Annotated in this window: 52 protein-coding genes and 1 tRNA gene; 26 read left to right on the forward strand and 27 right to left on the reverse strand. The window is 49.6% G+C overall.

The genetic code is table 11. The features are described 5' to 3' along the window. Positions 1-76, reverse strand: a 76-nt coding sequence (locus H6G50_RS04230) for a helix-turn-helix domain-containing protein (RefSeq protein WP_190712958.1), incomplete at its 3' end; no start/stop codon positions are given. Positions 77-211: 135 nt separating this feature from the next. Between H6G50_RS04230 and H6G50_RS04235 the strand changes: the two genes are divergently transcribed. Next, complete coding sequence (locus tag H6G50_RS04235) at positions 212-1,072, forward strand: dienelactone hydrolase family protein (RefSeq protein WP_190713631.1); 861 nt, start codon at positions 212-214, stop codon at positions 1,070-1,072. Positions 1,073-1,258: 186 nt separating this feature from the next. Then, entirely contained in the window at positions 1,259-1,627 is a 369-nt protein-coding gene (locus H6G50_RS04240) for an STAS/SEC14 domain-containing protein (protein WP_190713632.1), read from the forward strand. Positions 1,628-1,659: 32 nt separating this feature from the next. Here the strand turns inward: H6G50_RS04240 and H6G50_RS04245 are convergent, their stop codons facing one another. Further along, complete coding sequence (locus tag H6G50_RS04245; RefSeq protein WP_190713633.1) at positions 1,660-2,694, reverse strand: TIGR03032 family protein; 1,035 nt, start codon at positions 2,692-2,694, stop codon at positions 1,660-1,662. Positions 2,695-2,707: 13 nt separating this feature from the next. On the opposite strand from H6G50_RS04245, the gene H6G50_RS04250 reads away from it, so the two are divergent. From H6G50_RS04250 to H6G50_RS04265, 4 genes are all read left to right on the forward strand, one after another. Continuing rightward, positions 2,708-3,136: a lasso peptide biosynthesis B2 protein gene (locus tag H6G50_RS04250; RefSeq protein ID WP_190713634.1), complete on the forward strand. Its 429-nt coding sequence runs from the start codon at positions 2,708-2,710 to the stop codon at positions 3,134-3,136. An 80-nt stretch (positions 3,137-3,216) separates the two neighbouring features. Then, positions 3,217-3,606: a Rid family detoxifying hydrolase gene (locus tag H6G50_RS04255; protein ID WP_190713635.1), complete on the forward strand. Its 390-nt coding sequence runs from the start codon at positions 3,217-3,219 to the stop codon at positions 3,604-3,606. A gap of 302 nt (positions 3,607-3,908) precedes the next feature. Beyond that, on the forward strand, positions 3,909-5,435 hold the full coding sequence (locus H6G50_RS04260; protein WP_190713636.1) for a family 1 glycosylhydrolase: 1,527 nt from the start codon (positions 3,909-3,911) through the stop codon (positions 5,433-5,435). Positions 5,436-6,215: 780 nt separating this feature from the next. Beyond that, positions 6,216-8,480, forward strand: coding sequence for a caspase family protein (locus tag H6G50_RS04265; RefSeq protein WP_190713638.1), 2,265 nt, complete (start codon positions 6,216-6,218; stop codon positions 8,478-8,480). Positions 8,481-8,557: 77 nt separating this feature from the next. Here H6G50_RS04265 and H6G50_RS04270 read toward each other — a convergent pair whose 3' ends face one another. The 3 genes from H6G50_RS04270 to H6G50_RS04280 all read right to left on the reverse strand — a co-directional run bounded on the left by H6G50_RS04270 (position 8,558) and on the right by H6G50_RS04280 (position 11,388). Next, a complete protein-coding gene (locus H6G50_RS04270) occupies positions 8,558-9,316 on the reverse strand; it encodes a response regulator transcription factor (RefSeq protein WP_190713639.1) in 759 nt (252 codons plus the stop codon). Between the two features lie 633 nt (positions 9,317-9,949). Next, the gene (locus tag H6G50_RS04275) at positions 9,950-10,438 is read right to left on the reverse strand and encodes a hypothetical protein (RefSeq protein ID WP_199302701.1); all 489 of its coding nucleotides are present in this window, start codon (positions 10,436-10,438) and stop codon (positions 9,950-9,952) included. Positions 10,439-10,467: 29 nt separating this feature from the next. Further along, on the reverse strand, positions 10,468-11,388 hold the full coding sequence (locus H6G50_RS04280; RefSeq protein ID WP_190713641.1) for a tetratricopeptide repeat protein: 921 nt from the start codon (positions 11,386-11,388) through the stop codon (positions 10,468-10,470). A 320-nt stretch (positions 11,389-11,708) separates the two neighbouring features. On the opposite strand from H6G50_RS04280, the gene H6G50_RS04285 reads away from it, so the two are divergent. After that, on the forward strand, positions 11,709-12,584 hold the full coding sequence (locus H6G50_RS04285; protein ID WP_190713643.1) for a pentapeptide repeat-containing protein: 876 nt from the start codon (positions 11,709-11,711) through the stop codon (positions 12,582-12,584). 8 nt (positions 12,585-12,592) lie between these two features. Here H6G50_RS04285 and H6G50_RS04290 read toward each other — a convergent pair whose 3' ends face one another. The 6 genes from H6G50_RS04290 to H6G50_RS04315 form a co-directional block, all read right to left on the reverse strand. Next, on the reverse strand, positions 12,593-13,441 hold the full coding sequence (locus H6G50_RS04290) for a tetratricopeptide repeat protein (RefSeq protein ID WP_190713645.1): 849 nt from the start codon (positions 13,439-13,441) through the stop codon (positions 12,593-12,595). A 102-nt stretch (positions 13,442-13,543) separates the two neighbouring features. Further along, positions 13,544-14,512, reverse strand: coding sequence for a hypothetical protein (locus tag H6G50_RS04295; RefSeq protein ID WP_190713647.1), 969 nt, complete (start codon positions 14,510-14,512; stop codon positions 13,544-13,546). A gap of 114 nt (positions 14,513-14,626) precedes the next feature. Beyond that, positions 14,627-16,486: an ATP-dependent zinc metalloprotease FtsH gene (ftsH, locus tag H6G50_RS04300; protein WP_190713649.1), complete on the reverse strand. Its 1,860-nt coding sequence runs from the start codon at positions 16,484-16,486 to the stop codon at positions 14,627-14,629. A 171-nt stretch (positions 16,487-16,657) separates the two neighbouring features. After that, positions 16,658-17,512 carry a M90 family metallopeptidase gene (locus H6G50_RS04305; RefSeq protein ID WP_190713651.1) on the reverse strand — a complete coding sequence of 285 codons (855 nt, stop codon included), beginning with the start codon at positions 17,510-17,512 and terminating at the stop codon, positions 16,658-16,660. A 58-nt stretch (positions 17,513-17,570) separates the two neighbouring features. Further along, positions 17,571-18,407: a DNA-formamidopyrimidine glycosylase gene (locus H6G50_RS04310; protein WP_190713654.1), complete on the reverse strand. Its 837-nt coding sequence runs from the start codon at positions 18,405-18,407 to the stop codon at positions 17,571-17,573. An 8-nt stretch (positions 18,408-18,415) separates the two neighbouring features. Continuing rightward, a complete protein-coding gene (locus H6G50_RS04315) occupies positions 18,416-19,132 on the reverse strand; it encodes a Crp/Fnr family transcriptional regulator (RefSeq protein ID WP_190713656.1) in 717 nt (238 codons plus the stop codon). A gap of 8 nt (positions 19,133-19,140) precedes the next feature. Here H6G50_RS04315 and H6G50_RS04320 point away from each other — a divergent pair, with 8 nt between their 5' ends. Continuing rightward, the gene (locus H6G50_RS04320) at positions 19,141-20,025 is read left to right on the forward strand and encodes a DALR anticodon-binding domain-containing protein (RefSeq protein ID WP_190713658.1); all 885 of its coding nucleotides are present in this window, start codon (positions 19,141-19,143) and stop codon (positions 20,023-20,025) included. 523 nt (positions 20,026-20,548) lie between these two features. Here H6G50_RS04320 and H6G50_RS04330 read toward each other — a convergent pair. From H6G50_RS04330 to ctpC, 4 genes are all read right to left on the reverse strand, one after another. After that, positions 20,549-21,250 (reverse strand): response regulator transcription factor, encoded by a 702-nt coding sequence (locus H6G50_RS04330; protein ID WP_190713662.1) that lies wholly within the window; start codon positions 21,248-21,250, stop codon positions 20,549-20,551. Between the two features lie 91 nt (positions 21,251-21,341). Further along, a complete protein-coding gene (locus tag H6G50_RS04335) occupies positions 21,342-21,968 on the reverse strand; it encodes a (2Fe-2S) ferredoxin domain-containing protein (protein ID WP_190713664.1) in 627 nt (208 codons plus the stop codon). A gap of 39 nt (positions 21,969-22,007) precedes the next feature. After that, positions 22,008-22,253 carry an Asr1405/Asl0597 family protein gene (locus H6G50_RS04340; protein ID WP_190713665.1) on the reverse strand — a complete coding sequence of 82 codons (246 nt, stop codon included), beginning with the start codon at positions 22,251-22,253 and terminating at the stop codon, positions 22,008-22,010. A 353-nt stretch (positions 22,254-22,606) separates the two neighbouring features. After that, entirely contained in the window at positions 22,607-23,899 is a 1,293-nt protein-coding gene (gene ctpC, locus H6G50_RS04345; protein ID WP_190713666.1) for a carboxyl-terminal processing protease CtpC, read from the reverse strand. A gap of 228 nt (positions 23,900-24,127) precedes the next feature. Here ctpC and H6G50_RS04350 point away from each other — a divergent pair, with 228 nt between their 5' ends. From H6G50_RS04350 to H6G50_RS04370, 5 genes are all read left to right on the forward strand, one after another. Continuing rightward, the gene (locus tag H6G50_RS04350; RefSeq protein ID WP_190713668.1) at positions 24,128-25,543 is read left to right on the forward strand and encodes an ABC transporter substrate-binding protein; all 1,416 of its coding nucleotides are present in this window, start codon (positions 24,128-24,130) and stop codon (positions 25,541-25,543) included. A gap of 145 nt (positions 25,544-25,688) precedes the next feature. Beyond that, positions 25,689-26,834 (forward strand): glutamate--cysteine ligase, encoded by a 1,146-nt coding sequence (gene gshA, locus H6G50_RS04355; RefSeq protein WP_190713670.1) that lies wholly within the window; start codon positions 25,689-25,691, stop codon positions 26,832-26,834. Between the two features lie 7 nt (positions 26,835-26,841). After that, a complete protein-coding gene (locus tag H6G50_RS04360) occupies positions 26,842-27,360 on the forward strand; it encodes a tRNA (cytidine(34)-2'-O)-methyltransferase (RefSeq protein WP_347239869.1) in 519 nt (172 codons plus the stop codon). Positions 27,361-28,181: 821 nt separating this feature from the next. Then, a complete protein-coding gene (locus tag H6G50_RS04365) occupies positions 28,182-30,398 on the forward strand; it encodes a peptidoglycan DD-metalloendopeptidase family protein (RefSeq protein ID WP_190713672.1) in 2,217 nt (738 codons plus the stop codon). Between the two features lie 144 nt (positions 30,399-30,542). Further along, a tRNA-Met gene (locus H6G50_RS04370) sits at positions 30,543-30,616 on the forward strand. 65 nt (positions 30,617-30,681) lie between these two features. Here the strand turns inward: H6G50_RS04370 and H6G50_RS04375 are convergent. The 5 genes from H6G50_RS04375 to H6G50_RS04395 all read right to left on the reverse strand — a co-directional run bounded on the left by H6G50_RS04375 (position 30,682) and on the right by H6G50_RS04395 (position 34,535). Then, complete coding sequence (locus tag H6G50_RS04375; protein WP_190713674.1) at positions 30,682-31,548, reverse strand: M48 family metallopeptidase; 867 nt, start codon at positions 31,546-31,548, stop codon at positions 30,682-30,684. A gap of 123 nt (positions 31,549-31,671) precedes the next feature. Continuing rightward, positions 31,672-32,007 (reverse strand): cupin domain-containing protein, encoded by a 336-nt coding sequence (locus tag H6G50_RS04380; RefSeq protein WP_190713676.1) that lies wholly within the window; start codon positions 32,005-32,007, stop codon positions 31,672-31,674. A gap of 146 nt (positions 32,008-32,153) precedes the next feature. Further along, positions 32,154-33,044 carry a hypothetical protein gene (locus H6G50_RS04385; protein ID WP_190713678.1) on the reverse strand — a complete coding sequence of 297 codons (891 nt, stop codon included), beginning with the start codon at positions 33,042-33,044 and terminating at the stop codon, positions 32,154-32,156. A 36-nt stretch (positions 33,045-33,080) separates the two neighbouring features. Next, positions 33,081-33,593, reverse strand: a complete 513-nt coding sequence (locus tag H6G50_RS04390) for a hypothetical protein (RefSeq protein ID WP_190713680.1) — start codon at positions 33,591-33,593, stop codon at positions 33,081-33,083. Between the two features lie 129 nt (positions 33,594-33,722). Beyond that, complete coding sequence (locus H6G50_RS04395; protein ID WP_190713681.1) at positions 33,723-34,535, reverse strand: hypothetical protein; 813 nt, start codon at positions 34,533-34,535, stop codon at positions 33,723-33,725. A 468-nt stretch (positions 34,536-35,003) separates the two neighbouring features. On the opposite strand from H6G50_RS04395, the gene H6G50_RS04400 reads away from it, so the two are divergent. Next, complete coding sequence (locus H6G50_RS04400; protein ID WP_190714121.1) at positions 35,004-36,233, forward strand: glycosyltransferase family 4 protein; 1,230 nt, start codon at positions 35,004-35,006, stop codon at positions 36,231-36,233. A 318-nt stretch (positions 36,234-36,551) separates the two neighbouring features. Then, positions 36,552-37,952, forward strand: a complete 1,401-nt coding sequence (locus H6G50_RS04405) for a hypothetical protein (protein WP_190713683.1) — start codon at positions 36,552-36,554, stop codon at positions 37,950-37,952. On the opposite strand, the gene fabG is transcribed toward H6G50_RS04405, so the two are convergent. After that, positions 37,949-38,713 carry a 3-oxoacyl-[acyl-carrier-protein] reductase gene (gene fabG, locus H6G50_RS04410; RefSeq protein WP_190713685.1) on the reverse strand — a complete coding sequence of 255 codons (765 nt, stop codon included), beginning with the start codon at positions 38,711-38,713 and terminating at the stop codon, positions 37,949-37,951. The genes H6G50_RS04405 and fabG overlap by 4 nt on opposite strands. 289 nt (positions 38,714-39,002) lie before the next feature. On the opposite strand from fabG, the gene trxA reads away from it, so the two are divergent. Continuing rightward, entirely contained in the window at positions 39,003-39,320 is a 318-nt protein-coding gene (gene trxA / locus H6G50_RS04415; protein WP_190713687.1) for a thioredoxin, read from the forward strand. Positions 39,321-39,338: 18 nt separating this feature from the next. On the opposite strand, the gene H6G50_RS04420 is transcribed toward trxA, so the two are convergent. Together H6G50_RS04420 and H6G50_RS04425 are read right to left on the reverse strand one after the other, a co-directional pair. Beyond that, positions 39,339-39,695 (reverse strand): DUF6335 family protein, encoded by a 357-nt coding sequence (locus H6G50_RS04420; protein WP_199302703.1) that lies wholly within the window; start codon positions 39,693-39,695, stop codon positions 39,339-39,341. A gap of 126 nt (positions 39,696-39,821) precedes the next feature. Then, positions 39,822-40,448 carry a hypothetical protein gene (locus tag H6G50_RS04425; RefSeq protein WP_190713689.1) on the reverse strand — a complete coding sequence of 209 codons (627 nt, stop codon included), beginning with the start codon at positions 40,446-40,448 and terminating at the stop codon, positions 39,822-39,824. 443 nt (positions 40,449-40,891) lie between these two features. Between H6G50_RS04425 and H6G50_RS04430 the strand changes: the two genes are divergently transcribed. Further along, the gene (locus H6G50_RS04430) at positions 40,892-41,827 is read left to right on the forward strand and encodes an S-layer homology domain-containing protein (RefSeq protein ID WP_190713690.1); all 936 of its coding nucleotides are present in this window, start codon (positions 40,892-40,894) and stop codon (positions 41,825-41,827) included. Here the strand turns inward: H6G50_RS04430 and H6G50_RS04435 are convergent. Both H6G50_RS04435 and H6G50_RS04440 read right to left on the reverse strand, forming a co-directional pair. After that, positions 41,824-43,332 carry an NADH-quinone oxidoreductase subunit M gene (locus tag H6G50_RS04435; RefSeq protein ID WP_190713691.1) on the reverse strand — a complete coding sequence of 503 codons (1,509 nt, stop codon included), beginning with the start codon at positions 43,330-43,332 and terminating at the stop codon, positions 41,824-41,826. The genes H6G50_RS04430 and H6G50_RS04435 overlap by 4 nt on opposite strands. A gap of 51 nt (positions 43,333-43,383) precedes the next feature. Continuing rightward, positions 43,384-45,282 carry an NAD(P)H-quinone oxidoreductase subunit F gene (locus H6G50_RS04440; RefSeq protein WP_190713692.1) on the reverse strand — a complete coding sequence of 633 codons (1,899 nt, stop codon included), beginning with the start codon at positions 45,280-45,282 and terminating at the stop codon, positions 43,384-43,386. A 523-nt stretch (positions 45,283-45,805) separates the two neighbouring features. On the opposite strand from H6G50_RS04440, the gene H6G50_RS04445 reads away from it, so the two are divergent. The 9 genes from H6G50_RS04445 (at position 45,806) to H6G50_RS04485 (ending at position 53,447) form a co-directional block, all read left to right on the forward strand. Then, positions 45,806-46,117 carry a carbon dioxide-concentrating mechanism protein CcmK gene (locus H6G50_RS04445; protein ID WP_190713693.1) on the forward strand — a complete coding sequence of 104 codons (312 nt, stop codon included), beginning with the start codon at positions 45,806-45,808 and terminating at the stop codon, positions 46,115-46,117. A 71-nt stretch (positions 46,118-46,188) separates the two neighbouring features. Next, entirely contained in the window at positions 46,189-46,527 is a 339-nt protein-coding gene (locus H6G50_RS04450; protein WP_190713694.1) for a carbon dioxide-concentrating mechanism protein CcmK, read from the forward strand. 14 nt (positions 46,528-46,541) lie between these two features. Next, positions 46,542-46,856, forward strand: a complete 315-nt coding sequence (locus tag H6G50_RS04455) for a EutN/CcmL family microcompartment protein (protein ID WP_190713695.1) — start codon at positions 46,542-46,544, stop codon at positions 46,854-46,856. 118 nt (positions 46,857-46,974) lie between these two features. Next, complete coding sequence (locus H6G50_RS04460; protein WP_190713696.1) at positions 46,975-49,365, forward strand: ribulose bisphosphate carboxylase small subunit; 2,391 nt, start codon at positions 46,975-46,977, stop codon at positions 49,363-49,365. Positions 49,366-49,439: 74 nt separating this feature from the next. Next, positions 49,440-50,054 (forward strand): hypothetical protein, encoded by a 615-nt coding sequence (locus tag H6G50_RS04465; RefSeq protein WP_190713698.1) that lies wholly within the window; start codon positions 49,440-49,442, stop codon positions 50,052-50,054. Between the two features lie 559 nt (positions 50,055-50,613). Next, a complete protein-coding gene (locus H6G50_RS04470; protein ID WP_190713700.1) occupies positions 50,614-52,032 on the forward strand; it encodes a form I ribulose bisphosphate carboxylase large subunit in 1,419 nt (472 codons plus the stop codon). Between the two features lie 95 nt (positions 52,033-52,127). Continuing rightward, complete coding sequence (locus tag H6G50_RS04475) at positions 52,128-52,523, forward strand: chaperonin family protein RbcX (protein WP_190713701.1); 396 nt, start codon at positions 52,128-52,130, stop codon at positions 52,521-52,523. A gap of 62 nt (positions 52,524-52,585) precedes the next feature. Continuing rightward, positions 52,586-52,921 carry a ribulose bisphosphate carboxylase small subunit gene (locus H6G50_RS04480; RefSeq protein ID WP_190713703.1) on the forward strand — a complete coding sequence of 112 codons (336 nt, stop codon included), beginning with the start codon at positions 52,586-52,588 and terminating at the stop codon, positions 52,919-52,921. A gap of 178 nt (positions 52,922-53,099) precedes the next feature. Further along, the gene (locus H6G50_RS04485) at positions 53,100-53,447 is read left to right on the forward strand and encodes a hypothetical protein (RefSeq protein WP_190713705.1); all 348 of its coding nucleotides are present in this window, start codon (positions 53,100-53,102) and stop codon (positions 53,445-53,447) included. Positions 53,448-53,603: 156 nt separating this feature from the next. On the opposite strand, the gene glgA is transcribed toward H6G50_RS04485, so the two are convergent. Both glgA and lysS read right to left on the reverse strand, forming a co-directional pair. After that, complete coding sequence (glgA, locus tag H6G50_RS04490) at positions 53,604-55,022, reverse strand: glycogen synthase GlgA (RefSeq protein WP_190713706.1); 1,419 nt, start codon at positions 55,020-55,022, stop codon at positions 53,604-53,606. A 230-nt stretch (positions 55,023-55,252) separates the two neighbouring features. After that, positions 55,253-56,974 (reverse strand): lysine--tRNA ligase, encoded by a 1,722-nt coding sequence (gene lysS, locus H6G50_RS04495; protein WP_190713707.1) that lies wholly within the window; start codon positions 56,972-56,974, stop codon positions 55,253-55,255. Positions 56,975-57,125 lie beyond the last annotated feature (151 nt).

The raw sequence follows: 57,125 nt of genomic DNA on the forward strand, positions 1-57,125 counted from the left end.
CGCATCCAATTGTCCGGCGCAATATTTGTTCTTGCTCGGAGGTTGGGTAAAAACGGTAGCGGTAGGCTTTTTCCATGTTTCACATTGTACTATAGTCTCTGTAAAGCCGTGCTAGAAGCACGGGGTCTCAGACCCAATTTTTCGATGACGCTCGCGCCGCATCCAGCGTAAGCTAAATAGCTAGTTATTGCGATCTGAATCTATCGAAGCGATGAAAAAATTCTTACTTGCCTTATTTATCCTGCCCTTGCTGCTTTCCTTTGCCCTGGAATCTTTTCATCCAGCGGTTTCAGAAGTAACCCATCCCCACACGACAGCAGCCTCAGAAATGGAGAACATCCATACAGAGACAGTCGAGTATCGTCAAGGAAATACCATTCTTGAAGGCTACCTTGCCTATAATCATAAGCTCGATAAGCCTAGTCCAGGCGTGATGATTGTTCACGCTTGGAAGGGTTTGGGCGAGTACGAAAAACGGCGAGCGCGTCAGCTAGCAGAAATGGGCTACGTTGCTTTTGCTGCTGATATTTATGGTAAGGGGATTCGCCCACAAAGTAATGAGGAAGCGGGCAAACAAGCGGGGATTTATCGCAGCAACCGCCCGCTTCTGCGCGATCGCGCGAATGCGGGTTTACAAGTCCTGCAACAGCATCCCCTCGTCGAGGACGACAAAATCACCGCGATCGGTTACTGTTTCGGCGGCGGCACTGTGCTAGAGTTGGCGCGAAGCGGTGCGCCGGTTGCGGGTGTAGTGAGTTTTCACGGCAATCTAGACACGCCTAACCCCGCCGATGCAAAAAATATTCAGGGCAAAGTTTTAGTATTGCACGGAGCGAACGATCCCCTCGTACCCCCGGCACAAGTGCAAGCATTCGTTCAAGAAATGCGCGACGCGGAAGTAGACTGGCATATGACGATGTACGGTAATGCCGTTCACAGTTTCACCGAGCCGGAAGCGGGTGACGATCCGTCGAAGGGGACGGCTTATAATGCAAAGGCCGACAGACGTTCTTGGCAGGCAATGCAAGACTTTTTTAAAGAAATCTTTGAAATGCCTGCATCTAACTCCTAATATATTGGATTGAGCAAGTACAGTTCTATGTTCCGAGGATGGCATTAGAGGAGCGTGCCTCTGCCATTCTTGGCAAAGTCTGTAAAACTGAAAGTATTGATGGGTGGGCGCTGCCCACCTTGCCAAATGTCCTAAAATATGGCGTAGCGCTGTATCTTTGCTGCTGAAAGATTCAGGACTAAAAAAATGATTGAATATCAAAGAAATTCAGACAATAATATTATTAAAATTGTTGTCGAAGGTAAAATTACTGAAGAGGATTTTAATGAGGTCGTTTCTCAATTAAAAATCGATTTGGAGAAGCATTATAAATTACGGGTGCTTGAGGAAGTCCGACATTTTGAAGGGATCGATCCGATCGCACTTTGGAAAGATATCCGCTTTGGTTTCGCTCATCTCAACGATTTTACTCATGCTGCTTTGGTTGCCGATGCTATATGGATGCGATCGCTAACAGAAGCCTTCGGTTCTCTCTTTCCGAGCGGTGTCAAAGTTAAAGCTTTTGAACCCTCGCAAATTGAGGAAGCTCAAAACTGGCTGGCAAACGCTCATTGAAATGAAGTCCGAACCGTCAACCCGCTCGAATTTCACAATTTACTGTATAACAAAGTCGGATGACTAATATTTTCTAAGATTTGAACGTCAAAAAGCTCGTTGCAATGCGACTGAAATTTAATCGAACCGAGAACCTTTCCACTATCAATTTTGACAACCCAAACTGCACATTCTAAAGTTTGTGGATGTCGTTCGATGGGAAGTCCGCGAAACGTTGTACTATCGCGAATTTTTGAGAGTCCGACAAAGGCATAGCGATCGCAAAATGCTAACCCTCGCGCAAAACCGGGAAACTCCGCCACGACATCATGCTGCCCGGTTGCCGCATCGACAATAACTAAGCGTCCTCTCCCGGAATCGAGCAACCAAAGGCGATTATCGTAAACTCGCGGAGAATGCGGCATAGAAAACCCTCGCGCTACTATCTCGCCGCTAGTAACATCGATCGCGCAACCTCCATTAATTTTATCTTTACGCCAGCCCTCTACGGCATCGGTTGCCGCCAGCACGGTAACGTATTGAGGCTGTCCGTTAACCATTGCAATTCCGTTTAAATGGCAGCGATCTTCGGCTTCAAAACTCATTAAAAAAGGCGGTTGCCAGTCGCATTGAAGTAAAGCGTTTGTATTGATAATCGGGCAACTGTTGTCTCTCAACGTTAAGGAAAATAATGCCGAAAAACGAGTGCTGGTTAACCATAACGTTTCTTCGCCCCAAGCCACCTCACGAACGCCTAAGTCGCCCGTTACAATAGGAGGATGGGGAACAAACCAAGCCTGACAGCGTTCTGACTCGGAACCTGTCAGGCTGGAATTTTCCCACACAGAGATCGCGCTGCGAGTGCCGACGGCTAGTTTTTCTGGGGTAACGGCAATGCCCATAACGCGATCGCTGTGGCGTACAATAGCAGTGAGTTCTCCGGCTTTCGCTCGCAGAACGATTAATTTTCCCGCTTGGTAAGCAGAAATCAATAGAGAAATCTTTAGCGCCTCCAACAATTTGGGAATGCTGGCACTATAGGTAAAAGAGAGGGGAACGGTTGGGCGATGCTGGGGTTCGGCGAACAAGAGTCGTTGAGAGATGAAAAAATTATATCGGCTAGCGCGTTTGAATGGGCGCGATCGCGTCCTGTTCCTACAAGCGGCTTTCTTACTCGCGATCGTTAAACTGGGATTAACCCGGTTTTCCTTTCAAACGCTACACCGCTGGTTAGCTAAAATTTTCTCAAAATCAACGCCAAAATACGTCGTACCTGCTGAAAAAATCCTCTGGGCGGTTGAAACTGCTAGTCGCAATCTTCCCGGCGGCGCGAAATGCCTCAACCGCGCCCTCGTCGCCCAAACCTTACTCGCCCGACAAGGATACCCCGCCCGACTCCGCATCGGCGTTGCGAAAAATGCCTGCGGACAGCTAGAAGCTCATGCTTGGGTTGAAAATGAAGAACGAATTTTAGTCGGGCGCTTGGTTGATGGCGAGCGTTTTGTTCCCCTCGCCGATTTTGAATTTTGAATAAATAGAAATTGAGCTTCTAAAAGTTAACACTTTGCGCTAAAATATTCATTATTCCCTATTTATTGTTCGCTAATATCGTGACCCGAAAAGTTATTAAAACCGATCGCGCTCCTGCCCCGGTTGGTCCTTACAATCAAGCGATTGCTGCCAGCGGACAAATGATTTTTGTTGCCGGTCAAGTTCCCTTAAATCCAGAGACTGGCGAAGTTGTCGGTGCGGGCGATATTACCCAACAAACGCAACAGGTCATGGCGAACATCGGAGCAATTCTCGAAGCGGCTGGAGCAACGTTTAAAGATGTTGTCAAAACCAGTGTTTTTTTGACCGATCTTGAAAATTTTGGGGCGATGAATCAAGTGTATTCGCAATATTTTGACGAAGAAACAGCCCCCGCGCGTGCTTGCGTTGAAGTTCCTCGACTCCCCAAAGGAGTATGGGTTGAGATTGAATGTATAGCAGTGATTTAAAACCTGCTATAGCGTTTTTCTTTGCGTGAGGTACAGTGCCAAAAATCAAATTGGTAGGGGCGCGGATTTCGAGGCGACCTCGAAATTAAACGCCGCTCCGTAGGGGCGAATGGTATTCGCCCGCTGGGTGTACCTCATCCATGTAAAAACTGCTATATATCCGTGTCGGGGAACTGCTGACTTGCTATCTGTAAACTCGACATTAAACTAATTTGTTGCGGTTTGAAGAACAAAGAAGGCTCTAAAAAGTCCCCTTTTAAACCACAATCCAACCTCTGCCCGTCCTGGATATAATTGAAGATATGGAACCTAAGTCAAATTCTTTTCTGTGGGGCGTGGCGACCTCTGGCTATCAAAGCGAGGGCGGCTACAATCAACCCGGACAGCCTCAAAATAATTGGGCGGAAATCGAACAACAAGGTAAGGTAATGCGAACGGGTGCGGCAGCAGAGTTTTGGTCGCGCTACGATGAGGATTTCCGACAGTGCGAAGCGATGGGACTGAATGCGTTTCGTATGGGCTGGGAATGGGCGCGCATTCAACCTTCGAGCAGCAGCAGCGCGACTCCTGCCCCCGAGTTCGATTTTACAGCACTGGATGCTTACGCCGATCGCATTGCTGCCTGCCGATCGCGCGGACTCGAACCCGTCGTCACCTTGCATCATTTTACCCATCCGGCGTGGCTGGGGAACGACATCTGGCTGTCGGAAGCGACCCTCGAGATGTTTATCGAGTACGTCCGCACCAGCGTTTTGCACGTCAATCGCCGCTTGTGCGATCGCCATCATCAACCCCCCGTCGGCTGGTACATTACCATTAACGAACCCAACGTCCTCATTCCCAATACCCATCTCAACGGTCAATTTCCCGGCGGTACGTTGGGGACGGAAGCGACGCTGCAAGCTTACGATCTCGTCCTCGCCGCCCACGTTCGCGCTTACCACTGCATCCGCGAGATTTATGAGGCAGAAGGTTGGCATCCGCCCCAGATTTCGCTTAATACTTATTGCAGCGATCTCTATTGGTTGGATAAGGCGATTTGGGATTTACTAGATTTGGGGGAAAAGGGAATTAAAGCGAAGGAATTTCGCGATTATGCCGAAGAGAGCGCGAAGGAGTTAGAGGCGGCGTTGCGGGCGGCGAATTTGCCGTTTCGTCGGGATATTCCTTACCAAATCGGTCGATTTGTGCGTTGGTTGGCGCACGGATTCGGTCGTCGCGCTTTCGATGGCAAACATTTCACTCGCTATCTGAGTGAGGTGGAACGTTCTCGATATCCGCAAGTGTTTGATTATGTCGCGATCGATTATTACGATCCATTTTTAGCCCACAGTTTTCGCCTGCCGCTGTTTTCCGACTTTGAGTTTGAAGTGAAGGATTTTCGCGGCTGGTTGATGAGTGGGATTACCAGTAAATGGTGGGATTGGCGAACGTTACCGGAAGGACTGCATTTTTTCTGTTCGTATTATGCGAAGGCATTTCGCGATCGCGCGATTTTAATTGCTGAGAATGGTATGGCTTTGCGCCGCAAACCGGATAATAGCATTGCAGCCCATCGGCGCGATCGCATCCGCCGCAGCGAGTTTTTGAAAGCGCATATCGAACAAATTCAGCGCTTGCTACGCGAAGGCGTTCCCCTTGCCGGTTATATGCACTGGTCGCTGACTGATAATTATGAATGGGGTTCTTATACGCCGCGTTTTGGCTTATTCTCCATCGATTTTGCCGCCGGAACCGATCGCATTGCCGAAGATCATCTCGGCGATCGTCCTGCGGAAACTTACGCTCGCCTCCTGCGCGAGACTCGAGCGGAGGGGCTGTGTCAGTAAGGCTGATTCGCTGGTTATTTGGGGCTATTTGTTACTCGCTTGTCCCGCCCCTCTTCTCTCCAATTACCGATCGGGTTTTCAATGCCAAAAACAGCAACCTGTCTAGACTTGCTAAACTTTTCCTCGCTTTAATCGATCTATTTCTCAGAGCCAGCCGGAATGAAACATTCCATCGCGTTGCTCCCATGAAATTCAGTTAGAGGAAATCGTAGCTTTCTGGTAGGTTGCTGTTTTGGAGGGTTAACAAGACAGATAGAAAAGGAAACAGTATTTTGACCTCTTTACTAATTTGAATTAACCCGCTTTAGGGTCATCTGTCAAGGGAAGAATTTAAGCTTCTCTATTTAATCTAGCACTGTTTTTGGGGGAGCAAAATATCTGAAATTAAAGTTAATAGTAAGTGAGAGAAACGCCCTAATGAATATAAAGTTTTGTTCGATTCCGGTCGCCTAGGAAGAGAGAAAAGCTTCAAACCCCCAATCCGACAACGGATTGCAGCGCACAAAAATCCCCAAGCGATATGCGGCTTGGGGAAAGACTGTAAGCAATCGATAAGTGGTAAAGTAGCAAACCCTCGTGAAAATCTAGTGAATGATGGGCAGTTGTCAGCGATCGCTAACGTTCGCTAGCTGCTGATTTCTCCATCCTCAACTCTCGATGCTCACCTTCCTTCCCTCACCCCCTTGCGATAGCTCCCTTCTTCCGAGAAAATGTTGGCCAACGACTAGCACGCCGTACCCCGTAGCGTGTACCCTGTACCCTGTACCCTGTAAATCGCATATGGGACTGACGCGGCGGCATTTTTTGCAACAAGCTGGCTTTTCACTGCTAGCCTTGGGAACGGATCTGAAACCTACGAACGTTCCCAGCAAAACAAGCAATTCTTACCTCCAAGCGCTGTCAACCCCCCGAGGTCGCAAGCTAGCACTTTTGGTTGGGATCGATCGCTACCCGTTTAGTAAAAATCTTGCGGGTTGCTTAATGGATATCGAATTGCAGCGAGAACTATTAGTAGGGCGGTTGGGGTTTCATCGCTCAGATGTGCTGGCGTTGAGCGATCGCTCTGCAACGCGCGAAGCAATAGAAACCGCCTTCGTCGAACATTTGATCGAGCAAGCAAAGGAAGGGGATACGGTAGTTTTCCACTTCAGCGGTTACGGCAACCGAGTAAAAATGCCAGCGCTAACCGAGTCGGAATCGGAACGCTGGACGAACAGTTTATTACCCGTAGACGGACTGCTACCGACCAAAGGAGAACCGGCGAATAACGAGTTGCTGTGGGAAACGTTAGCTTTGTTGGGGCGATCGCTAGCCACGCGCCAAGTAACCTTTGTTTTGGATACGAGCTATCGTCAAACCGGACAATTACTGCACGGAAATTTGCGATCGCGCTCTCCGTTGGTTCCCGTCGCTGAAAGTCCCAGCCCGCAAGAATTAGCCTTTCAAACCCAGTTAAAAAGCAACCTCAAACTGTCGCAAACATTGCATCGCTCGGCAGCAACCGCGCTCTTAGCCGCCGCAGAGTCCGAAGCCGCACTGGAGGTGCAATGGGACGGATTTAACGCCGGTTTGTTCACCTATACCCTCGTCCAATCGCTTTGGGAAACGACATCTCCTAGCACGCTTTACGTGACGCTAGAACGCACGCACGATCGCATCCGCCGCATCACCGCGCAGAACCCCCGAGCGCTGGTTCCAGAACCCTCCGAACCCTTACCCCCCACCTACTTCGTTCCAGCGGCGGAACCAATGGGAGCAGAAGGCGTAGTCCTATCCCTAGAAGATAACGATACGATAGTGCGCTTGCAACTCGCCGGGTTGCCCTCCAACGTGCTGGCCTACTATCAACCGAACTCGCGCCTGCTGCTCGATCTCCGATCGCCCTCAGAAACCTCAGACACTCCCAAAACCGTTTCCGCGCCCTCGCTCGCCATTCCCATCCAAGTGCGATCGCGCGTCGGACTGATTGCAGCGGCAAAAGTCATGAACTCGACGCTACCGGAAGGACATTCCTTGCAGCCCGGACTCTTAGCCCGAGAACAAATCCGCATCCTACCGCGTAATGTTGGATTAATTGTGGCGCTGGCGGGGGATTTGGAACGAATCGAGCGCGTTGATGCGACGAGCGCTCTGTCAAATGTAGCGGGGATAGCTTCAGTTGGTGCGGCTGGAGAACAAATGGCTGATTGTTTATTTGGTAAGGGCGGCGCGTTGAATGCGGTAGTATCCCCACCGGAGGGCGCAGCGAATCCCGTACCGAGCGGGCGAGGATACGAACTGTTGACCATCGGGCGCATCTCCCTACCCAATACCTTGGGCGCGCCGGGAGAAGCGATTGCATCGGCAGTCGATCGCCTCAAACCGAAACTGCATACTTTACTGGCAGAGAAGTTATGGCGTTTGACCTTGAATGAAGACTCCTCGCGATTGGAAGTGCGAGTGCAGTTAATGGGGACCGAACCGCAGGCGCAACCTTGGCTCGAACGCTCCTCTAGGCGCTCGCTGCGCGTTCCGCCGCCCCAAGTTGTCCCGCTTAACGATCGAGAGCCGCAAATAACCGTCGGGACGCGCCTTCAATACGTCATTGACAATTTTAGCGATCGCCCGGTGTACTTCCTGTTGTTCGGATTGAACGCGCGTAAAGAGCCGATCGCGCTTTATTCGACAAAGACGATCGATAATAGCTCTAAACCGCTCCCCATCGCGATCGAACCCGGAACCCCTCTGACGCTACCGCAAAACGCTAATACCCCTTGGACGGTTCCTGATGCAGTTGGAATAACCGAATTTTACGCGATCGTTTCCATTGCTCCTTTTTCCAAAACTTTGGAAGCGCTGGCTGCTGTTCCCGATGCGCCGGGGACTGGCGAGCAATTGCGCAAGCTCCCTAACCCCGTCGAAGTTGCTCGAGCCGTTCTCCAAGATTTGCACGATGCGAGTACAGTTCCGGTTGACTGGGTAGGAACGCCGACGGATGTTTGCGCCCTCAACGTTAACGCTTGGGCGACCTTTGATTTTGTTTATGAAGTCGTTGCTGCGGGTTGAGCGACGGGAGGAAGGCGCGGCAGATTGAGGGGTTCAATCCCCTGAAACCTGCCGATATGCTATAATTAAAGATTGGTTTAGCCGAAGCGATAGCCAAAGCCGCGCACGGTGACGATATATTTGGGCTTACTGGGATCGTCTTCAAGTTTTTCGCGCAACCAGCGAATGTGTACGTCTACGGTTTTCGTGTCGCCTAAAAAATCAGCTTCCCAGATGCGATCGATCAGGTGTTCCCGCGACCAAACCCGTCGAGGATAGCTCATAAATAGTTCGAGAAGGCGAAATTCTTTTGGGGAAAGGTTTACTTCGCGATCGCGCACGGTTACGCGACACTCCGAGGGAAAAAGAGTAATATCTCGATATTGTAAGGTGGAAGATTGAGGCTGCGCGGTGAAACGCTGGCGGCGAAGCAACGCGCGGCAGCGAGCCACTAATTCCTGCATACTAAAGGGTTTAGTGAGGTAATCATCTGCCCCCACTTCCAAGCCCAAAACGCGATCGGTTTCGCTGGCTTTAGCACTGAGAATTAAAATGGGTACTGTGTTGCCTTGATAGCGCAGTAAACGACAGATATCGAGACCGTTAACTTGAGGCAGCATCAGATCTAAAATTATTAAGTCGATAGGGGGAAACGCGGGTGCTGACTCAGTATTTTGATTTTGCAGCCGACTTAAGGCGGTATGGCCGTCTGCTGCTGTCACGACTTCAAACCCTTGCTCTTGAAGAGCCATTACCACCATTTCTCTAATTAATTCTTCATCTTCTACGACCAGAATTCGTGTTGTACAAGTTAATTCGTCACTCGTCGGACTCTGCGGTCTGTCAAGAGATAGCATAAAAAAGCACTTAAACTAACGTTCGTGAATTGAGCTTCAATCGAGTTTTCTTCTAGCCTTCAAGGTGCCGATTAGCTCTTGCGACGGGGCTAGAAGTTAAACTAGCTTCGTTCGGACTGGAGGCTTGCCATTCATCGCACCGCTTAACTGTACGGAACTCTGAAATGGTTGAGACAGATGCAATTTGAGCCAAAGGATCGTACCGGATTTGCCCGGAAAAGGCTCGCGGAGATGTAAGAAAGGGCTACTATTGCGTCTCGCTCGTTACGAAGGCAAAAAGCAGGGACTCTCCAAATGTTGGCAAACTTGAGTCAAACGCCCTCCTAACGGCACGCACCAGAGTCGGGGATACAAACCCAATCGCGGGCGTAGTGCTTCCTCGTGGCTCCTAATTTTCCGGCACGAGCGCTCTTCGACCTCGTACCCCGATTTACATTCTTGAAGATTATCTCACCTGCTCGGCACAAGCAGGGTTTAGGCATGATTTCACGGTTTCGGACAAATCTTACAACAATTTAACGTTGCTTGTCCCTAAGTTTATTATCGCCCGTCGAAGTTCGATCTGACCAATCTATCGCAAAATTACTGGAGCTTTAGGTTGCGAGCCTTTCGAGTTTCTTCAACCTAGCCCCTTTATGGCACGTTAATTATTGCTGTAGCCGCGATCTCTTTTCCGTCGTGCATTAACATTTCGTGCTGGTTGGTATTGAGAGAAACTTTGATTTCATTGCGTCCCGAGGGCAGTTCGGGCAAATAATACCAGTTACTATAGAGGCGAGTCACTTTTTGTCCGTTAACGAACAGATGAGCGTGTCCTTCAACCGTGGAACTATCGATATTGACTCGTTCGGGGGCAAAGCGAAAGTTTTCGAGGCGAATTTCGAGATTCCAGCCGATTTTTTCATCGGGATGGACGATTAAATCGACGCGGGGAACGGGTTGACCGTGAGGAATGTCGCGCATCCCGTGAGAATGTTCGCTATCGCCATGATGCCCTTCTTTGTTTGTCATTTTAATCTCAGAAGCGACCAGCGCTTTCGCTTTAACTGAATCGATAAAAGTGGGAGAAACTAAAGTCGTGCTGACCAGAATAAAAGCAGTAAAGAGGAGATTAAATTGCATAAACTTAAGTTTTACAATTAAGGGTAAAATTAAACAATAAGCGGCCAAAAGGAAGTTCTTCTTAATTGAAGCATGAGAGTTTTAACTCGTTCTGCGGCGGACGTTTGCCCTTGTTGGTACAAACACTGACAAGCGAGATGCAAGTCTTGGAGGGCGGCTCGATGCTGACCGAGGCGATCGCGCGACAAGCCGCGATTGATATAGGCTGAAGCGAGATTGGGTTGATGGTACAGAGCGAGGGAAAAATCGGCGATCGCGGCTCGATATTGCTGCCGTTGCTGTTGAGTCAAGGCACGATTGTAGTAAGCCAGGGCATTCTTAGGATTAAGGCGAATTGCGAGAGAGAAGTCCGCGATCGCGCCCTCAATATTTCTCAACTGGGCCAGCGCTAAGCCGCGTTCGTTGTAAATACTGGTTAGCGTTACCGCATCGGCGGGAAAGCTTTGAGTTAAAGCGCGATTGTAATCTGCAATTGCACTTAAATAATTGCCACTGTCGAAGGCAACTAAAGCGCGATTGTAGTAAGCACGCAGATCGGAAGGTTGAAGTTGAATAACGCGATTGTAATCCGCGATCGCCGCCTCGAAATCGCCTTGATAGTAAGCGGCTAAACCTCGGTTCAGGTAAGCTTCGCGATTGTTGGGGAAGACTTCTAGAGCGGCGGTGCAATCTTGACGCGCCCGCTCGTAATCCGATCGCTGCAAATCAGTCAAACAGCGATTGCTGCGATCGGCAGCCTGTTGCCGCTCCGACTCGAGGGCGCGCGAGAAATCAGCGAAAGCGCGATCGACATCTCCCCGTTGCATTGATTGCCCCCCCACTCGCAACCCATCCCGCACCCTGATTGAAGTTGAAAGCGTTGCCGCAGAACTCGCGGCTGGGAGAAGCGCGATCGCTATTAGCAAGATTAAGAGCAAACCCGCCATCGCTCGACCTAACTTAGCGTTCATCAGAATCATTGAGTGAGCAAACCCCATCAGCGAGGAGGTTAAAAGTTTTTCTCCCGCTCGACAACACGGCTTTATTGTCAAAGGAAGGCCCAGTTCTGTCAAAAGACGGCACGTAATAGCGTTAGTGCTACGAGCGGGCAACTTCTCAAACAAGGCTGCGATCGCGCGCGCGATGTGGGTCTTAAAATAGGAGTATACCGAGGGTAATGGACTGTTTTTAAACCGGGATCTCAATAAAAAGTTTATCCTCCTCGCCATCAAAAAAACGCTATAAATCCCTCGTAACGGCATGACTTACCCCTTTCCCAGCCAAAATCGCAATGAACTCTGAAGAACTCTTGCAAAAGTATCGAGCGGGAGTCCGATTTTTTGGATATCTGCAACTGCGAGCGATCGACCTGAGCGGAATGAATTTCAGCGGTGCGGACTTCATGCAAGCAGACTTCAGTCAAGCCAATTTAGTCGGTACGCACCTTACCTCCTGTACCCTTGAAGAAGCCAACCTCACCGATGCTAACCTCGAAACCGCAGACTTACGGAGAGTCACTCTCGCGGGGGCGGATTTAATTCGAGCTAACGCCTTGTGTGCCGATTTCAGCTTAGCCGAATTAACCGGAGCCGACTTTACGGATGCTAATCTGTGTACTGCCCGCCTGATTGGAAGCAATTTAGTCGGCGCAAAACTGACGGGGGCAATCCTCCTCGGAGCGAGCTTGATGGGAGCGAGTTTTGAGAGCGCTGATTTAAAAGGCGCAAATCTCAGTTGCAGCTATCTCTATGAAGCGGATTTAAGCACGGCGAATTTAGAAAAAGTTGCGTTAAACCGAGCGCTTTACGGACCGCATACCGTCTTTCCTGTCGGCTTCGATCCGCAAGCAGCGGGCGCGTATCCTATTATGGCGGGCGTTAACCTGTCTGGGAAAGATTTAAGCGGAACCTGTTTGCCGGGAGTCAATTTGGAGGGGGCTAATCTATCTGGGGCGGATTTAAGGAATTCAGAAATGTGCTGGGCAAATTTGCAAGGCGCAAACTTGCAGGGGGCAAACTTTACCGGGACAAATTTAAGCGGGGCGAACTTGCTGGGAGCTAAGATCGATGAGGGGTTGCTAGATGGCGCGTATCTGTGCGGTGCGATATTGCCTGACGGACGAATGCGCGGAGTCGATTTTGGGTATTTGAAAGCGGAATGGCGCTAGAGAGCGAGTTAAGCTGTTAGTAAACTTGCAAACCATTGATGCTGCCGTAGCTTGTTAAAACTCGGTTCCGAGCGGGCGGCTAGGGTATAGCGATCGCGGTTTAGTTCGATCGCGCGTTCTAAACTGCTAATCGTTCCGGCTAAGTCACCGTACTGCGCGTAACAGCAGGCGCGCTCGTACCACGCTAGCTCGGTTTCCGGGCGAACCGTCACTGCGTAGTGAAGGCATTGCAGGGCCGATTCAATACGTCCTAAAGCGCGTAAGATTTGTCCCTGGCGGTACAAGCTCCAATAATCCTGCGATCGCACGATTAAGGCATTTTCGTAGCAAGTCAGTGCTAATTCTAAATAACCTGCTTCTCGTAACGCATCGCCCCGACGATACCAAGCCCAGTAGTCATTGGGGTGCGCGGCTAATAGCTTATCGTAGCAAGCGATCGCGCCATCGAACTTGCCCAGCTTTCGGAATGATTCTCCCTGACGATATCGACTCCAGTAGTCCTCTGGGCGCAGGAGCAATGCTTGCTGGAAACAAGCGATCGCCCGCTTGTAATCTTGGAGTTCTTCGAGGGCAACGCAGCCTTGATTGTACCAAGCCCAATAATCTTGAGGGCGAAGTTGGGCGGCGCGCTCGTAACTTTGGGCAGCTTGTTCGTATTGCCTTAGCGCCTCGAGGGTTAAGCCGCGCTCGTACCAAGCCGCGTAAGCCCCAGGATAATACAACAAGGCGCGCTCGTAACTGTAGAGCGCTTCGTCGTAATCCTTCCGAAAGCGCAATAATCGCGCCTGTTGATACCAAGCCTGGTAACTATCCGGACGACATTCTAAGGGATGATAAGTGGCGTGCCGTTGAGTCATTGCGCACCTCGAGTTCTGCTACCTCATTATCTTAAGATTGCTAGCCGCGATCGCTATAGGTCTACAGTTGAAGCAATACCCAAGCGAGTGACTGCAAGGGTTTCAGATTAGCTCCTTTAAGAAAAAAGGATACCAGGGAACAGCAAGCAGAAGCTCTTCGTTGCTCGAAACGCCGCTGAGTTGCAACATTTTTTTCATTTTCTCTTCTTCTTGAAGGTAGCAGTCTGCCAGTTTCTCGACTGCTCCTTTGCGATCGAGTTTTTCCATCGATACTAAAAGGTTACTGTTCCCCTTCGCTTTATCATCTTCATAGTCCCTTAAGTCATCTGTAAATTGAGTCAGAGAGCCTAAAGAACGCAGAACTTCTTTGAAATAGCTCGATTGCTCGCGATCGAGCCGGTCTTCGACTTGAAGAAAATCAGCAATTAAACTGGTTGCTTCTGCCGAAACATGAGTCTGTTTGAGAGCAAAAATATCCTCCGTCGTTAAGTTAGCATCTTTTTCCATCAGGAAGCATTTGATTTGGCTCGATAGACTGCAAGAGACTAAGGTTTGCAACTTAACGATCTGCTTCGGCAGGAATTGTCCCGGTTCTTCTTCTAATATCCGAGTAATTGCCATATGGACATGAAAAATAAAGCCTACCATTGAGGCATTTATTTCGGTCTCGGTGGGATAATAGTTTTTTGATTTGGAGTAAGTAAAAGCCGAAGCAAACTTGTTCGTATCCTCAATGAAATCATCGATAATGTGAACCGATAAGTAGTAAAGACAGAAGGCTTTTATTGCAGAAGCTCTCGCTGGAACCGAAAGTCCTAAAACTTCAGCCGCAATGATTCCATCGAGAGCGTGCAATCGGTTTTTTTCATTCAAATGAAAAGGAAACCCTGTTATCTCTTCGGCTTTTGCTAAAAAACTTAAAGAAGAATTCCATAATTCTCGAGCTTCCACCCTTAAATAAACAAACTTAGAAATTACTTCTTCAGCAAAATAGTTCGCTATTTGCTCGCCGCGATTTTCAAGAACTAAATGAAATAGTTCCCGATACTGGGGTACTTGCTTAATTTTCATGTGCAGAATTGATTCGGTTTAGCTTTTACCGATCTTCTAAGATTGATATTACGATATATTGGGTCTATTCCTGCAAAAATATAGCCCATTGAAACGCAAATTTACAATTCTTAATTATTGCGAAACCGAGCGAGTGCGAGCGAGATAAGTTTGCAACGCTTCCCCTTCAATAACCTCAGTTTTCATCAGTTGCTGCGCGATCTCCTCTAACAACTCTCGATTAACTTTTAATATCTCTAACGCCTGCTCGTATGCCCGCTCGACAATTTCTTTCACTTCCACATCGATCGCTTCTGCCGTTTTTTCACTCAGGGCGCGGCGCAAATTTCCCCCCTCATTGCCTAAAAAATTATTGGTTGGCGCGCGATCGTAAGCTAGCGGCCCTAAAACGCGACTCATACCATAACTTGTCACCATACGCTCGGCTAAATTTGTCGCCCGTTGCAAGTCGTCCGATGCGCCCGTTGTCACCTTCCCAAAAATAATCGCTTCGGCAGCGCGCCCGCCTAACAAAGTGGCAATTTTATCGCGTAAATCTGCCTCATCAAGCAAAAAGCGATCTTCTTCGGGCATCGCTAACATATACCCCAGCGCACCGCTTCCGCGCGGAACGATAGAAATTTTCGCCACTTTCGTTCCTCCCGGCATCAAAGCGCCGACTAAAGCGTGTCCGACTTCGTGATAAGCGACGATTTTTTTCTCCTTCTCGCTGAGAACGCGGCTTTTCCTTTCTAAACCGATAATGACTCGTTCGATCGCTTCTTTAAAATCCCTTTGCGATACCGTAGTTCGCCGCTCTCTAGCTGCTAATAAAGCCGCTTCATTGACTAAATTCGCTAAATCTGCACCGGCAAAACCGGAGGTTTGCGTCGCAATCTCTTTTAAGTTAATATCTTCTCCCAATTTAACTTTGCGCGCGTAAACTTCCAAAATTTTCAAGCGTCCGTCGAAATCCGGGCGATCGACAAGAACTTGGCGATCGAAGCGTCCCGGACGCAACAAAGCAGCATCTAAAGCTTCGGGGCGATTAGTTGCTGCTAGAACGATAACGGTAGCATCGCCTACCCCAAAACCATCCATTTCTGTAAGCAGTTGGTTGAGGGTTTGTTCCCGTTCGTCGTTGCTACCGCTCGTAGCACCGCTGTTACGAGATTTGCCGATCGCGTCTAATTCATCGATAAAAATAATACAAGGTGCTTTCTGTTTCGCCTGCTCGAATAAATCCCGTACCCTTGCTGCTCCTGTCCCCACAAATAGTTCGACAAATTCCGAGGCAGAGATACTAAAAAATGAGACTCCCGCTTCGCCCGCAACGGCTTTAGCTAGCAGTGTTTTTCCCGTTCCCGGCGGGCCAACTAATAATACGCCTTTAGGAATTCTCGCGCCGATTTGGGTAAAGCGATCGGGGTTTTTTAGGAATTCGACAATTTCTTGCAGTTCGACTTTAGCTTCTTCTACGCCCGCGACATCAGCAAACGTAATTTTCTCCGATTGTCCTTCGATGTAAACTTTCGCCTTACTCTTCCCGAAGGCAAGCGATTGCTTATCTTGGGAATTTTCTCGATTGCGTAAATATTGGAACCCGCCAACGACAATTAAGGAAGGAACGATCCAACTTAATAAGGTTCCCAACCATTTATTTTTAGGCGGCGGTGTGTAAATAAATTGAACTTTGACTCCCTGTTTTTCGAGGCGTTCGGGGAGTTCTAAATCTTCGATCGGCGGCGTTGATAACACTACACCTTGCTTACTATTTCCTTCCGGCTTCAGTTGGAAAACAATTAGGTTTTCTGAAACGCCTACCGATTCAACTTTACCCGCTTTAACTTGCAATAAGAAGAAGCTATAGGGGACGCGACGAAGTTGCGGTCGCGGTCGAACGAGGGGATAAAGTAATACTAAACTCGCAATAATCAATAAAGATATGCCAATTTTTTTGAAGGGGAGTTGAGAAGATTTTTTTTTAATCGTCATTTGAGTAAGTAGGAGGGTGTCAAAAAAGTGCGATCGGATTGCTTTGGGGCGGGTTTAGCTAAAACCCTTGCTATGAGATGAATTCAGCAGTCAAAACCCGCCCTCTTTAAGTTAAGGTTATTTTCGTCAACCTACTTAACGGGTTGAGAAGATCGAGAAAAAATCAGGCAATTAGAATGCAGCCTTGAAATGCGTTTCTAGCCAAAAACTAGGATCCAGTTTATAGTAAGATTTTAGCTCCTCGTAAAGTTCGGGATGTGCTGCTTTTAAAGCATTGGGCTTTTCAAAGAAAGTTTCTGTCGCTACCGCAAAAAATTCGGCAGGATTAGTAGCACCGTACTCATCGATCGCGGTTTTCTGTCCCCGCTCGACTTGGGAACACAGTTGACGATATTCGCGACTTAAAACTTTTGACCATTGGGAGTAGGCAGCTTTATTTTCTAAGGTGGGTACGCCGTTAGCAGCGCCGTTTTCTTGGTCGAGTTGGTGGGCGAATTCATGTAAAATAACATGATGTCCATCTTGCCAGTGAAGGCGATCTCGTTCGATATGTTCCCAGGACAGAACCACCAGTCCTTTTTGCCAAGATTCGCCACTTTTGGCTTCTACACTTTCGAGGTAGGAATCTCCGAAAGGAGAAATAGAGGGCGAGAGAAAAGCAGTTGGGTAAACAAAAATATCTTTTAAGGGAGCGAAGTAGTCGGCGCGCTCGTGAAGTAAGAGCAAACAAGCCGGAGAGGCGATCGCGAGTTTGATTTCATCCGTTATTTGCAAGCCGTTACAGCCAATAAAGTTTTTTTCAGCTAAAAAGACTTGAATGTAGCTTTGGAGTTTTCTTTTTAGAGGTTCAGGCAAGCATTGATACAGCGGAAAGCGATCTTCAAGGATGGCAATCCAGTAAGGGGGAAATATTTTTCGCTTTAGCCGTTCTCTGCGTCGGTATCTTAAGAAAGCTTGCCCCCAAATTCCCGCGATCGCAAGGCAAATTGCTAACACAACAATCAAAAACTTTAGCTCATTGCTCATGTTCCTCCTTCTAGACTTAGAATTCCCATTGCTGGTCGCAAAATCGAGAATTCTGTCTTTAATTTTGGCACTGCGGACAATAATGCGTCGAGCGTCCGGCAAGTTTCAGACGTTCGATAGGCGTTTGGCAGCGGCGACAAGGTTGGCGCGTGCGTCCATAGACCCATGCTACACCGCCATAGTTGCCGTTGACTCCGAGCGGATTAAGAAAATCGCTAAAGGTCGTGCCGCCTTTGTCAATAGAAGTTTGCAAAACTTCAATAATAGCGCGGTGGAGGTGTTGGAGTTGTTGGGGGGAAAGGCGAGATGCGATCGCGTCGGGACGAATTCCGCTTAAAAACAGGGCTTCATCGGCATAAATATTCCCCAATCCAGCAAGAACGCTTTGATCGAGGAGGGCAGTTTTAATCGGACGCTGGCTTTTTCTAAGTTTCTCAGCCAAATAGTCGGGGGTAAATTCCGCGCTGAAGGGTTCGACTCCCAATGTTTGCAACCCCGCAATAATTGCTTCGGGTGGAAAGTGGGGCGGAACCCACCACATTTTGCCGAAGGTGCGCGTATCGACAAAGCGCAATTCTTGCCCCTGGTTAAAAAAGAGGCGAACGCGAGCGTGTTTCTGGAGGGGTGCAGTTTGTTTCGTCCACAATAACTGCCCCGTCATCCGCAGGTGAACGCCCAACCAACCGCCCTCGGGCTGGAGTTCGGCGAGTAAATATTTACCGCGTCGATGCCATCGCGCGATTGTAACTCCCGTCACTCCAGCTAAAAAAGATGTAATGGAATCGGGATAGGCGATAGTACGGGGTAATAAGACTTCACCGCCCGCGATCGCGCGATCGCGCGTTAACTCGTTTAAACCCCGACAAACAGTTTCAACTTCGGGCAATTCGGGCATAACTGAAGTTAAACGTCCGAAACGCTCGTTTCCGGTTTATTAATTTGTGCTGAATGGGGCAAACAAATTAAATTATCCCCCTCTACTAAAACCAATCCTTGCTGCCGCAGTTTGCCCATTAGACGAGTCACCGTCACCCGCGTCGAACCGATGGCGCTGCCAATTTGTGCGTGCGTGAGCGAGTAAGGCAAACAGTAACCTTGCTCGGTAGATTCGCCGTATTCTTCGACTAACAGCGTAATAAATCCGAGCAGGCGATCGATGGTGCGCCGCTGTCCGAGGGTACTCAACCACAACAATTTGCGCTGGTGTTGATAGCGAAAAGCATCTAAAACTTCTTTACGAAAATGCGGCCAATTGTCGAGATCGTGCCAATACATCCAAATCACCGATGTTTGTTCGGTGTGGGCGTAGGCTTGCAGAGCGAAGGGCGATTGGGCGACAATTTCAAAGGGGTATCCCGCGCCAACAAAACCCAAGAAAGCGTCTTCAACGACGGATGTAGCGGTTTCCTCTTCACCGTCATCCACCGCAGCGCTCAACTGCGAAGTCCCAACGAGGCGCACGGCACCGCGCTGAACGAGGTAGAGTAAGCCCGGTCTTGCGGGGACGCGCTCGTCTTTGGCAAAGGCGCGATCGCGGTAGTGAGCTTGCGCCCAATCGATGATCCGTTGCCACGTCAAGAAAGGTCTAGATGCATCTGTTGGAGACGATGAGGACTGCATAGGCGAAAATGCCACTTAAGGATCGAGCCTTATCTAGAGAACATCCTATACAAGGTATCAAACAATACGCGCTTTTTGGTATTTCTATTCAGAGTTTTAGACAATTGCATTCCATTCAACAAGAGCTTCAGCAATACTTATCTGTGTTCCTCATCCAGAATGCGATCGCACCGGGACGCATCGCGTTATACCGCCTCGATCGCCGGTCTGGAATTGCCTATCGCAGCGCGCTTTCGCTAGAACTTGCCGCTCGCGAGGGGGAATCGGCTGACGCGATCGCCCGAAAACTATGCGCTCGTTTCGTTGAAAATGCGGACAATTGTCCCTTTATCGGGCGTGCCATTGAGGGAGGATTACTGGAATTTCAGTTGCGCGATCGCAATCTGGCTGAGTGGTTGCAGAAATGGCTCGAAGGAGAGGGGGAGAGGGGGAGAGAGGGAGAGGGAGAGAGGGGGTTGATTGCTTCTGTCTTTCCGGTGCAGTATGCGCGGGCGCGCTGCTGTTCGTTATTGCGATCGGGGCATCGAGATAAGATTATCGAGTTTGAAGCATCGAAAGGACGATGGCTGCATCCTCAGCCCATTCCCTGGCTAACTTCGGCTGAGAATGGCGCAACCCTAAGCTTGCAGCATCCCGCCGAACAGCAATTAATCTGGCGGTTGACGGAAGTGGCGGATGTGCTTGCGGGAGTCTCGAATGCGAATTGTCTCAAACTCGCTTTATCCTTAAGCGAAGCCCTATTAGAGTGCGATCGCGCTTGCCGTATTTGGGGCGAAGTCAAACGGGATGCCCCTGATTTAGCGATCGCTCGCCTCGGACTACTCGCGGCAACTCGCACCGCGATCGACTGTCTTTTGAACGAGATAGGCATCCCACCTTTAACAGAACTTTAAAATTAGTCCCAGTTTTTTTTATTTCAAAAAAAGACTTGACACCCCTCAAAATAGCGATTATATTCTGGAGGTGTGAGGAGCGAACCAGTGAGGGAACCGAGACGAAACACGGCAAGTCGTCGGTTCTCTTTCTGATCTTAGGGGTTTTTGAGTTTTTGCTCGCTTCCGCGATGAGGATTTCAAAGCAAAAGAATACCTAGGCACGGTGGAAGCCAAGATCGGAACAGCTTTTTTGGAGCGAGCTTACATCTGATAGTCAGGGGGTAATGTAAGCGTCATCCGCAGTTTAGGTTCCTTCAGCGGAACGATAGGGGCTGGAAAAGCACTAACCGGAAAACTAAAACAAATAATGCTTGCCTGACCAACGGCTTGAAATGCCTCGAAATATTGTTCGGAGTATTTAAACATCAGTCGTATTTTCCAAACTCATTACGTTGAGATTAGCCGCTATTGATGGCGTGCAGATGTTGATCTTATGGCAATCGTTTGTCAACGATCGAGAAATTGCCCGATCGATCGCGATTCAACTGTCTTCAAACTTATAGCCCACGCCCACTACAGTTTTAATAAAGCTTGGATTCGCTGCATCGGGTTCGACTTTTTTGCGCAACCGTCGAATATGCGTATCGACGACTCGTTCGTCGCCAAAAAAATCGTTCCCCCAAAGTTTATCGATCAATTGGGTACGACTCCAAACGCGACCGGGCGAAGCAATCATCGTAGCGAGCAAGTTAAATTCTAAAGTGGTTAAATCGAGCGGTTCTGCGGTGTCTTCCTCGAGGGAACGAGAGGCAATATGCTTGTCGAGATCGAGAGTGAAATGTTGAGTTTGTAAGATTTGACTCTGCTCGCTTTGGCGCAAACTACGTCGCAGCAAGGCACGCACGCGGGCGACGAGTTCTCTCGGGGAGAAGGGTTTGACGAGGTAGTCGTCTGCGCCGGTGGAAAGTCCGATGACGCGATCGATTTCTTCGCCCCGGGCGGTAAGCATGAGGATATAAGGATCTTTAATATTGGACTTCTGACGAATGCGCGTGCAGACTTCTAACCCATCCAATCCCGGCAACATGAGATCGAGAATAATTAAGTCGGGTTGCAGGTTTTGGAACGTTTCTAGGGCATTAAGTCCATCGCGATCGATATGGCAAGAAAATCCTTCGCGTTCGAGGGTTTTCTGAATGAGGGTAGCGATTTCGGGTTCGTCTTCAACAATTAAGATATTCATTCGAGAGCGCTCACAACACGCACTGGACGCTACAGCGTTGACGATCGCTCGTGTGCAGTTCTCGCGCCCTCTTTATCAATTTTAAGGGGCATTAGCTCTGATATGCGCCGACTAAGGTTCGAGTTGCGGTGGGGGTTTCTTGACGCTCGCGGCAATGTTTGTCCAGGAGGGCAGGAATTTCGCGGGGGGCGATCTTAGTGTAATGAGTTTTATCGGGCATAACGACGAGGTTAGGACCTTTTTTGCATTGTTTGAGGCAGCCCGTCATTTTGACTTCCACACTATCTTCTAAACCGTAATCGCGAAGGTAGCGCGCGATCGCTCCACACACGGCCTCTCCACCCTGCTTGGCACAATCTGATTTTTTACAAACCAAAATTTTGGTTTTGGGGGTTTCCGCTTTCACGCTTCGCGCTTGGGGAACGCAGGCGGGAGTTTCGGGCGCACTCGGTGCTGGAATTCGTTGCACAAAATCAGCTTTTAGCTGACTTTGACCCGTTTTTTTACAAATTTTTTTGCGTCCGACGATCTCGAGCCAACATCCGGGAACAAGGGCGGAATCTAGCGTTTTTCTGGCTTGCTTGGAGAGTTTTACCCAGTGTTCTCGTCCCGAGAGAACGACGCGCAAATATTTGACTTTAAATTTGTCTTGAACGATGAAGTCGAGCAATTGTCCGGTGCAAGCAAACTGCAATCTCTCTGCTTCCGCTGTCAACATTTTTTCTAAGCCTCCTTGAGATTAATTGTCAATTCTTATCTACGATTGTTCCCAGCAACGCTCGAGCCGAGTTCGTAACTCGCGATCGCTCGCTGTTAAGTTGCGGATGACGCACCAGAGTTGAATTGCGATATAGCTATTGCGAACCTCGATTCGCAACGGCTTGCTAGCAGCGCACCGACAGGGAATATCGAGTTCCTGCAAGCGGCGATAAATTTGCCAGCGTTCCCTGCCTCGCAATTCTACGATTTGCGGGGAATGCAGTTCAGAATGTAGGGAATTCATGCTTTAAAAGCGTAATTCAGCCGTTTCTATTAAATATTGCAAGAGCAATTCTTTGCGGGAATGGCAATCCTTGCACGAGCATTGCCTCTAAAACCCAAGAACTTCTTGATTAACCTACTTTGAGTATAACGGTAAATAGTAATTATTCGCAATAAAAACGAAAAAAATTTTTGTTTTTTTGACATACCATTTTTAGCAATCTTTGTCAAGCTTAAAACTCAAACGAGTCTAAACTAGCGATCGCGCGAAATCTTCTCACCTTAACTGAGGGGAGGAAAATTCAAGCATCGCAGGCTCGAACCCGAGTTTTTTTAGGGGGAGAAAAAGATAGCACCCTGCCGAGAAGCGGCTAACTAACGCGAGGAATTTCCGGCTTGCACGCCGCGTCGGAGTAAAACTTGCTGATTGAGAACTTCGAGCGCCTTGACAAATTGAGGGTCTTTTCCCGTACCAATCCCATCGCGATCTAGCTGTAATGCTTTGCGTTGCTCGTCGCTCAACTCAAAGACGACATCGGGCGGAATCCCTTCCTTATTAATATCGCGACCGCTCGGAGTCAGGTACTTCGCAATTGTCACTGCCAAACCCGAACCATCCCCTAGGCGGCGCACGGACTGAACTAACCCCTTACCAAATGTTTGCGTTCCCACCAAAACCGCCCGTTTATTATCCTGAAGCGCGCCTGAAAGAATTTCGCTAGCACTCGCCGACCCACCATCGACAAGAATCACCAAAGGTTTATCGGTGAGAGCGCGACTGGTCGCTTGCTCTCGGTCTACTTCGCCTTCGCGGTTGACAGTGGAGACTATCGCGCCTTCCTTAAGCCACATCCGAGCAATTTCCACGCTCGCGTAGAGCAATCCGCCCGGATTAGAGCGCAAATCGAGAACGTAGCCCACGACATTTTCCTGCTCGAACTTCTCGATCGCGCTGCGCATTTCAGCCGCAGCATTCGCGCTAAATTGGTTGAGGCGAATATAACCCACCTCGCCCAAATCTGTTTTTTCGGCCCGAGCGCGTACCGGATGAATTTCGATGCGTTTGCGAGTAATCGGGTAGTCAATTTCGCGAGTGCCGCGTTTAATCGTCAGGGTCACTTTTGTCCCTTCTTCTCCGCGAATCTTGTTAACCGCATCGTTAACATCCATCCCCTTCGTATCGGTTCCGTCAATTTTGACGATGAGGTCGCGGGCTAAAACCCCCGCCGCGTAAGCGGGACTGTCTTCTATCGGCGCGATGACAATTAAGCGATCGCTCTCTTCATCCTTAGCAATCTGAATTCCGACTCCCGTCAGTTCTCCCGACGTATCGATCTGCATACTCTTAAATTCATCGGGATTCATGAAGCGCGTGTAGGGGTCTTCCAACTTGCCGAGCATTTCCCGAATCGCGTCGTAAGCTTCTTGTTGATTGCCGTAGTTCTTATTTAAATATTCATTCCGAATCCCTCGCCAGTCTACTTGATTGAAAGTTCCGTCAACGTACTGACGATTGACAATCTGCCAAACCTCATCAACTAATTCTTTAGGGCTTTCGCTAAAGAAGGCTTGACTTTGCGAAAGATGAAGTCCTGCTCCCGTAACCGCGACAGTTGTTAAAACTAGAGCCGTCGCGCCGAGAACCAATCCGCGTTTTGGATTCACCATATTACTACTATTTAAGCCAACGGGAAAGACAATTGTAGAGATTGCCTAAGTCTCACTTTAACACAGGATTATGGCGACTGAGGAGCGAGCAACGGTTGTGTCTCCCCCAGCCTTTGATGGTTTAAGCGCCCTGTTAGCGTTTGTTAAAACTTAGGGATAGACTCTCTTCATCCAACTCACGTTAGATTAATATCGATTGTTCGATGTCCCTTTGTCCCCGATTTTGAGATGACTCAAAGAAATGAAACGCCAGCTTTAATCCTTGCCCTTTTAATCACGCTTGCTCTCCTCGGCGGTGGATTTTGGCTGTTTAAAAATCAGTTTGCGACTGGGGGGGGCAGAGAGAGTAACAACTCTATTCTTAACAGAGGAAATGGCTCTGCTACGAGCGAGCGGCAGAGTTTAGGCGAGAAGATTTTGCTGGCTGCCGATACAACACCGCAGAAGCAAGCGGGGGTGGAAGCGCTGGCGAAGGGCGATGTTGAGGGCGCGATCGCACAATTCCAGGCCTCCCTCAAAGCCAAAGCCAACGACCCGGAAACCTTAATCTACCTCAATAATGCCAAAGCCACCAACCGCAATCCCTTTAAAATTGCCGTTTCGGTTCCCATTGGCGGCAATCTCGACATTGCCAAAGAAATCCTGCGCGGCGTTGCCCAAGCCCAAAACGAAATCAATCAGGCGGGCGGAATTAATAATAGTCTGTTGCAAGTCGAAATTACCAACGACGACAATAAGCCAGAAATAGCCGCAGAACTCGCGCGCGCGTTCGTTAAGGATGAGAAAATTTTAGCTGTTGTCGGTCACAACTCCAGCAACGCTTCCCTCGCCGCTGCCCCAGAATACGAAAAAGGGAAACTGGTTATGATTTCTCCAACCAGCGATGCGAAAGCCCTTGCCGAAGCTGGCGATTACATCTTTCGGACTATTCCCAGCATCCGCTTTCAAGCTGACTCCCTATCTCGCTACGCCGTCAAACAGGGCAACCTTCGCAATATCGCCATCTGTATCGATTCGCAGGCGCAGTATAGCAGTTCGTTGAAAGAGGAATTCACTTCTGCGATGTTTGCCGATGGGGGACGAATCGCGCCGACGAATTGCGATTTTGCGGCTCCTGATTTTAATCCGAGTACGATAATGTCGAAGGCGATTAGTAATGGGGCGGATGGACTGTTGCTCGTTCCTAGTGTCAATCGGCTGAATGTCGCGATCGCGCTAGCTAAAGAAAATCAGCGCCGTTTGGCTTTGTTCGGCAGTTCTGCCCTGTATACCTTTGAGACGTTGAAACAAGGACAGGCCAACGCGAATGGCATGGTTTTAGCCGTTCCCTGGAATCCCGAAGCCTTTCCGGGCAATCCCTTCACCGAGCGAGCGACGCGACTGTGGGGAGGGCAGGTGAATTGGCGCAGTGCTTTGGCTTACGATGCGATGCAGGCAATTATTGCCGGGTTAAAGCAGGGAGGAACGAGTCGCGAGGGTTTAAAAAACGCGATCGCATCCCCCGATTTTTCGGCGCAGGGGGCCACCGGAGCGATTCAATTTCTTCCCTCGGGCGATCGCAACGGTGCAGCAATTTTAGTCGAAGTCAAACCGGGGAGTAAATCGGGGACGGGTTATGATTTTGTTCCCCTACCGCCGTCTTAAGTTGATTGGGCATGACTCCCGGCTCGATCGAGTCCGGAAAGCCAATTGTTTTCAGTAGCACAGTTTAATGCCGAACTGGAGCGCGTGCTGTCTATCCAGCTACAGAAAGACGATAATAAACAAAAGCTCGCAAAAGGAAACAACCGTGCTGCTATCCAAAGGCTTTGAAATCGAAATCTACACCGGGACTCGTCAAGGCGAGATTGTCGGCCTCTCGGATCGGATCGTCCAAAATTTAAAAGGTCCCTTCGTGCGCGAACCCGACAGTCGCAACGTCGAATATACGACCGCACCCTTCTCCTGTTACGATCGCCTGTTGTGTGCTATCCTTCGTCCCCGCCAGCAACTTAGGGCTTACCTCCAGCGCATCGGCGACTATACCCTCATTCCCGGCAGTACGCTTTCCCTAGGCGGGAGCGATCGCTTTTGGCGCTCCGACCCCAACAACCCTTACCATACCTACATCGAGCAAACCTATCATACCAAAGTCGTTACTGCCAGCATTCATATTAATATCGGCATCAGCAACCCCGAAGATTTGATCCGCGCTTGTCGTCTCGTGCGCCTTGAAGCCCCGCTCTACCTGGCTCTGAGCGCTTCCTCTCCCTTCCTCGACAGCCAACCCACCGGCTACCATTCCACCCGCTGGGGAGTCTTCCCGAAAACTCCTACCGAAGTTCCCCTCTTTGAAAGTCACGCCCACTTCATTCGCTGGACGGAAGAACAGTTAAAATTGGGGACGATGCAGAATGTGCGCCATCTTTGGTCTTCGGTACGTCCGAACGGCGATCGCCGCCCCTACAACCTCAATCGCTTGGAACTGCGCATCTGCGATCTTGTGACCGATCCGATCGCGCTCCTGGCGATTACCGCTCTGTTGGAAGCACGCCTGATTCAAATGCTCGCAGATCCAAATCTCGATCCGCTCGAGCTCAGTCCCTATACTCCAGCCGAACTGGCTGCCCTCAGCGATCGCAACGAGGATGCAGCCGCTCGCTATAGCTTGGATGCCCCCCTGCAACACTGGCAGGACAACCGCACTCTTCTGGCGCGCGACTGGATTGCTCAATTGTACGAACAAGTGTATCCCGTTGCCAAACAGCGCGGTTTTAGCTGTTTTCTCTCTCCGTTGCAAAAAATTCTTCGCGAGGGAAATACCGCGCAAAAATGGTTGGGACAGCATCAAGCCGGTTTAACCCCCCAGCAAGTTCTCGTACAAGCCATCCAAGCGGCGGAAGAGCGAGAGAAAGAACTTGAAAATAAATTATTGTGCGAATCGATTGCCCCCTGAAGCGAACGTGAAACCAGCCCATCAACTTAGCCCCCCCCAAGACAATCAACTGCGGATCGTTCTCGTCGAACCGTTGATTCCCCCAAATACGGGAAATGTCGCTCGGACTTGTGCGGCGACGGATACAGCGTTGCATTTAGTCGGCCCTTTGGGGTTTGAAATTAGCGATCGCCATCTCAAACGCGCTGGATTGGACTACTGGCCTTATGTCAAACTGCACGTCCACGAGAATATCGACGAATTTTACACCTTCCAACAAGCTCGAGGTGGGCGACTGATTGGTTTTAGTACGACGGGAGCCAGTAATTACGCGCAATTTCAATTCCAAACTGATGATTGGTTGCTTTTTGGCAGCGAAACCCGAGGTTTATCTTCCGAAATTTTACGGGCTTGTCAGGCCACAGTTTATATTCCGATGTCGCAAAAAAATGTCCGCAGTCTTAATCTTTCCGTGAGCGCTGCCCTCGGGCTGTTTGAAGCCAGACGACAACTCAACCACTTCTCTTCAATTCATCCGAATTTTTGATACTTTTGAAGGGCGCGTTCAAAAAAAATCATAAATTCAAAGCGGTCTCGAATTTTCCTTCACCGCAAAAAACACTCTAGGGCTTAAATAGCAAGAGATTACAGCAACGTCCTCAAAAATTTTGGCTCTATCCTGTTCGCGTCCGAGTCAGTCGTATATAGATACGAGCGAGCCTTTGAGCGCAGACTCTAGCCCTAGAGGAGTCTCGGTCAACTTAACCCCCAAACAGCGCTAGATACGGGGTTATTGATGGAAAAAGTTGATTCTATGGAGGTTAAAAATAAGGTTGCCTTTTCTTTGGTCTTGCCGGTTGGCTTTAGCCCGATTTAAGGAACGATAGAACTTCTAGATAAGAATTTTCTATCAAATGTGGCGGTGAAGGAGGGCAAAGCAGGCTAGACTAGATTGTCTCCCTTTTTAGGGGAGCGATCTCATAGCAATCGGGGATTACTAAAGCCTGAAGTTAGCGATAAAGTGGCTTTTAGACCTCTGTTGAGAACCGTTCAAATCGGGTTTTAAAATCGCCAGATTGCTCGAACTTCGGGTGCATTCCTCTAAAACAAATTAAGGCGACCAAAGGCTGGAATCCCGTACAGATAAGGGTTTAATTCGATTAAAAAGTTTTTTTAATAGAGATAGCTCTTGTCTAAATCGAAAAACCAGAGTAACCTAGCCTAGGTTAGACGTTAGCCCAACTTGACTGTCAACGATCTAGATCGGACTTAATGAGTGACCCGTGTCACCTTGCAAGCCAGAGGCTCCAAGCTAGCGCTCGCACGCAAGACAGTCTATTGCTCATTACAGACACTTTAGGAGGTCGTTTGAAACGCTCACTCACACCCAAAGTTCAACTCGTTCCCCCCTGCCAGACAGACCCGATCGATTTGTCTTTACTACTAGCCAATGGTGCTGCGGCAACCGTTAAACCGATCGCCAACGAAGGTCGTCGAGTCCGTCCTTCGACGTTACTCAGTTTAGCAGCAATTTCGATGGGCGCGACTGCGGGAGTTCTATTCCCTCATGCCACTGACAAAGCCAATGCAGCGGAAGCCACTCTTCCGCAAGGCCCCCTCCCCGCAGAAGCAACGAATAACCCTTATCAAGCCGTCTCCCAAACGGAAGTTCCTCAAGCCGTTGCTAGCTTAGATGAAAGTCAAGCCCTAGCTGCCGAGCGTCTTAATGAAATCCAAACCAAAGTTCCCGCAGCGGTTTCAACCTTAGCCCGTCTGCCAGAAACAACCCCGACCGAGAGTTCTAACGCCAGTGCCTCTTTTCCGGCTGTCGTCGAACTCAAGCAAGGAGCCTTAAGCCGACCTGAAACAGCCCTCGATTCAGGAACGACCGTCGCCAATAAAAAACACAGTAAAGTCGTTTTCGCGCAACTCAACGAACCCGCGAAAAACAGTGAAGATTTAGAAACATCACCGACTGCATCTACTTCTGTATCCTCCGATCCCGCGATCGCAACTCCCTCAGCCAACGCGGAGTCCTCAGCGAGCGTGCAACCTCGAGCCATTCTCCCCACCGTACCAACAGAAGTTGCTAGAACGCCGGGGTTTGTGGATGCTAGTGCGAATAACGAAGCCATTTCTATCCCCGTACCGCCACCCGAAACGGAGTTGAAGGGAGCCGAACAGCCGGTTTTGATTCCCGTACCGCCGTCGCAAACCAGCGTCGCTCGCGCGGAAAATTCCTCCCGACCGGTTGAAGCTCAATCCTCCTCCAAGGCCTCCGAACCCGAACTGATTGCGCCGGAAGCCGCCACCGCTAGCAGCCCTCGCGGTGAAGTCAGCTACAAAGTCCAATCGGGCGATACGATTGATGCCATTGCTTTACGCTACGGCGTATCTCGCTCCGAAATCGTTCGACTCAACGGTTTGGAGAATCCGCACTCCCTTCAAATCGCTCAAGAACTCAGAATCCCTCAGCCGCAATCGCTGCGTCCGAATGGAGAACGCTACGAGACAGTCATTCCCGGTCTCGAGATCGTACCGCGCGAAACGCCGAGTGCTGCGGCTAAGACCCCTCAGCAACTTCCCGCAATTGTGGCGGAAAATCGTCCCAGTACGGTAGTTCCGACCGAATCCGCCATTGCCTCTAGCCCCAAACCGCTAGAGTCGGTTCGCCCCCAGCCAACCGAATCCATTGCTGTTTCGACAACCTCCAATGCGGAATCCCAAGGCGGCAGCACTTCAGAAGAAAGCACCGTCGTCAATGCTTCGCCCAACCCTTACATCGAGCGATTAAAAGCCGATATTATGCGGATGCGCGAAGAATACCGCACGAATAACGCAGCGAACGCTACCGTCCCTACCGCGAGTCGCAATACCGCCACCCTTGTTGCCGATGCAACTCCGGTTCCCGCTGTTAACCCCGAATGGCAAGATCGCTCTCAGCGCTCGGAGAGTGCCGAGACGGGCGCTAATGCCCTCCAAGTTTACAGCGTTCGGGTTCAAGACAATCGCAATCCGGTAGCTAAAAGCACGCAAGCGGTAGAAGCTAACGCCATCGAGCCGCAAACTTCCACCCAGATTGCGATCGCGCCGGTTCCCCCCGTCGAGTACAACCCCAACACTCGCCCCCAAACCGGAATCCAGGTTGCACCGGAATTACCGCCCCTCTCCCCGGATCGCTATTTACCCGATAGACCGGCTCAATTTAACGGCTATATGTGGCCGGCAGCCGGTGTACTGACTTCGGGTTACGGTCCCCGTTGGGGTCGGATGCACCGAGGGATCGATATTGCCGGCCCGACCGGAACCCCCATTTTCGCGGCGGCAAGCGGCGAAGTCGTAAGCGCAGGCTGGAATTCTGGCGGCTACGGCAACATGGTCGATATCCGTCACGCCGACGGCAGCGTGACCCGTTATGCCCACAACAGCAAACTCCTCGTCCGCAAAGGACAATGGGTCGAGCAGGGCGAGCGCATCTCCTTAATGGGCAGTACCGGTAATAGTACCGGTCCTCACCTGCACTTTGAAGTCCACCCCGGTGGTGGTAGTGCGGTGAACCCCATCGCTTACCTGCCTTCTCGTTAGGTTGGAATGCCTCGAATTATGAAAAATAACTAAAAGTTCAATTAGTTCGCTCGGGGAAGAATGCCAGTTTTTCCCCGATTTTTTTGTCAAAAAAAAGTGGAAAAGTAGATTTATTTGCGCTATAATAGCTAAGCACTAAATAACGGCTCAGTAGCTCAGTAGGTCAGAGCAGGGGACTCATAAGCCCAAGGTCGTTGGTTCAAATCCGACCTGAGCCATGTTCGATATACAATTTGTCTTCCGCTTAAACGGAGAAAACAGTTAGCTTATCGGCTTCGTTTCGCTATTTTTTGGAAGCATCTTCGGGAAATAGACGCTCCCAGTCCTGTTGGAAACTGCCGCCGCGTTCGGAATTGATTCGCAACCACTTTCGCCCTTCTTGGTCAATCATTTCGTAAGAAAGCGGGGTTGTTGCTTTCAGGAACGATTCGCCTTTGGTTGCTAACGTTTGGGGAGGTTCTCCAGCCATTAAGGTTTTGAGCGCTTCGAGGCGTTTGGGAACGGCAGGATGGCTATCGCTATCCCGCAGCGAATCGGGCAGTCGGGAGAGGAGGTTGAATCCGCGCTCGCATCCAGAGGCATCGAATCCCGCACTCGTCGCGTAACGATATCCCCACGCATCCGCTTCGAGTTCTTGCGCGCGCCGCAATTCTGCCGATTGTTCCTCGTACTTTTGCACGTCCTCTTGATTATCGCTATCGAGTCCTTCTCGCCATTCCGAAGCCCGAGCGGTGAAAACTGCTGAATGCTTGTTAATATGGTGAGCCATTTCGTGACCGACAACGCAAGCGAGGGCAGAAACATCGCCCGCCATGCGATCGAGCAAGCCAAAGGAAATAACCATCAAATTTTCTTCAGTGGCGTAGGCATCCATCTCGTCGGCTTCGCCGATGGAGACGCGCCAAGGATACTCATCGAGATTATTTGCCCGTGCCATCCGTTCCACGATGCGATAGAGAATGTAAAGGTCTTCGGGTAGCTTAGCTTTTGCTTCCTCATAAACCGTTGCAAACTTCGCTTCTTGGGGTAATTCGGATGTAGGCGCGGGGGAAGAATCCTCTTTTGCTAAAGCCGGTAAGCTTGCATAAGGCGAAACGGTTAAAGCGCATAAGGCTAAAACAGTAGTGCGGTGTAAGAGATTAGTTAGCACGATCGGTTCGGGGTTTGAATGGGGTTTGATTCAGGTGCAATTCTTCCTTGCGATCGCTACAATCACCGATTCGCCTTTTTCGGAATTTTGAACCTAACGTTAAGAAATGTTTACAGTTCGAGTTTAAACTTGCAGCCCAAAGTACGTTAAAACCAATTCCACTCGACCGCTGTTAACGACTTCATGGATTTCATTGGGTTCGACGGCAATGCAAGTTCCCGGTGAAAGGATATGAGCTATACCATTAATATAGATTGTTCCCTCACCGGCTTCGACAAAAAACACTTCGCAGATATCCGTATGAGCGTGCGCGGCGGCTATACTTCCGATCGGAAAGCGGGCTCGGGCAAAGTGGGTCAAGTGAGGAATTTCGCCCGATCGCAACATCACTTTTTTGAGGATTTCTGGGTTGTGGGAAACGGCTTCTTCAGCTAATTTATCGAGGTTTGCTTGTTTCATACACTTGACGTGAAATCCTGGAAACCGGCTACAACATTAAAAACCGAGTTTTGGATTAAAAATCTAGCGATCGAATCCAGACTTTCCAAGAAACTCGGTTTTTCTTAACTTAAAGCGATCTGTCCGATTAAACGGCTAGCAATGCGTTAAATTTCCGCAACTGCCCGCTCGATTAAGCTACGGGTTAAGCTTTGAATTCCGGTATGTTCGTAGTAGTTAGTAGACATATCCAGAAACGCCGCTAGATAATCTAAATTATCGTCCGAAAAATCGATGAAACTTTTCATTGGACCGGCAACTTTCTGAGGAGTTAATCCGCGCGAGGCGACTAGATCGCTCATCCAGCCTTTAACGGAGTCAAAACTTTCTCCGATGAAAGCGAGTTTGCCGGGGGTAGAATTGCCGGGAATCGAATCGTTAATTTGTTTGAACGCCTCGTTACTTTCCAGTTCTTGGGGACTAAGCATACCAAGATTGGAAGAGACTTTGCGGATAAAGTCCGGTCCGAGCGGAATCAAGCCATCAAAACAAACTAAAGCAGCCATCCGCATCAAAGAAGGCCCGGTATAGTTGTTAACTAAGGAAGCGACGAAATCGCCGATGCTATCGCCGGGAATGCCATTAACTTGACAGAAAGCGAGGATTTCGACGACAAGCTTCAAACTTAAATCGAGGGTTTGCAGTTTGTCGGCTTTGGGGGTAATGCGGTTGAGGAAACCCAATAAGCCGATCTTTTCGCCGACTTTATTCGCGAGGGCAACTTTACCAATCGTGCTGCCAGTGCTGTCGATGGTTTGATAGAGCCAGAGAGCGCGTTGGTAGCCTTCGGATTTGTCGTTAAATAGGTAAACAGCGCGATCGCCGATCGCTTGAATCATCGACTCATCCGTTTCGCCAGTAATGGCACGGATGCTATTCTCAAATCCGACTAAATTTTCCCACTCACCGGGAACTACCCAGTCGAGAGATTTGAGGGAAAATATGGTCAAGTTATTGGTGGGAAGTTCGTCCACCAACTGAAAAATCGGTTTGCTCATCGGGATTTTTAGATTGTTAAATTGAGGAACGATTGACTACTTTAAACCGGCTAAGCCTGACAGATTGAATTTACCCAGCCAAGCTCTGCGATCGCTTTCCTTAAACGCCGGATCGCGCGACAGAACTTTCACTTGGTAGCGATTATTAACCAAAACAGCCGTCGCCGTACTGCCTTGATTGGCTGCCGGATAGCCGCTAACTTTATCAATGCCGCTGTTCTGAAACTTAGCAGCCGCTCCCGGAACGCTACTAATATCAGAAATGGCGAGTTTTGCCACTTCTTTACCGCCCTTTTTCAGCGCCGCTTCAGCAAAGCCTTTTTTCTCTTGGGTGTAAATGACTTGGTAGCCGCTTCCAGACTTGGGGAAAAACTTATTAAATTTCCCGCCCGCCGTCGCCTTGTCCGAGACAGCATCCACCTTTTTCTGGGTGCTTTCTTTCTGCGCTTGGTCGAAGCGAGAAGGAGGAGCCTTCGTACAAGCGGTGGTACTTAACAGCAACAGCGCTGATAACAAAAAAGATAAAACGATTTTTTGAGTTCGTTGCATTATCGCGAAAAGCCTCCTAGAGCCAAATACGATACTTCTTAATGGAGTTTAGATCGAACCGCCATCAAATCAATCTAGTTTACACGCTTGGGGAAAAAACGACTTCGACCTAGAGGGCGCGATCGCCTGCTATGGGGCGCTTGCAGGCAGTACGGGGCAGTTTCTAGCCTGGAGTGCCGTACCGAGGGTACAACCGTTGGGATTTTTCTCGAAAAGGGTGGGAAGATCGAGGGCAAACGTTTCTTTCTGAGATTCGCCAACTGCGATCTTAAACTTGCTACCTTGCTGCCATGCAAAGCTATCGAGTTGGGGGCGACGTTGGTCGAGTTCGATGTTGACGGTTTTCTCGCCCGCTTGTAAATCGATCGCGTGCAGCCAATAGGCTCCTTCTAATGTACTGGTTAGAAGAGCATAACGTCCGTCGGGCGACCATTGCACCCAGTCTTCGACGGCATATTTGGCAGCAGGCGGTCGAAAGACTTGACCCCGGGCGCGATCGACTAAATATAAAGCCCAGCAGAGTCCCGGTTCGCCCGGTAGACTTTCGCAAGCGCGGAAAAAGGTAAAGTTGCCGGAGGGGGAAGAAGGGGAAATAGTCAAGCTTTTGGCGTAAGTTATGGAACCATCGCTACTGCCGCTGACCATAATTTTATCGAGCAAAACTTTATCCCCAACTTTAAGGTTGCCTTCTTTGCCGAAGTTCAACCCTTCGACTTCTTGACCGGGAACAATTGCCGTCCATTTTCCGTTAACTGGGGGTGTAACGGGTGTCGAAGTTGCGTCTGTTTGGGGGGTTTCTGGGGCGGGAGAGGCGGTTGCTGTCGGATTTGGATCGTTTTGACCTGCTGGGGGGCTGGTGGTGCAGCCCGCGATTAAACTGCTTGATAGCGCGATCGCGAGCCAGAATCCACTCCAGTTAGGGCGGCAAGTTTTGAGTGACATGATGATAAGTTGCGTTAAACACTTACGCAAAAAGACGGAGGCGATCGGCGCGAGTTCCGCCTTAATCCTGACTTCAGCAGGTGTACCGCTACAAATCTAAAGCTTCCGGATGCTTTTAAGTGATGGATGAATGCTCTTGCTAACAATGTGGGAATTAATAAAAATAGAGGCGCTAGCCTTGTTTGCTGCTAACCTTTCATTGGTTATTGATGCTCATCCAGATTCATCGTCTCTTTTGACATCCCCACTGCCCTAGAAGGTGGCGTTACTCCTAATTTTTCTGCGCCGCTATTCTATGACTAGGCTTCGCTTATTGTGAGTCATTGACGATTTCTATCCGACTCTGTAAAGCCGTCCTTAAAGCAATGCACGCTCGCGATCGCGCCTAAGTCTCAATTATCGAACTTCAGTCGAATGCTTGTCTGAGTGCCTGCCGAACTGGACGGGGTTTTAAACCCAAAACTTTTGATGAAAATTCTGCTCTATTCCTACAACTATTACCCCGAACCGATTGGCATTGCCCCTTTAATGACCGATCTTGCAGAAGGGCTAGTCAAGCGGGGGCATCAGGTGCGCGTCGTTACCGCAGTGCCTTGGTATCCTAAGAGCGAAATTTATGAGGAATATCGCGGCAAACTCTATGTCACTGAAGAGCGTAACGGTGTAAAAATTCATCGCTGCTACGTCCGTTCTAGCCCGAAGCGCAGTTTCCTCAACCGCGCCCTCTTTGAAATCAGTTTTGCAAGTTTGAGTTTTATCCAAGCCTTGGGGGGTTGGCGGCCGGATCTACTCATTTTCACGGTTCCGGGATTGCCGGTGGGCTACCCCGCAACGTTGTTGAGCAAGATTTACGGCTGTCCGACGATCTTAAACCTCCAAGATATTTTGCCGGATGCAGCCGTTCATGTGGGGTTAATTAGCGGTAAAAAGGCGATTCGGGTTTTTGAAGCGATCGAACGGTTTAATTATCGCGCAGCCGATAAAATTACCGTCATTGCAGAAGGATTCCGCGATAACCTCCTAGCTAAGGGCGTACCCGCCGATAAAATCGTCCTCATTCCCAATTGGGTGGATACGAACTTTATTAAACCGCTGCCGCGAGATGAGAATGAGTTTCGCCGCCAAAACAACCTCGAAGGTAAGTTTGTCGTCCTCTATTCGGGGAACATCGCGCTAACGCAAGGTTTGGAAACGGTTATCGATGCAGCCAAGTACCTTGCGGATTATCCGGAGATTGCAATTGTTATTGTCGGCGAGGAAAAAGCCCTAGCCAGACTTGAAGACTATTGCCAGCAACAAGGCGCGACGAATGTAACGTTGCGCCCGTTCCAACCGCGCGAAAAACTTCCTGAAATGCTAGCGGCTGCTGATGTCGGGTTAGTCGTGCAGAAGAAAAATGTTATTGCTTTTAATATGCCCTCAAAAATTCAGGTGTTGTTGGCGAGTGGGCGGGCGATTATTGCTTCGGTTCCGGCGACGGGAACGGCGGCAAAAGCGATCGCAACTTCCGGCGGCGGTTTAGTGGTAGCGCCTGAAGATCCCAAGGCGTTAGCCGAAGCGATTTTGGAGTTATACCAGGATCCCGAGCGATCGCGAACTTTGGGTGAAAAGAGTCGCCAGCACGCCCTGGAAAACTATGCCTTTGAAGAAGCGCTCGATCGCTACGAACAATTATTTGCTCGCATGGTGAAGTCTTGAGGGAAGAAAAGAGTTTACCGAAAATTCAACAAATTGACCGGAAGCTTGTTGTTTTTGTTAAACTTATCCGTATTAACTGGGGAGTTTGGTACAGTTTGACTCGAAGCGCAGATGTTTAAGACTGTAATAATACTGGATTAAGTCTCGATTCGAGCGATGACCCGTTGCTTCGCGGATCCCTGCGGGATCGCAAGTCTCTCCTAGGAGAGTTTAATCTATACCGATACCGGGGTCTCTATCGAACATTCGCCTGCAAGCCCTTCGCTCGGCGCAGTAGCCACTATTCAATTTTCTAACTTACTGTCAGCAAGAGTGCTTATGAGTTTCGATGAAGATTGCGCCCAATGTCTCGAAAAGCTCTACTGGGCTACCCGGGCGTTAGACCTGGAAATCCCCCCAGACCGACTGAACAGAATTGCCAAACTCATCGTCCAAACGATGACCGGACCTTGGCGCTGTTTCCATTCCCCCGAACACGTCTTTGCAGTGGGCGATTCTACGGATGCCATTGAAGTGTTAGCTGCGCTGTTCCACGATATTGTCTACGCGCAAGTGGACGGCAGCATTCATTTCAATCTCACCTACTATATGGCATCTTTTATTGAAGAAGATCGAGGCAATATTTTAATCCGCGATCGCGACGAACTTCCCCACGACCCCACTTTCGAGCTACTCTGCACGATTTTTAACTTCAGCCCCGGTCAAACCCTTTCTCCCTTCGCCGGACAAAATGAATTTTTAAGTGCGGTGGTGGCGGCGAAAGTCCTCGAACCTTTTGCCCCTCGCGCTTTGCTGGCGCAAATCGGAACTTGTATCGAGGCGACCATTCCTTTTCGTCCCCATTCGGAGGCGGGCTTGAGTCCGAGGGAATTACTCTATCAACGCTTGCAGTCGGCTAACCAACTGTTCGACCTGAACTTAAGCGAGGAGGAGATGGCGCGCACGGTTCAGCGAGCAGTAAGAATGAGCAATCGAGATGTTTCCAGTTTTGCCCACCCGATTTCTGCGGTTTTTTTAAACAGCACTTGGGACTTATTACCGGAGACGAACCACAACCTTCAAAAGTCGGGATCTTATACAGTACGCGATTATCGAACGGCTTTGGGTAAGATGGCGGGTTTTTTGACGTTTCTGAAACCCGAGGTTGTATTTACGCAGTTTCGGGGCGAACCAGACGATGCAACTTATCGGGATTTGGTAGCGCAGGCGCGGCGCAATTTGAGGGTGGGACGGCTTTATTTAGAAAGCAAATTAGCTGCGATCGCCATCATTGAAGCACTTTCAATGCGTATCGGTCAAGACGTTTCCCTAGCGATTATGGTCGGCGAGTTGCCCAATTCTGATATTTCCATCGGTCGCTTAACGGATTATCTTCCCCACATTCTCAATCCCCGCAAGCCGAACGACGATATCGAGCAAGAAGTGTTGCAGTTGTTGGAAGTGGGGCGTGCGGAAGGAAGTAATTACGATCTGAAAAATTCGCCCTTAGCTGCTTTCATCGTTTCCTATCTGGGTTTTGCGGCAATTCGCAATATGCAGCCGGAGAGGGAAGCGTTTTTTAAAGGCGAACTTTCTTCCGAGGACTTTCTCACGAAGTGCGATCGCCATGTCGTCGAAATGATTAAGCTGGAAGTAACAAAGCTGCTCGACAATCGTAAAGCTGCCTTGCTAACCCCAAAACGACAAGGCTGCGATTGCTTTGCCTTCAGCGCCCTTTAAGCCATCACCATCCCGCCATCAACGTTAAAGACTTGTCCGGTAATGTAAGCAGCAGCCGGATCTGCGGCGAGAAAACGTACCAGACCCGCTACTTCTTCGGGTTTGCCGTAGCGTCCGGCGGGGATATATTTGAGGATGTCGTCGGCTTTGAGGTCGTGTGTCATGTCGGTTTCGATGAATCCCGGCGCGACGGCGTTGACGGTAATTCCTCGGCTGGCGAATTCTTTAGCTGCGGTTTTGGTGAAGCCGATAACTCCAGCTTTAGCGGCGCTATAGTTGGCTTGACCGGGATTGCCCATTTGTCCGGCAACGGAGGCGATGTTGATAATTCTGCCGCTGCGCTGTTTGAGGGCGATTTTACTAAAAGCTTTGGTGCAGATGAAAACGCCCGTGAGGTTTAAATTGATCACGGCTTGCCAATCTTCGAGTTTCATCCGCAAAAGCAGGGTATCGCGGGTAATCCCGGCATTGTTGACAAGTACGTCAATGCGACCGTAGTGTTTGTGCGTTTGTTCGATTAAGCGTTCGGCTTCTTCGGCGATAGAAAGATCGGCTTGTAATGCGATCGCGTCGCCTCCAGCTTCGGTAATTTCCGCGACGACTTTTTCTGCTGCTTCGCTGCCTCGGGCGTAGTTAACGGCGACTTTTGCACCTTCGGCGGCGAGGGCTAACGCGATCGCGCGTCCAATTCCTCTCGAAGCTCCCGTGACGAGCGCGACTTTTTCTTTCAAATTTTGTAAATGTTCTGGCAAAACGTTCATGAAATGTGCTTTTTAATCCCAATACCGCAATTCTGCTCTCGGAATTGTACACTATCGCGATCGACAGTTATCGAGTTGGGAGATTGGGGGACGGGGTGACATAATTGATAATGGACAATTGACAATTGACAACGTTGAGACAGCGAGAGGTCGAACGGTTCGCCCGAAGCTTGTTTCCCCGCTACCGAATGACGAATTACGAACTACAAATTACCCGCGCGATCGCGTTAAATTGATAAACATATTGCCCAAAAGTTTTAGTTCCCCTCAACCCATTACATTTACCGTTATGGCTGTTAAAAAGCAATTTTCCAGTTTTGCCGAACTGCTCGCTAACGCTGAAGTCCCCGTTCTGGTTGATTTTTATGCGACTTGGTGCGGCCCGTGTCAAATGATGGCTCCCATTCTCGAGCAGGTGAACGCGCAAATGAACAATCAATTGCAGATTGTCAAGATCGACACTGATAAATACCCGCGCCTCGCAACGCAATACCAGATTCAAGCATTGCCGACGCTCGTTTTGTTCCGAAACGGTCAGCCCGTCGATCGCATTGAAGGCGTTCTGCAAGCGCCCGATTTAGTTCAGCGCTTGCGTTCTTTGATGTAGCGTTCTACTCGTAGTCCGTTATTCGTCTTCCTCATCTTCGCTCGAATCCGGGTCGAGTTCCCAACGATGCTCGTCGCGGGCTTCGAGTTTGTCCCTCATCCTGATTGTCTCGGAGTCGGAGAGTTCTACGCCGACCGCATGAGCGTTTTCATCGACGTTACTCTGGTCGGGCGTAGGAGCAGAACCGCCGATTGCTTCTTCGCCCGAAACTTCAGCTAAGTAAGAATTGTCATCAATATCGCCGCCGGTCAGGTCGTCTTCGTTCCCTAACGCTGCTTCGGAGACTCCGAGCAGTTCGACCATTTCAAGACGGCTCTCGGCGATGATGTCTGGATCGTTATCGGCGTTAATGTTGCGATCGCTGCTCTGATTCATAAAAAAACGGGGTCTAAAAGCTTTACCCTTCTAGGAATGTTGTGCGGGGTGCTACTTCTACTGTACCGCAGAGCGGGGAATAGCGCGCGCGACCTCTGAAGTCAGCAAGAAGCTCGCACGCTGCTGTTAGTCCACTCGAACAACGCGAGGTTTCGTTGCCCCAACTGACGAACCTGCCATCGCTGCCACTAAACCGAGCAACGATCCGAGCAAGAACGACCAAGCGGCTTTCGCTGCATCGCCTGCTGCATTTTGAGCTTGTTGAACGGTGGGACTGGGAACGGCATTCGGGTCAATTCCGCCAGATTCTTGCACTTGATTGATGACTTCTCCAGCATTAGCCGCGATCGCGCCAAAGGTTCCGGAAACGCCCATTGCTAACAACCAAGAGCCTAATGCTAACGTCGTCGCCCAGAGAATTGCACCGTTGAGCAGTGCTGTTTTACTGTTCATCGGACCGCTGGTTTTTCCTGCCACCCAACCGCCGATAAAGAGCGAGAGTAATAAACTGATAATCGCCCAAATTCCGACACCAATTCCAACTGCGCCCGCGTCTGTTCCTGTCGCACCGGCCGTTAAGCCCAGCCCGCCACCTAAAGCACTCAGCACTAATTGCGTTGCGATCGCGATGACGAGACCGGCTACAATCGGTCCCCAACGCACGCGATCGTGGTAATCAAAAACCGAACTCGCAACCGCAGGCTGAGCAACAGTTTCAGCGTAAGGTTCTCTCGGTGGTTCAACATAAGTCATTAGACATCTCCTTTTTTCTTCTCAGTTTTGAGAAAATTTTTCTTAAATTTGTAAAGATCTATTCAATCTCGAGCGTTTATTATATAGGCGTTTATCCTCTAGCTGCCCTTCTATCAGTTGATAGAAAAATAAGTTTTTCTATCTCATCCAAAAGATAGATGTAATTTTATTACTTATGTTAAAAATACGAAATAAAGCAGTTTGAATGAAACAGAGAGAAAAACCCGGTACTTTAAAAACTAAGACTCTCGATTCTTAATCAATTATCCAATTGAAGTAAAGTTAATGATGAAATCGGGAAAATCTGCTGTAATTTTGCAGAAATTTTCAATCTAATCGCTACAATCCTAAAGATAACCAACTCGACTTCAAACCCCTATTCATTTTCCCTCAAAAAATATTGCTCCTATCTTTAAGATCGGGAATATCAGGAGAAACCCAACATGATTGACAATTTACACCGTTCCCTACCCCCCATCGCCTTAATCAGCGCAACGCTTTGTCTCGTCTGTGCTTCCCCCAGTCCAGCAGCGGCTGGATTTCCCGACGTACCCGCCGATTACTGGGCAAGTCCGTTTATTGAAGTCCTCAATCAACAGGGCATTGTAACCGGCTACCTCGATGGAACTTACAGACCCCAAAAAGCCCTCAATCGCGATGAGTTCGCGGCGATTATTCGTCAAGCCTTCAATCGCGAGCCGATCCGAAATATCGAAAGCGGCAGTTCTTTTCAAGATGTCCCGAAAGGCTATTGGGCGGCTGCGCCAATTGAAGAAGCCTATCAAACCGGTTTTATGAAAAGCTTGGCCAACAATACCTTTAAGCCCAAAACTGAGATAACCAAATCAGAAGCGCTAGTGGCTTTAGCTGAAGGTCTGAATTTGACTTACGCAAATACTGCCGCTGCACCACCGGGCGTACCCGCTCCCATCGCTGCCCCTCCTGCTGCCGTTGTTCCCCAGAAGCGGCGGCGTGTTGCTAAAAATAATCTGGCGTTTCCTTTGGCGATGACAGCGCTGATGCAGTCTTTCATTCGCCCTGCTGTTGCCGCTGTCCCACCGCGGCCAGTCCCTCAAGCTACGCCGAAAGCGGCTGTCCTCAATGCTGCTCCTCGCCCGCCCGTTACGGCACGGGAATATTTGGAAAAACATTACGAAGATGCCGATAAAGTTCCCGCAGAGGCGGTCAATGCAGTGGCAGCCGTAACGCAGGCCGGAATTTCGGTCAATCATCCCGATGTAAGACGATTGGAACCGGCAGGAATTCTCGATCGCGGCACGGCGGCTGCTTTAATCCATCAAGCCCTTGTTTCTAAAAGTAAGTTGCCACCTCTGGATGCTAATAATCCTGCTAAACAGTACGTGGTGAAAACGCCCTAATGCAAAGTCTTCATTGCTGAAAGCGATTGGCTTTGAGACACTCGCAACTCCGGACTAATAATTAAGGCAGCGGTTTGAGTTTCGCTCCACCTTACCATCCAACTCGGTTGTAACCCAAAGATAATGATAAAAACGGCGAGAATAATGGGCGGAAAGCGATCGCTCCAATCAACGCGAGGCAGTTGCCCCAATTCCGGGGTGAGACGGCCGAAAAAGACTTTATTGACCATTAACAGGAAATAAACAGCGGTTAAACCGGTTCCGACCATGCACAGTAGCGTCGGAATCGGGAAGAGGGGAAAACTGCTGCGAAAGACGAGGAATTCGGCAATAAACCCGATCATTCCCGGCAGTCCCGCACTCGCCATCACGCCTAAAATCGTCAGCGAACCAATCAAGGGTAAACCGCGTTCGGGATTGAGTAAGCCGACGAGATAGTTAACATCGCGGCTGCCAGTTTTTTTGTAAACTACGCCGACGACGAGGAAGAGAAGCGCAGAAATTAAGCCGTGACCGATCATTTGGCAAACGGCGGCTTCCAAGCTGAGGGGGGTAGTGGCGGTGGCGGCGAGGAGGATATAGGACATATGCGCGATCGAGGAGTAGGCAACGACCTTTTTCATATCCTGTTGCGCGATCGCGGCAAACGCACCGTATAGAGCGCTAATCGCGGCTAAATAGGCTAAATAGGGTGCGAGGACGACCCAAGCATCTAAAAACATACCCACGCCAAACCTTAATAAACCGTAGGTTCCCAGTTTCAATAACACTCCCGCCAGTAGTACAGAAATTGGCGTTGAGGCTTCGACGTGCGCGTCGGGAAGCCAGGTATGGAAGGGAAAGATGGGAATCTTAATAAATAATCCGAGCAGCAAGGGGACGAGCAAAAGGATTTGTTGGCTCAGGGGAAGGACTTGTGCGGCGAGGGGTTTGTAGTCGAAGTTGGGCGCGCCCGTCAGCCAAACGACTCCTAAAAACGAGATTAGGACGAAAAAGCCAGAAATGGAGGTATAGATCAGGAACTTCATGGCTGCGTAACCGCGCCGTCCTCCTCCCCAAATCGCAATCAGGAAGTAAAGGGGAATCAGTTCGAGTTCGTAGAACAGAAAAAATAGGAGCAAATCTTGAGCCAGGAAAGCACCCGCAGCCCCTGCATGGAGGAGAAGGAGTAGGGCGTAGTAAAAGCGTTGGCGCGGTAGGGCGGGACTGCTGCTGTAGATTGCGATCGGAGTGAGGAAACTATTGAGGAAGATCAGCGGTAAGGACAGACCGTCGAGACCGAGATGGTAATTGAGGCCCAACCCGGCTATCCAAGGTAGATATTCAGTGAATTGGGTTTGTGTTTGTTGGGGGTCGAAGCGAAAGCCGAGATAAAGCGTCCACAGGAACAAGCCGCCGGAAATCGCTAAAGCAATTCGGCGCGCTTGCTTTCCCTGCTCATCTTGAGGCCAACAACCGATCGCGATCGCGCCGAGTACGGGAATCCAGATTAAGGCACTGAGCATAATTGAGAATAGATAATTGACAATTGACAGTTGATAACTCGCAACTGACAACTAAGGGCCGAAAGCCGACGACCAATAGGCAGAAATTGCCGCCCACTGTCCGCTGAAGAGTAAGCCGAAGAGCAAAGCGACGCTGGCAACGATGGTCAAAACGTAAAACTGCGACTGACCGGAGACATTATATTTCAGAGCATTGCCGCTGAAAATTGCCGCCAAACCGACGAAGTTCACTAAGCCATCGACGATATAGCGATCGAGCCACGCTGTAAATCTCGAGAAGAGCGACACGGCAAGGACGACAGTCACACCATAAATGCGCTCGATGTATAAATCGTAAGCGAAAAGGTCTTGCAGCAATCGCCAATACTTTTGCGTCGGCCTTGCCCAAGCGCGGTGTAACTCCATCTTTAAGCCGATCGCGAAGCCAATGGCGCTAAACGCAACTAACAGCGGCATCGCCAAGGGAACGACGGCTTGTTCGACTCCGAAGAAGGGCGCAGTAGAACTTAACCATAGCGACCAACGTTGGGGAATCATGAAGTCGAGGAGGGTAACGATTGTTAGGGAAACCATCGGCACGGCCATCGGCCAAGGAGATTCAACCACTCGTCGCGTCTTCATTTGCGATTCGCCTAAGAAGACTAAGCGAAAGACCCGCGTTAAGTTAATCGCACTGAGGAAGTTCACCAAGCAGAGGATTCCCAGTAGCCAGCCAGAGACTTGCCAAGACCCATTAAACCAGCGATTCAGCGTCCAGAACATTCCCAAGGGCAGTAGCGTAATTAAACCGGCAGACCCGACTGCAAACGCTGTCGTCGTGGCGGGCATTCGCGACCACAGGCCGCCCATTTCGGTAATGTTTTGATTGCTGGTGTTAAAGATGATCGAGCCAATGCTCATAAATAGGAGCGCTTTTGCGATCGCGTGGGAGAATAGCAGTAAGAAAGCGATATCGACATGGCCCAAGCCAACGGCAATGAAAACGAGGCCGAGATAGGCGCTCGTCGAGTGGGAAAGAGTACGCTTGATATCGATCTGCGCGATCGCCATTAACGATGCTGCGATCGCGGTTGTTGTGCCGATGATAATTAAAGCCGTCGAAGACACGGGCGACAGCGAAAACACCGGTTGCAACTTAATCAGCACGTAAGCGCCCGCCGACACCACGATCGAATTCCGTAAAATTCCCGCCGGATTCGGCCCCTCCATTGCTTCATCCAGCCACAAATTCAGCGGAAACTGAGCGCATTTTCCCGTCGGCCCTGCAATCAACGAAAGCCCCAATAGCGCCGCTGTCAGGGGCGGTAGCGGTGCTGTTGCCGCCCACTCCTCGAGTTGAGAAAAACTCAAACCCTGCCCGTAGCTCGAAAGCGCCACCACCCCCATCAATAAAATAATATCGCCCACCCGCTTCGTTAAAAACGCATCGCGAGCCGCCGTCACGACTAAGGGTTGCGCATACCAGAACCCCACTAAGAGATACGTTGAAAGCGTTAGAGTTTCGAGTAAACCGTAAGTGAGTAATAGTGAATCGCTAATCGTGACTCCCGACAGTGCTGCTTCAAATAAGCCCATCAAGCCGTAAAAACGCCCCAAAGACCAATCTTTTTCCATGTATCCGAGGGCATAAATTTGAGCCAGCAAGCTAATGCCTGCCACGCCTTCCATCGCACCCAAACTCACGGGCGACAATTCGATCGCCAGAGTTAAATCTAAGTCCGCAACTTGCAACCAGTGCAAAACAATTTTCTGCGGCTGTTGACCCCAACTCACCCAAAAAACGATCGAACCGTGGATAAACGCCAGCACGGTCATGAACAGATTAATGTAAGCTGCCGGTCTCGGCCCGGTTTTGCGGACAAATCCCGCCGACCAGGGTAGCGTGATTGCGGCTCCAATTACCCCGTAGAACGGAATAAACCAACTATTGTGCAAAAGCCATTCACTCATCAACGTCGCTCTTCAAATAAAAATCTCGCCTCGGGAAGGGCTGCCAACGTACCCGACCTGCCGCATCCTCAAAAAATTTTTGGGATATCTCTGGGTCCCTAACCAACATGATAAAGAGATTATAAAACACTGTGACCTCCCCTACAGCCTCCCTTGTTTTTTGAGAAACGACCCCCTCCGTTCCTTAGATTAATTTTTGTTAACACAACCATTTGAAAAAATCATAAAGTCTTATATTGTCAAAGGAACAAAGGTTATCTATGCTTATTTTTAGAATGAAAAATTAATGTCGATGTCCCCGTCGAAGTAACGCTCCTGGTCGGTATTCTAGGTCGCCAAACGGGGAATACTGACAGAGCAGGAATTCATTTTACATTGGGAACTCAAACCCAGCCGCTCGCCTGCCTCTGCTTAAGAAAGCAGAAAAATCGAGCCGAGACAAATAAGAGCGGACTCTCGTTCGATTATGATTTTTTGAGAGCGTCACAGCGCTGTGTTCGCTTGGATTCATGGAGTTTAAAAAATGTCAATTGCAGTAGGAATGGTAGAGACTTTAGGCTTTCCCGCCGTTGTGGAAGCCGCCGATGCGATGGTAAAAGCCGCTCGCGTCACCTTAGTCGGTTATGAGAAAATCGGTACGGGCCGAGTGACAGTGATCGTGCGCGGCGATGTGTCGGAAGTTCAGGCTTCCGTCGCTGCGGGAATTGAAAATGTTAAGCGCGTATCGGGCGGAGAAGTTCTCTCTCATCACATCATCGCTCGCCCCCACGAAAACTTAGAATACGTTCTGCCGATTCGCTACACCGAAGAAGTAGAACAGTTTCGAGCGTATTAATGCGAGAGGTATAGAGGGCATACTTCCCTCTATACATCTGAGTATCCCTGAAAACTTAGGAGAAAGAAAAAATGTCAATTGCAGTAGGAATGGTAGAGACTTTGGGCTTTCCTGCCGTTGTGGAAGCCGCCGATGCGATGGTGAAAGCCGCTCGCGTCACCTTAGTCGGCTACGAAAAAATTGGTACGGGCAGAGTGACGGTGATCGTGCGGGGAGATGTGTCGGAAGTCCAGGCTTCCGTCTCTGCGGGAATCGAAAACGCCAAGCGCGTTTCGGGCGGTCAAGTTCTCTCTCATCACATCATCGCCCGCCCCCACGAAAACTTAGAATACGTTCTGCCGATTCGCTATACCGAAGCGGTCGAACAATTCCGGGAAAGCGTCAATCCTCGACCGATCCAAAGACGGTAAGGCATAGAATATCGATGCAAATTGCCATCGTTCGCGGCACAGTCGTTAGCAGTCACAAGCTTCCCGGGATGACAGGAGTGAAATTGCTCCTGGTTCAATTTGTTGACGAACAAGGGCAGTTATTGCCTCGGTATGAGGTAGCAGCGGATCGGGTGGGTGCTGGTGCGGACGAATGGGTTCTCGTCAGTCGTCGCGCGGTTGCGCCTTACCCGGAAGAAAGCGATCTACGTCCGATCGATGCAACAGTTGTCGGAATTATCGATACGGTTTCGGTCAATAACGACCTACTTTATAGCAAACGAGAAGAACCTCGCTATCGCTTAATGTAAATCTAGGTGAATGAGTTGCGTGCGTCGGAAGCCCCCGGCGACGAGAGGCGAAAGTGACAACTTTGAAGTCGCCCGCAAATTCGACAACGCACGATTAATTTTAGGAGGAATATTGAGAATGGCGGTCCGCACTAAAGCGGCTCCCCCGACTCCTGGGTCGAGAAGTTCAGCCGAGCCAAAACTTAATGAATCGGCTTGCGTTCATACCTCCTGTGATTTGATTGGAGATGTGCGCGTGGGTGCCGATGTGCTTATCGCGCCCGGTACTTCGATTCGCGCTGATGAAGGCTTTCCGTTTTTTATTGGCGACGGGACGAACATTCAAGATGGAGTCGTCATTCACGGGCTGGAACAAGGTCGAGTCATCGGCGATGACGGAAATAACTATTCTGCATGGATAGGTAAGAATACTTGCATTACCCATTTGGTCTTAGTTCACGGGCCGGCTTACGTTGGGGACGACTGCTTTATTGGCTTTCGCTCCACCGTTTTTAATGCAAGGGTCGGAAACGGCAGCATCGTGATGATGCACGCCCTGATTCAAGATGTGGAAATTCCGGCAGGTCGATATGTACCTTCCGGTTCTGTGATTACCAATCAACAACAGGCGGATCGCCTGCCCGAAGTGCAGGAAGTCGATCGCGCCTTTGTCCGTCACGTTGCGGAAATCAATGAAGCCCTGCGCGCGGGGTATCGTTGTGCGGAAGCCCCAGCCAGCCACCGGGCTTTTTCGGGGCAGTCCGGGTTGAAAAAAAGCGCGCGAAACGGCTCTGAATTTGGAGCCGATCTTGGTGTAGAACGCAAGGCAGCGTCCGAAAGAAAAATGAGTTTGAATGCAGAAACAGTAGAACAGGTGCGCTCGCTCCTGAATCAAGGCTACAAAGTCGGCACGGAAGTTGCCGACAAGCGACGCTTTAAAACGGGTTCTTGGTTGAGCGGACCTTCCTTACAAGGTCGCGATAACCAAGTTTTAGCAGATTTAGAAGCTTGTCTGAGCGAGCATGAAGGGCAGTACGTTCGCTTGGTCGGCATCGACCCGAAAGCAAAAACTCGCGTGCTGGAAAGTATTGTCCAGCGTCCCGGCGAGTCGAGCAACGGTCGCGTCTCAGTTGCGAAGAAAGCTCCAGCCCCCTCCATGTCGGTCTCAAATGGCAGCAATGGTAACAGCAGCATCACTCCTAGCCAAATCGCTACCGGCAATTTGGACGAAAACGTGCGATCGCTCCTGACCAGCGGTTATAAGGTGGGAATCGAACACGCCGATAAGCGCCGCTTTAAAACCGGCTCTTGGTTAGTCGGTCCGACATTCGACGGAACCCAGACCCACCAAGATAAAGTGCTGGCAGGTGTTGAAAATTGCTTGCGCGAGTTTGAAGGAGAATACGTGCGATTGGTGGGGATTGACCCGCGCGCTCGCATTCGCGTCTCGGAAACGATTATTCAGCGTCCCGGCGAAACAGCTAGCACTAAAAATCACCTTCCTGTGGTTGCCCGCCCGAGTAGCAATGGCTCGGTCGGCAACCGCGTCTCGGCGAACGGCGATTTGGAAGAAAACGTGCGATCGCTGCTGGCGAGCGGTTATAAAGTCGGTCTTGAATATGCGGACAAGCGCCGTTTTAAAACCGGTTCTTGGTTAGTCGGCTCGACCTTTGACGGCACGCAAACTCACCAAGACCGCGTTCTGTCTGAAATTTACGCTTCTTTGCGCGAATATGAGGGACAATACGTGCGATTGGTGGGGATTGACCCGCGCGCTCGCATTCGCGTCTCGGAAACGATTATTCAGCGTCCCGGAGAAGCGAGCAACGGCAATAATAGTAAGGCTTCTGCCCCTTCGCGCTCGACGAGCAGCTACAGCAGCAACGCCGCCAGCAGCGGTTTGAGTTCTGAAATCGTCGAACAAGTACGCTCGCTATTGCGAGGTGGCTACCGCGTCGGTACGGAACACGCTTCCTCGCGTCGGTTTAAGACGGGTTCTTGGCAATCTTGCCCCGCGATCGAATCTCAGAACGAAGCGCAAGTGCTGGCTGAGTTAGAAGCTTGTTTGAGCGACCACCAAGGCGAATACGTTCGCATCATTGGTATCGATACTCAGACTAAACGCCGCGTTGTCGAAACAATTATTCAGCGTCCCGGCGACTCGGCTTCAGCTTCGACTAAGCACAGTTCCGCTCCGGCGAATGCAGCTAAAGGTTTCGGTCAATCGGCCGCAAGCTACCAAAGTTCGCGATCGACAGCCGCGAATACTCGTTTGGAAGCTGAAGTGGTAGACCAAGTACGGGCGCTATTAAAAGGCGGATTTACGATTGGCACCGAACACGCCGACAAGCGTCGGTTTAAGACGGGTTCCTGGCACATCTGTTCTCCGATTGAATCCAAACAGGAATCGGAAGTGCTGGCGAAATTGGAAGCTTGCATTAAGGAGCATCCAGGAGAATACGTGCGCTTGTTGGGAATTGACTCGCACGCGAAGCGGCGGGTGTTAGAGCAAGTGATTCAACGTCCGTGAAGCGCGCTGGCGAGATAGCGAAGGGGATTAGAGATTGCCCTTCGCCCTCGCTCGCTGTTTATTTTTCTGATGCTATGCCTTTGCAACCTTTGCAATTTATTGAAACCGCTTACGTGCAAGTTAGCGGCGACGTGACCATTCATCCGAGCGTCGCGATCGCGCCAGGAACTATTTTGCGAGCGGCTCCCGATAGCCGAATTGTGATTAAAAGCGGCGTTTGCATCGGTATGGGCGTTGTGCTAAGTGCTTGTGGCGGTGCGATCGAAATTGAAACGGGAGCCAGTCTCGGTCCGGGAGTTTTAATAGTGGGCAGGGGAAAGATCGGCGCGAATGCCTGCATCGGTGGCGTGACAACAATTTTTAATGCTTCGGTCGAGCCGATGCAGATCGTACCCGCTGGGTCGATTATCGGGGATACTTCTAGAACCCTCGATGCAGAAGTTAGCATCCCAGCACCCGAAGCGATCGTTGAAGGCAAAAGACCGTCGGAAATTCCGGTTGAGTCTGCCCCTGAAGCGGTCGAACCGCCTGCTGCATCGTCACCCGCCGAGGAACCGCCCGCCTCGATCGCGCCAAAACCACCAGGAACGCCAGTTTACGGTCAGATCCACGTCAATCAATTGCTCTACACGATCTTTCCGAAGGGCAATTCTATCAATCGCCCCTCATCTGATGGAACTGAATCTTAAGGAATCTCTATCTTTGAACGGTATTGTTGTTGGTTGAAATCTCACTTATTCTTTAACGGTTTGAGTGGGAGAGTCGAGGGAGTTATCGAGTTAAAAGAAAATCGGCAAGCGATCGCTATTGAACGAGGGTTAAAACTGATAAAACCAATTTTTTGAAAAAATTAATTTAATTCTAAGTTAATCGTACTGTAAAGACGGAACAGTGAAACTTTTGGGAAGTTTTTGTTCGTTTTTGCCACTTTAGTTTGGCGAAATATTTCTTTACAATACGAAACTTTTTCCTTTAAAAAATTAATAGAATTTAAAACTAAAGATAGAAGGAAACTTGTAAAAAAAGTGCGATCTAAAAACTTAAGTTTGTGTTAAAATGAAGAGCGAAATTTCAGATCGTCGAGATTCAGGTTGACTCTCAGTTTGAAGAAGCTGGCTAGAGGTTCGGGCATTCCGCAATCATTGAAAGATGAGGCTCGCCCCATTCCAAGGCAAGATTGCAGCACCCCCAGACGAGTTAAACCGCGATCGATCGAGCCAAAGGCAGTTATAAGGAGAGATTGAGGAAATGGTACAAGCCAAATCATCAGCAGGGTTTAAGGCCGGGGTACAAGACTACCGCCTGACCTACTATATGCCGGAGTACACGCCCAAGGACACAGACCTCCTGGCTTGCTTCCGCGTCACCCCCCAACCCGGCGTACCCCCCGAAGAAGCGTGCGCGGCGGTAGCGGCTGAGTCTTCGACCGGAACTTGGACGACCGTTTGGACGGATGGATTGACCGACCTCGATCGCTATAAAGGTCGTTGCTATGACATCGAACCCGTTCCCAACGAAGATAATCAATATTTTTGCTTCATCGCTTATCCTTTAGATCTATTTGAAGAAGGATCCGTCACCAACATCCTCACCTCCTTGGTGGGGAACGTCTTCGGCTTCAAAGCCCTGCGCGCTCTTCGTTTAGAAGACATCCGCGTTCCCGTCGCTTTGATCAAAACTTTCCAAGGACCGCCCCACGGGATTACCGTCGAGCGCGACAAATTGAACAAATACGGTCGTCCTTTACTCGGCTGTACGATTAAGCCCAAACTGGGTCTGTCGGCGAAGAACTACGGACGCGCCGTTTACGAATGCTTGCGCGGCGGTTTGGACTTCACCAAAGACGACGAAAACATCAACTCTCAGCCGTTCATGCGCTGGCGCGATCGTTTCCTCTTCGTCCAAGAAGCGATCGAGAAAGCTCAAGCTGAAACCAACGAAATCAAAGGTCACTACCTCAACGTTACCGCTGGAACCGCTGAAGAAGCCCTCAAACGGGCAGAATTCGCTGCTGAAATCAAAACCCCGATTATCATGCACGACTTCTTCACCGGCGGCTACACCATCAACACCTCGCTGGCGAAGTTCTGCCGCGACAACGGACTGCTGCTGCACATCCACCGCGCTATGCACGCTGTCGTTGACCGTCAGAAAAACCACGGGATTCACTTCCGCGTGTTAGCCAAGTGCTTGCGCCTCTCCGGCGGCGACCACTTACACTCCGGAACCGTCGTCGGTAAACTGGAAGGCGAACGCGGCATCACGATGGGTTTTGTTGACCTGATGCGCGAAGACTACGTGGAAGAAGATCGCGCTCGCGGTATTTTCTTCACCCAAGACTACGCTTCCCTCCCCGGCACCATGCCCGTAGCTTCCGGCGGTATTCACGTATGGCATATGCCCGCCTTGGTGGAAATCTTCGGCGACGACTCCTGCTTGCAATTCGGCGGCGGAACCCTCGGACACCCCTGGGGTAACGCTCCCGGCGCAACCGCTAACCGCGTCGCTCTCGAAGCTTGCGTTCAAGCCCGCAACGAAGGCCGCAACCTGGCTCGCGAAGGCAACGACGTTATCCGCGAAGCTTGCCGCTGGTCGCCGGAACTGGCTGCTGCTTGCGAACTGTGGAAGGAAATCAAGTTCGAGTTCGAGGCAATGGATACGCTCTAATCAAGCCATCGAAGGGGCAAAAAGTAAAAAGCAATACTGTTTTTCTTACCTTTTGCCCGTTTACTGGCTAAAACGTCTGGGGAGGGCAGGTCAGTATGGATTCTAAGCAAGTTGCAAAAGATACGGCCAAGTTTTTGCAGAATTATCTGACCTACCAAGCCGTTAAAGTCATCGTCCAGCAGTTATCGGAGACCAATCCTCCGGAAGCGATTTGGTTGAGTCGATACTCGGCTAGTAAGTTGGAGGATGCCGAAGCTTACATCCAGGGGTTGATGTTGGAGCGAAAAGATTTAGTCCTGCGAATTTTGACCGTGCGCGAACATTTGGGCGAAGCCGTCTTAGATTTTCTGCCTGCAATGGTCAAGCTAGGGATTAAGGATGCGAATATGCAGCACCGCCGCCAACTCTTGGAACGCCTCACCCAGACTCCAGAATTAGAGTCAACCGCCTCGGAATCGGAAAGCGATCCGACCGTGCCGCAAGATGAGTAGGGACATCTTAAATAATTCTGCCCTACACGATAGACCCTTCAATTATTACTTCCAAACAAACGATGAAGACTTTACCTAAAGAGCCGCGTTACGAAACCCTTTCTTATTTACCCCCTTTAACCGACCAACAAATCGCTCGTCAGATTCAATATATGTTGGATCAAGGTTTTATTCCGGCGGTTGAATTTGAGAAGAATCCGAAACCTAACGATCACCACTGGACGCTGTGGAAGCTGCCTTTATTCAGTGCTAACTCACCTCAAGACGTTCTTAGCGAAGTGCGCGAATGCCGTCAAGAGTATTCCGATTCTTATATCCGCGTAATCGGATTTGACAATATCAAACAGTGCCAAACGATGAGTTTCATCGTTTACAAGCCGAACTCTAGCCGTTACTAAGTCGGCTATTTGTTGGGGTTCCGACGGGCATTGTAATGCTCGATAAGGAATAGATATTATCTAGGGGCATAGCGGTGCTATGCTCCTTACTTGTATGCGTATTCTTATTCTTATAGGTTGCTTGCAGGAGCGCCGCTCTCGCGCTACAACTGAATTACAACTTTAAGGGATTGTCGCAATGAGTGAAGATAAGCGTAGCCGGATGACAAAATGGTGGCATCGAGGAACGTTCGTTTTTATGGTGCTTTCCTTGATTATTTCAGCGCTATTGCTCGTTCTCTTTATTTTTGGAATTCCGGGGACGCAGAATGATTATGCTAGGGGTTGGAATCTGGGTTTTACGACGCTTTATTGGTATTGTATTGGTTGCTTGAGTTTGCTAGGGATTAATGGCATTTCAGCCCTAATTTTGAAAGGTTTTTTTCCGACAGTGCGTCGGGTAACGATGTTTGTTTTTTGGTTGTTTTTTGGTTACTCTGCTTTTAATTTCTGTCGAGCATTTTTAATCATTTTCTCAGCGTCTTAGTTTGAATTAATGATGTTGCTCTTATCTCTAAGAATGCCCCGGCATTTAAGCATAGAGTGCTGTATAATTAAACTCGATCGCACGAGTAGGGTAGGTTTTGTCTACCCTACAACAGAGCGAGCTTAGTAAAGCGATTGTAAATCCCGCTAAGTTGCCCTAGCTACTCGCAACTAAGACTTCGTTACTAATCGTTTCTTCGGGTGGCAAACCGAGAATTTCTGCATACATTTTGATGTATTCTGCCGCCGATTTTTCCCAGCTAAAGTCTTGCTGCATTCCTCGTTTTTGTAGTTCTACCCATCGATCTTTGTAGCGGAAACCTTCGATCGCTTTTACCATACAAGTATAGAAGTCGAGGGGTTCGTAGCGATCGAAGCAATACCCGGTTCCTGCGTTATTCATCGGTTCGTGGTAGGAAACGGTATCGACTAAACCGCCGGTACGCCGCACGATGGGAACGCAACCGTAACGCATGGCAAGCATTTGGCTGATTCCGCAGGGTTCAAAACGGGAGGGCATTAGGAACGCATCGCAACCGGAGTAAACGCGGCGCGACAGTGCTTCGTTGTAGAGTAGTTGCACGGACATCCGCCCGGGGAAGCGAGAGGCCATTTGCCACAGTTGGGTTTCGTAGTAGCGATCGCCCGCGCCGAGTAGAATGAATTGGGAGTCGGTATAAGCGAGGAAGCGATCGAGGATTTGTAGGAGTAAATCGATACCTTTTTGCTCGACTAAACGGGTGACAATCCCGGTTAAAAAGGTGCTTTTGTTGACTTCTAAACCGACTTCTTCTTGCAGCGCAATTTTGTTGGCGGAGCGTTTTTCAAGGGTATCGGCGGTAAAGTTTTGAGCGATGAAGCGATCGCGTTCTGGGTTGTAACTCTCGACATCGATTCCGTTGACAATCCCTCGCATTTTACCGCTAATAAAGCGCAGCAAACCGTCCAATTCTTCCCCGTAGGCAGGAGTTTGGATTTGTTGGGCGTAGGTGGGCGAAACGGTGTTAACGCGATCGGCAAATTGTACCGCTGCTGCCATCACATTATGCCCCTGCATATACCACGGACACCACGTCATTTGCTCCAAACGACCGCGCCACGGCCCCTGATACGCTAAGTTATGAATGGTAAAAACGGTGCCGATATCCGAGGTTTCGTGCATCCAAACGGGAATCATTCCAGTGTGCCAATCGTGACAGTGAATAAGTTGCGGTTTCCAATAATTCCACGCAAATTCTGCTGCCCCGTTGGAGAATAAAACGAATCTCCAGTCTTCGTCTTCGCCTCCATAAATTCGCCGCCCTGAAAAAGCGAGATGTCCGAAAAGATACAGCGGTACGTCGGTTCCAGGCAGTTGGGTTTCGTACACGGCAAACTGCTGAAACATGGCAGTTCCCCACCAAATCGGTTCTTTAGGAATCTCAATTTTGTCTGCCATGAAGCCGTAATAAGGCATGAAGATGCGAACGTCATGCCCCATTTTCTTTAATACTTTTGGTAGCGAGCCGACTACATCTCCCATTCCACCGACTTTCGCCAAAGGAGCGACTTCGGCGGAGACAAATAATATGCGCATACTGGTTCAGCGTTCCCGTAACGTCCTTGTCCAGTTTACAGCCCTGTTTGGGAAATTAAAAATTAAAAATTAAAAATTAAAGGCAAAATACTTGTGAAAAGGAAAAAAGTTGTCGCGACTCAGTTCTTATGTACTAACTGATGAAAGGATTTTTTGAGTGAGAAGAACAGCCCGAAAATAAATTTTGGACTGTTCTTAACGCAGGCAACAGGTTGAGCAATTATCGCACCTTAAATTTCGCGATCGCAACCAAATTTATCCCGGATGTGGGTATTAAAATATTGTCCCACTGAGGGCGTTTCTTTCAACTCTTTATAAACTTCGGCGGGAACGTCATTATATTTATACGTTCCTCCCCGCTCGAACGTTACCCGCAAGATTTTTTTTTCAGCATCGTAGTCTACTGCATGAATCGCAGTGCTGGTATTCTTTAAGAGCGGGAAGGCAATGACATCGCGAATGCTAGCTGCATTGGTTAATAGCATAACGACGCGATCGATGCCAATTCCCAAACCTCCGGTTGGGGGCATTCCATACTCTAACGCCGCCAAGAAATCTTCATCGACACCTTGCGCTTCTAAGTCTCCGGCTGCCTTTCTTTCTGCTTGTAATTCTAACCGTTCTCGCTGCTCGATCGGATCGGTTAATTCCGAAAAACTATTCGCCATTTCGCGCCCGGTGACGTATAACTCGAAGCGTTCGACTAATCCTTTTTTGCTGCGGTGGGGTTTAGCGAGGGGAGAAATTTCGACGGGAAAATCGAGGACAAAGGTGGGTTGAATCAGACTTGCTTCTACTTTTTGCTCGAAGCATTCATTCAACAGCTTACCTATCGTTTGGCAATCATCGGAAATTTCAACGCCAGCTTCTTTTACCGCCGTTTTAGCAGCAGCAAAATCGGCAAATTGCTCGAAATCTAACCCTGTAGCTTCTTGCACTAATTCGTGCATGGTTGCCCGCCGCCAAGGGGGAGTTAAATCGATTTCTTCCCCTTGATATTCTACTTTTAACGCCCCTAATACTTCCTGCGCTGCCGTTACGATTAACTGTTCTGTCAGCGCCATCATATCGCTGTAATCGGCGTAAGCTTGATAAATTTCAATCGAGGTAAATTCGGGATTGTGTCGCGTTGAAATTCCTTCGTTGCGGAAAATGCGCCCCAACTCGAAAACCTTTTCAAATCCGCCAACAATTAAACGCTTTAAATGGAGTTCTGTGGCAATCCGCAGATACAAGTCCATCTGCAAGGTATTGTGGTAGGTAATGAAAGGGCGCGCATCCGCACCGCCCGCTTCGCTTTGCAGCACGGGCGTTTCGATTTCAATGAATCCTTGTTCGTCTAAATAGCGACGAATGGAAGCGGTAATTTTAGCGCGACGGCGAAAGGTTTCGCGCACGTCGGGATTAACAATTAAGTCAACGTAGCGCTGGCGATAGCGCTTTTCGGTATCTGTTAAACCGTGCCATTTGTCGGGGAGAGGGAGGAGGGATTTAGTCAGGATGGCGTAGTCGTTAACGTAGACGGAAAGTTCGCCTTTTTCGGTACGCTTAATCGTGCCTTTTGCGCCTAAGATATCGCCGACATCGGTAAGTTTTGTGAGGTTTTTAAAGGCATTGGCGAGGTCGGACATTTTGGCATCAATGCGCTTTTTGTCGAGGTAAAGCTGAATCGTACTGGTTTCATCTCGAAGCTCGAAGAAGGCGAGTTTGCCGAAAACGCGCCGCGCCATAATCCGTCCCGCGATCGCGACTTCTACTTCGACTTCTTCACCGCTGGGAAGATCGGCATATTTTTCTTGCAGTTGGGCGGCAGTATGAGTGGATTCCCATTGATAGGCGTAGGGGTTCAATCCCAAAGATTTAATTTGCTCGACTTTCTCCAATCTTGTAGCGCGAATATCTTCTAAAGTTGAGGCGTGTTGCGATTCGGGTTGAGATGGATTCGAGGACATATTGTTTGAGATTTAAGAATTGACTTTGCTGCCAACAGTTCGAGCGAACTCTCTTTTCTCTATTATACAAGATAGTGCGACATTTTTCTAGGGTTAAATTGCTTTAAAGCTATGCCTAATCAAGAAATCGGAGACGAGCATAGCATGGTTC

It is taken from the genome of Oscillatoria sp. FACHB-1406, from assembly GCF_014698145.1.
In the GTDB taxonomy this organism is placed as follows: Bacteria; Cyanobacteriota; Cyanobacteriia; order Cyanobacteriales; family Spirulinaceae; genus FACHB-1406.

Excerpts from the sequence above, each read along its gene's own strand:
- H6G50_RS04470 (WP_190713700.1), top strand. The coding sequence starts at position 50,614 with ATGGTACAAGCCAAATCATCAGCAGGGTTTAAGGCCGGGGTACAAGAC.
- H6G50_RS04285 (WP_190713643.1), top strand. The coding sequence starts at position 11,709 with ATGAACTCTGAAGAACTCTTGCAAAAGTATCGAGCGGGAGTCCGATTT.
- H6G50_RS04380 (WP_190713676.1), bottom strand. The coding sequence starts at position 32,007 with ATGAAACAAGCAAACCTCGATAAATTAGCTGAAGAAGCCGTTTCCCAC.
- H6G50_RS04450 (WP_190713694.1), top strand. The coding sequence starts at position 46,189 with ATGTCAATTGCAGTAGGAATGGTAGAGACTTTGGGCTTTCCTGCCGTT.
- H6G50_RS04250 (WP_190713634.1), top strand. The coding sequence starts at position 2,708 with ATGAAAAAATTATATCGGCTAGCGCGTTTGAATGGGCGCGATCGCGTC.
- H6G50_RS04350 (WP_190713668.1), top strand. The coding sequence starts at position 24,128 with ATGACTCAAAGAAATGAAACGCCAGCTTTAATCCTTGCCCTTTTAATC.
- H6G50_RS04260 (WP_190713636.1), top strand. The coding sequence starts at position 3,909 with ATGGAACCTAAGTCAAATTCTTTTCTGTGGGGCGTGGCGACCTCTGGC.
- H6G50_RS04425 (WP_190713689.1), bottom strand. The coding sequence starts at position 40,448 with ATGACTTATGTTGAACCACCGAGAGAACCTTACGCTGAAACTGTTGCT.
- lysS (WP_190713707.1), bottom strand. The coding sequence starts at position 56,974 with ATGTCCTCGAATCCATCTCAACCCGAATCGCAACACGCCTCAACTTTA.
- H6G50_RS04265 (WP_190713638.1), top strand. The coding sequence starts at position 6,216 with ATGGGACTGACGCGGCGGCATTTTTTGCAACAAGCTGGCTTTTCACTG.
- H6G50_RS04335 (WP_190713664.1), bottom strand. The coding sequence starts at position 21,968 with ATGTTGACAGCGGAAGCAGAGAGATTGCAGTTTGCTTGCACCGGACAA.
- H6G50_RS04315 (WP_190713656.1), bottom strand. The coding sequence starts at position 19,132 with ATGCAGTCCTCATCGTCTCCAACAGATGCATCTAGACCTTTCTTGACG.
- H6G50_RS04445 (WP_190713693.1), top strand. The coding sequence starts at position 45,806 with ATGTCAATTGCAGTAGGAATGGTAGAGACTTTAGGCTTTCCCGCCGTT.
- fabG (WP_190713685.1), bottom strand. The coding sequence starts at position 38,713 with ATGAACGTTTTGCCAGAACATTTACAAAATTTGAAAGAAAAAGTCGCG.
- H6G50_RS04275 (WP_199302701.1), bottom strand. The coding sequence starts at position 10,438 with ATGCAATTTAATCTCCTCTTTACTGCTTTTATTCTGGTCAGCACGACT.
- H6G50_RS04240 (WP_190713632.1), top strand. The coding sequence starts at position 1,259 with ATGATTGAATATCAAAGAAATTCAGACAATAATATTATTAAAATTGTT.
- H6G50_RS04305 (WP_190713651.1), bottom strand. The coding sequence starts at position 17,512 with ATGAGCAATGAGCTAAAGTTTTTGATTGTTGTGTTAGCAATTTGCCTT.
- H6G50_RS04460 (WP_190713696.1), top strand. The coding sequence starts at position 46,975 with ATGGCGGTCCGCACTAAAGCGGCTCCCCCGACTCCTGGGTCGAGAAGT.
- glgA (WP_190713706.1), bottom strand. The coding sequence starts at position 55,022 with ATGCGCATATTATTTGTCTCCGCCGAAGTCGCTCCTTTGGCGAAAGTC.
- H6G50_RS04420 (WP_199302703.1), bottom strand. The coding sequence starts at position 39,695 with ATGAATCAGAGCAGCGATCGCAACATTAACGCCGATAACGATCCAGAC.
- ctpC (WP_190713666.1), bottom strand. The coding sequence starts at position 23,899 with ATGGTGAATCCAAAACGCGGATTGGTTCTCGGCGCGACGGCTCTAGTT.
- H6G50_RS04295 (WP_190713647.1), bottom strand. The coding sequence starts at position 14,512 with ATGAAAATTAAGCAAGTACCCCAGTATCGGGAACTATTTCATTTAGTT.
- H6G50_RS04480 (WP_190713703.1), top strand. The coding sequence starts at position 52,586 with ATGAAGACTTTACCTAAAGAGCCGCGTTACGAAACCCTTTCTTATTTA.
- H6G50_RS04290 (WP_190713645.1), bottom strand. The coding sequence starts at position 13,441 with ATGACTCAACGGCACGCCACTTATCATCCCTTAGAATGTCGTCCGGAT.
- H6G50_RS04430 (WP_190713690.1), top strand. The coding sequence starts at position 40,892 with ATGATTGACAATTTACACCGTTCCCTACCCCCCATCGCCTTAATCAGC.
- ftsH (WP_190713649.1), bottom strand. The coding sequence starts at position 16,486 with ATGACGATTAAAAAAAAATCTTCTCAACTCCCCTTCAAAAAAATTGGC.
- H6G50_RS04465 (WP_190713698.1), top strand. The coding sequence starts at position 49,440 with ATGCCTTTGCAACCTTTGCAATTTATTGAAACCGCTTACGTGCAAGTT.
- H6G50_RS04405 (WP_190713683.1), top strand. The coding sequence starts at position 36,552 with ATGAGTTTCGATGAAGATTGCGCCCAATGTCTCGAAAAGCTCTACTGG.
- H6G50_RS04390 (WP_190713680.1), bottom strand. The coding sequence starts at position 33,593 with ATGCAACGAACTCAAAAAATCGTTTTATCTTTTTTGTTATCAGCGCTG.
- H6G50_RS04330 (WP_190713662.1), bottom strand. The coding sequence starts at position 21,250 with ATGAATATCTTAATTGTTGAAGACGAACCCGAAATCGCTACCCTCATT.
- H6G50_RS04485 (WP_190713705.1), top strand. The coding sequence starts at position 53,100 with ATGAGTGAAGATAAGCGTAGCCGGATGACAAAATGGTGGCATCGAGGA.
- H6G50_RS04455 (WP_190713695.1), top strand. The coding sequence starts at position 46,542 with ATGCAAATTGCCATCGTTCGCGGCACAGTCGTTAGCAGTCACAAGCTT.
- H6G50_RS04435 (WP_190713691.1), bottom strand. The coding sequence starts at position 43,332 with ATGCTCAGTGCCTTAATCTGGATTCCCGTACTCGGCGCGATCGCGATC.
- H6G50_RS04340 (WP_190713665.1), bottom strand. The coding sequence starts at position 22,253 with ATGAATTCCCTACATTCTGAACTGCATTCCCCGCAAATCGTAGAATTG.
- H6G50_RS04475 (WP_190713701.1), top strand. The coding sequence starts at position 52,128 with ATGGATTCTAAGCAAGTTGCAAAAGATACGGCCAAGTTTTTGCAGAAT.
- H6G50_RS04440 (WP_190713692.1), bottom strand. The coding sequence starts at position 45,282 with ATGAGTGAATGGCTTTTGCACAATAGTTGGTTTATTCCGTTCTACGGG.
- H6G50_RS04395 (WP_190713681.1), bottom strand. The coding sequence starts at position 34,535 with ATGTCACTCAAAACTTGCCGCCCTAACTGGAGTGGATTCTGGCTCGCG.
- H6G50_RS04270 (WP_190713639.1), bottom strand. The coding sequence starts at position 9,316 with ATGCTATCTCTTGACAGACCGCAGAGTCCGACGAGTGACGAATTAACT.
- trxA (WP_190713687.1), top strand. The coding sequence starts at position 39,003 with ATGGCTGTTAAAAAGCAATTTTCCAGTTTTGCCGAACTGCTCGCTAAC.
- H6G50_RS04400 (WP_190714121.1), top strand. The coding sequence starts at position 35,004 with ATGAAAATTCTGCTCTATTCCTACAACTATTACCCCGAACCGATTGGC.
- H6G50_RS04310 (WP_190713654.1), bottom strand. The coding sequence starts at position 18,407 with ATGCCCGAATTGCCCGAAGTTGAAACTGTTTGTCGGGGTTTAAACGAG.
- H6G50_RS04280 (WP_190713641.1), bottom strand. The coding sequence starts at position 11,388 with ATGAACGCTAAGTTAGGTCGAGCGATGGCGGGTTTGCTCTTAATCTTG.
- H6G50_RS04235 (WP_190713631.1), top strand. The coding sequence starts at position 212 with ATGAAAAAATTCTTACTTGCCTTATTTATCCTGCCCTTGCTGCTTTCC.
- H6G50_RS04320 (WP_190713658.1), top strand. The coding sequence starts at position 19,141 with ATGCCACTTAAGGATCGAGCCTTATCTAGAGAACATCCTATACAAGGT.
- H6G50_RS04385 (WP_190713678.1), bottom strand. The coding sequence starts at position 33,044 with ATGAGCAAACCGATTTTTCAGTTGGTGGACGAACTTCCCACCAATAAC.